This window comes from Pseudomonas sp. S37, from assembly GCF_016658545.1.
Lineage (GTDB): Bacteria > Pseudomonadota > Gammaproteobacteria > Pseudomonadales > Pseudomonadaceae > Aquipseudomonas.
The window spans coordinates 1-55,781 of sequence record NZ_JACVZC010000017.1 but is presented as its reverse complement, the minus strand read 5'-3'; the positions used below and the strand labels follow the sequence as shown (position 1 = coordinate 55,781).

The 55,781-nt window shown below is 63.4% G+C and carries 50 protein-coding genes (1 of these 50 running past the window's edge); 23 read left to right on the top strand and 27 right to left on the bottom strand.

Annotated elements, in window-relative coordinates; translation table 11 throughout:
- The 6 genes from IAE39_RS08835 to IAE39_RS08810 all read left to right on the top strand — a co-directional run.
- On the top strand, positions 1-1,270 hold the 3' portion of the coding sequence (locus IAE39_RS08835) for a M16 family metallopeptidase (RefSeq protein WP_201201341.1). It extends 86 nt beyond the left edge of the window; the window shows 1,270 of its 1,356 coding nt (coding positions 87-1,356); the start codon falls outside the window, past its left edge; its stop codon occupies positions 1,268-1,270.
- On the top strand, positions 1,263-2,753 hold the full coding sequence (locus tag IAE39_RS08830) for a M16 family metallopeptidase (RefSeq protein WP_201201339.1): 1,491 nt from the start codon (positions 1,263-1,265) through the stop codon (positions 2,751-2,753). Before IAE39_RS08835 ends, IAE39_RS08830 begins: the two co-directional genes overlap by 8 nt.
- Positions 2,753-3,355: a 16S rRNA (guanine(966)-N(2))-methyltransferase RsmD gene (gene rsmD / locus IAE39_RS08825; RefSeq protein ID WP_201201338.1), complete on the top strand. Its 603-nt coding sequence runs from the start codon at positions 2,753-2,755 to the stop codon at positions 3,353-3,355. Before IAE39_RS08830 ends, rsmD begins: the two co-directional genes overlap by 1 nt.
- Positions 3,356-3,426: 71 nt before the next feature.
- Positions 3,427-4,764, top strand: a complete 1,338-nt coding sequence (locus IAE39_RS08820) for a M16 family metallopeptidase (RefSeq protein ID WP_201201335.1) — start codon at positions 3,427-3,429, stop codon at positions 4,762-4,764.
- Positions 4,761-6,161, top strand: coding sequence for a M16 family metallopeptidase (locus IAE39_RS08815; RefSeq protein ID WP_201201334.1), 1,401 nt, complete (start codon positions 4,761-4,763; stop codon positions 6,159-6,161). Before IAE39_RS08820 ends, IAE39_RS08815 begins: the two co-directional genes overlap by 4 nt.
- Positions 6,162-6,222: 61 nt before the next feature.
- On the top strand, positions 6,223-7,215 hold the full coding sequence (locus IAE39_RS08810; protein ID WP_201201333.1) for a hydrolase: 993 nt from the start codon (positions 6,223-6,225) through the stop codon (positions 7,213-7,215).
- 142 nt (positions 7,216-7,357) lie between these two features.
- On the opposite strand, the gene IAE39_RS08805 is transcribed toward IAE39_RS08810, so the two are convergent.
- Positions 7,358-8,212 carry a sulfurtransferase gene (locus IAE39_RS08805; protein ID WP_201201332.1) on the bottom strand — a complete coding sequence of 285 codons (855 nt, stop codon included), beginning with the start codon at positions 8,210-8,212 and terminating at the stop codon, positions 7,358-7,360.
- Positions 8,213-8,247: 35 nt separating this feature from the next.
- On the bottom strand, positions 8,248-8,913 hold the full coding sequence (locus IAE39_RS08800; RefSeq protein ID WP_201201331.1) for a TetR/AcrR family transcriptional regulator: 666 nt from the start codon (positions 8,911-8,913) through the stop codon (positions 8,248-8,250).
- A gap of 169 nt (positions 8,914-9,082) precedes the next feature.
- Between IAE39_RS08800 and IAE39_RS08795 the strand changes: the two genes are divergently transcribed.
- From IAE39_RS08795 to IAE39_RS08775, 5 genes are all read left to right on the top strand, one after another.
- On the top strand, positions 9,083-10,495 hold the full coding sequence (locus IAE39_RS08795; RefSeq protein ID WP_236548477.1) for a coniferyl aldehyde dehydrogenase: 1,413 nt from the start codon (positions 9,083-9,085) through the stop codon (positions 10,493-10,495).
- A gap of 10 nt (positions 10,496-10,505) precedes the next feature.
- Entirely contained in the window at positions 10,506-10,991 is a 486-nt protein-coding gene (locus IAE39_RS08790) for a twin-arginine translocation pathway signal protein (protein WP_201201329.1), read from the top strand.
- A gap of 20 nt (positions 10,992-11,011) precedes the next feature.
- Complete coding sequence (locus IAE39_RS08785; RefSeq protein ID WP_201201322.1) at positions 11,012-12,610, top strand: GMC family oxidoreductase; 1,599 nt, start codon at positions 11,012-11,014, stop codon at positions 12,608-12,610.
- Between the two features lie 112 nt (positions 12,611-12,722).
- Positions 12,723-13,202, top strand: coding sequence for a pantetheine-phosphate adenylyltransferase (coaD, locus tag IAE39_RS08780; RefSeq protein WP_016489662.1), 480 nt, complete (start codon positions 12,723-12,725; stop codon positions 13,200-13,202).
- 108 nt (positions 13,203-13,310) lie between these two features.
- Positions 13,311-13,562 (top strand): YfhL family 4Fe-4S dicluster ferredoxin, encoded by a 252-nt coding sequence (locus tag IAE39_RS08775; protein WP_201201320.1) that lies wholly within the window; start codon positions 13,311-13,313, stop codon positions 13,560-13,562.
- Between the two features lie 135 nt (positions 13,563-13,697).
- Here IAE39_RS08775 and mutM read toward each other — a convergent pair whose 3' ends face one another.
- Together mutM and IAE39_RS08765 are read right to left on the bottom strand one after the other, a co-directional pair.
- Complete coding sequence (gene mutM / locus IAE39_RS08770; RefSeq protein WP_201201312.1) at positions 13,698-14,510, bottom strand: bifunctional DNA-formamidopyrimidine glycosylase/DNA-(apurinic or apyrimidinic site) lyase; 813 nt, start codon at positions 14,508-14,510, stop codon at positions 13,698-13,700.
- Between the two features lie 3 nt (positions 14,511-14,513).
- On the bottom strand, positions 14,514-15,332 hold the full coding sequence (locus IAE39_RS08765; protein WP_201201382.1) for an HDOD domain-containing protein: 819 nt from the start codon (positions 15,330-15,332) through the stop codon (positions 14,514-14,516).
- Between the two features lie 367 nt (positions 15,333-15,699).
- Between IAE39_RS08765 and IAE39_RS08760 the strand changes: the two genes are divergently transcribed.
- Both IAE39_RS08760 and ilvD read left to right on the top strand, forming a co-directional pair.
- Positions 15,700-16,896: a class I SAM-dependent rRNA methyltransferase gene (locus IAE39_RS08760; RefSeq protein ID WP_201201310.1), complete on the top strand. Its 1,197-nt coding sequence runs from the start codon at positions 15,700-15,702 to the stop codon at positions 16,894-16,896.
- 271 nt (positions 16,897-17,167) lie between these two features.
- Positions 17,168-19,009, top strand: coding sequence for a dihydroxy-acid dehydratase (ilvD, locus tag IAE39_RS08755; protein WP_201201308.1), 1,842 nt, complete (start codon positions 17,168-17,170; stop codon positions 19,007-19,009).
- A gap of 173 nt (positions 19,010-19,182) precedes the next feature.
- On the opposite strand, the gene IAE39_RS08750 is transcribed toward ilvD, so the two are convergent.
- On the bottom strand, positions 19,183-20,238 hold the full coding sequence (locus IAE39_RS08750) for a haloacid dehalogenase-like hydrolase (RefSeq protein WP_201201300.1): 1,056 nt from the start codon (positions 20,236-20,238) through the stop codon (positions 19,183-19,185).
- A gap of 243 nt (positions 20,239-20,481) precedes the next feature.
- On the opposite strand from IAE39_RS08750, the gene IAE39_RS08745 reads away from it, so the two are divergent.
- Entirely contained in the window at positions 20,482-21,873 is a 1,392-nt protein-coding gene (locus tag IAE39_RS08745) for an L-cystine transporter (RefSeq protein ID WP_201201298.1), read from the top strand.
- A gap of 125 nt (positions 21,874-21,998) precedes the next feature.
- On the opposite strand, the gene IAE39_RS08740 is transcribed toward IAE39_RS08745, so the two are convergent.
- The 3 genes from IAE39_RS08740 to IAE39_RS08730 form a co-directional block, all read right to left on the bottom strand.
- On the bottom strand, positions 21,999-24,395 hold the full coding sequence (locus IAE39_RS08740) for a TonB-dependent siderophore receptor (protein ID WP_201201297.1): 2,397 nt from the start codon (positions 24,393-24,395) through the stop codon (positions 21,999-22,001).
- Positions 24,396-24,527: 132 nt separating this feature from the next.
- Positions 24,528-25,505, bottom strand: a complete 978-nt coding sequence (locus IAE39_RS08735) for a FecR family protein (protein ID WP_236548474.1) — start codon at positions 25,503-25,505, stop codon at positions 24,528-24,530.
- Positions 25,502-26,035 carry an RNA polymerase sigma factor gene (locus tag IAE39_RS08730; protein WP_201201294.1) on the bottom strand — a complete coding sequence of 178 codons (534 nt, stop codon included), beginning with the start codon at positions 26,033-26,035 and terminating at the stop codon, positions 25,502-25,504. Before IAE39_RS08730 ends, IAE39_RS08735 begins: the two co-directional genes overlap by 4 nt.
- A 189-nt stretch (positions 26,036-26,224) precedes the next feature.
- On the opposite strand from IAE39_RS08730, the gene IAE39_RS08725 reads away from it, so the two are divergent.
- Complete coding sequence (locus IAE39_RS08725) at positions 26,225-26,362, top strand: hypothetical protein (RefSeq protein ID WP_201201386.1); 138 nt, start codon at positions 26,225-26,227, stop codon at positions 26,360-26,362.
- A 142-nt stretch (positions 26,363-26,504) separates the two neighbouring features.
- Here IAE39_RS08725 and IAE39_RS08720 read toward each other — a convergent pair whose 3' ends face one another.
- Positions 26,505-27,020, bottom strand: coding sequence for a dihydrofolate reductase (locus IAE39_RS08720; RefSeq protein WP_201201293.1), 516 nt, complete (start codon positions 27,018-27,020; stop codon positions 26,505-26,507).
- 54 nt (positions 27,021-27,074) lie between these two features.
- Between IAE39_RS08720 and IAE39_RS08715 the strand changes: the two genes are divergently transcribed.
- Together IAE39_RS08715 and IAE39_RS08710 are read left to right on the top strand one after the other, a co-directional pair.
- The gene (locus IAE39_RS08715; RefSeq protein ID WP_201201291.1) at positions 27,075-28,466 is read left to right on the top strand and encodes a DUF2868 domain-containing protein; all 1,392 of its coding nucleotides are present in this window, start codon (positions 27,075-27,077) and stop codon (positions 28,464-28,466) included.
- Positions 28,459-29,823 (top strand): GTPase/DUF3482 domain-containing protein, encoded by a 1,365-nt coding sequence (locus IAE39_RS08710; protein ID WP_201201289.1) that lies wholly within the window; start codon positions 28,459-28,461, stop codon positions 29,821-29,823. The genes IAE39_RS08715 and IAE39_RS08710 overlap by 8 nt, the downstream gene beginning before the upstream one ends.
- Before the next feature lie 57 nt (positions 29,824-29,880).
- Here the strand turns inward: IAE39_RS08710 and IAE39_RS08705 are convergent, their stop codons facing one another.
- The 6 genes from IAE39_RS08705 to IAE39_RS08680 all read right to left on the bottom strand — a co-directional run bounded on the left by IAE39_RS08705 (position 29,881) and on the right by IAE39_RS08680 (position 37,716).
- Entirely contained in the window at positions 29,881-30,429 is a 549-nt protein-coding gene (locus IAE39_RS08705; RefSeq protein ID WP_201201287.1) for a phosphonate degradation HD-domain oxygenase, read from the bottom strand.
- A gap of 118 nt (positions 30,430-30,547) precedes the next feature.
- A complete protein-coding gene (locus tag IAE39_RS08700; RefSeq protein ID WP_201201285.1) occupies positions 30,548-31,573 on the bottom strand; it encodes a putative 2-aminoethylphosphonate ABC transporter substrate-binding protein in 1,026 nt (341 codons plus the stop codon).
- Between the two features lie 18 nt (positions 31,574-31,591).
- Complete coding sequence (locus IAE39_RS08695) at positions 31,592-33,316, bottom strand: putative 2-aminoethylphosphonate ABC transporter permease subunit (RefSeq protein ID WP_201201283.1); 1,725 nt, start codon at positions 33,314-33,316, stop codon at positions 31,592-31,594.
- Between the two features lies 1 nt (position 33,317).
- Positions 33,318-34,376 carry a putative 2-aminoethylphosphonate ABC transporter ATP-binding protein gene (locus IAE39_RS08690; RefSeq protein WP_201201281.1) on the bottom strand — a complete coding sequence of 353 codons (1,059 nt, stop codon included), beginning with the start codon at positions 34,374-34,376 and terminating at the stop codon, positions 33,318-33,320.
- 208 nt (positions 34,377-34,584) lie between these two features.
- Positions 34,585-35,454 (bottom strand): LysR family transcriptional regulator, encoded by an 870-nt coding sequence (locus IAE39_RS08685; RefSeq protein ID WP_201201278.1) that lies wholly within the window; start codon positions 35,452-35,454, stop codon positions 34,585-34,587.
- A 9-nt stretch (positions 35,455-35,463) separates the two neighbouring features.
- Entirely contained in the window at positions 35,464-37,716 is a 2,253-nt protein-coding gene (locus tag IAE39_RS08680) for a heavy metal translocating P-type ATPase (protein WP_201201276.1), read from the bottom strand.
- An 83-nt stretch (positions 37,717-37,799) separates the two neighbouring features.
- Between IAE39_RS08680 and cadR the strand changes: the two genes are divergently transcribed.
- The gene (gene cadR / locus IAE39_RS08675) at positions 37,800-38,243 is read left to right on the top strand and encodes a cadmium resistance transcriptional regulator CadR (RefSeq protein WP_201201371.1); all 444 of its coding nucleotides are present in this window, start codon (positions 37,800-37,802) and stop codon (positions 38,241-38,243) included.
- Positions 38,244-38,361: 118 nt separating this feature from the next.
- Here the strand turns inward: cadR and IAE39_RS08670 are convergent, their stop codons facing one another.
- From IAE39_RS08670 to IAE39_RS08660, 3 genes are read right to left on the bottom strand one after another with little or no spacing between them, the layout of a single operon-like run.
- On the bottom strand, positions 38,362-39,333 hold the full coding sequence (locus tag IAE39_RS08670; protein WP_201201274.1) for a thymidylate synthase: 972 nt from the start codon (positions 39,331-39,333) through the stop codon (positions 38,362-38,364).
- Between the two features lie 51 nt (positions 39,334-39,384).
- Positions 39,385-40,191, bottom strand: a complete 807-nt coding sequence (lgt, locus tag IAE39_RS08665) for a prolipoprotein diacylglyceryl transferase (protein ID WP_201201272.1) — start codon at positions 40,189-40,191, stop codon at positions 39,385-39,387.
- 16 nt (positions 40,192-40,207) lie between these two features.
- Positions 40,208-40,990, bottom strand: a complete 783-nt coding sequence (locus tag IAE39_RS08660; protein WP_201201270.1) for a sulfite exporter TauE/SafE family protein — start codon at positions 40,988-40,990, stop codon at positions 40,208-40,210.
- Positions 40,991-41,119: 129 nt separating this feature from the next.
- Between IAE39_RS08660 and IAE39_RS08655 the strand changes: the two genes are divergently transcribed.
- Entirely contained in the window at positions 41,120-41,866 is a 747-nt protein-coding gene (locus IAE39_RS08655; protein WP_201201268.1) for an NRDE family protein, read from the top strand.
- A gap of 134 nt (positions 41,867-42,000) precedes the next feature.
- Here the strand turns inward: IAE39_RS08655 and ptsP are convergent, their stop codons facing one another.
- Positions 42,001-44,280, bottom strand: a complete 2,280-nt coding sequence (ptsP, locus tag IAE39_RS08650) for a phosphoenolpyruvate--protein phosphotransferase (protein ID WP_201201264.1) — start codon at positions 44,278-44,280, stop codon at positions 42,001-42,003.
- Between the two features lie 22 nt (positions 44,281-44,302).
- Positions 44,303-44,782, bottom strand: coding sequence for an RNA pyrophosphohydrolase (locus tag IAE39_RS08645; protein WP_003249017.1), 480 nt, complete (start codon positions 44,780-44,782; stop codon positions 44,303-44,305).
- 141 nt (positions 44,783-44,923) lie between these two features.
- Between IAE39_RS08645 and IAE39_RS08640 the strand changes: the two genes are divergently transcribed.
- The gene (locus tag IAE39_RS08640) at positions 44,924-45,580 is read left to right on the top strand and encodes an HAD family hydrolase (RefSeq protein WP_201201262.1); all 657 of its coding nucleotides are present in this window, start codon (positions 44,924-44,926) and stop codon (positions 45,578-45,580) included.
- A 129-nt stretch (positions 45,581-45,709) separates the two neighbouring features.
- On the opposite strand, the gene IAE39_RS08635 is transcribed toward IAE39_RS08640, so the two are convergent.
- Positions 45,710-46,135: a DUF2269 domain-containing protein gene (locus tag IAE39_RS08635; protein ID WP_201201260.1), complete on the bottom strand. Its 426-nt coding sequence runs from the start codon at positions 46,133-46,135 to the stop codon at positions 45,710-45,712.
- A 148-nt stretch (positions 46,136-46,283) separates the two neighbouring features.
- Positions 46,284-47,798 carry a threonine ammonia-lyase, biosynthetic gene (ilvA, locus tag IAE39_RS08630; RefSeq protein ID WP_201201258.1) on the bottom strand — a complete coding sequence of 505 codons (1,515 nt, stop codon included), beginning with the start codon at positions 47,796-47,798 and terminating at the stop codon, positions 46,284-46,286.
- A 133-nt stretch (positions 47,799-47,931) separates the two neighbouring features.
- On the opposite strand from ilvA, the gene rpiA reads away from it, so the two are divergent.
- Positions 47,932-48,606 carry a ribose-5-phosphate isomerase RpiA gene (gene rpiA / locus IAE39_RS08625; protein ID WP_201201256.1) on the top strand — a complete coding sequence of 225 codons (675 nt, stop codon included), beginning with the start codon at positions 47,932-47,934 and terminating at the stop codon, positions 48,604-48,606.
- Between the two features lie 105 nt (positions 48,607-48,711).
- On the opposite strand, the gene IAE39_RS08620 is transcribed toward rpiA, so the two are convergent.
- The 4 genes from IAE39_RS08620 to IAE39_RS08605 form a co-directional block, all read right to left on the bottom strand.
- Complete coding sequence (locus tag IAE39_RS08620) at positions 48,712-49,614, bottom strand: SdiA-regulated domain-containing protein (RefSeq protein WP_201201254.1); 903 nt, start codon at positions 49,612-49,614, stop codon at positions 48,712-48,714.
- A 90-nt stretch (positions 49,615-49,704) separates the two neighbouring features.
- On the bottom strand, positions 49,705-50,625 hold the full coding sequence (locus tag IAE39_RS08615) for an SdiA-regulated domain-containing protein (protein WP_201201252.1): 921 nt from the start codon (positions 50,623-50,625) through the stop codon (positions 49,705-49,707).
- A 182-nt stretch (positions 50,626-50,807) separates the two neighbouring features.
- Positions 50,808-51,473, bottom strand: a complete 666-nt coding sequence (locus tag IAE39_RS08610) for a fumarylacetoacetate hydrolase family protein (RefSeq protein ID WP_201201250.1) — start codon at positions 51,471-51,473, stop codon at positions 50,808-50,810.
- A 15-nt stretch (positions 51,474-51,488) separates the two neighbouring features.
- Positions 51,489-52,895, bottom strand: coding sequence for an FAD-binding oxidoreductase (locus IAE39_RS08605; RefSeq protein WP_201201248.1), 1,407 nt, complete (start codon positions 52,893-52,895; stop codon positions 51,489-51,491).
- Between the two features lie 171 nt (positions 52,896-53,066).
- Here IAE39_RS08605 and serA point away from each other — a divergent pair, with 171 nt between their 5' ends.
- Positions 53,067-54,296: a phosphoglycerate dehydrogenase gene (gene serA, locus IAE39_RS08600; protein WP_016489694.1), complete on the top strand. Its 1,230-nt coding sequence runs from the start codon at positions 53,067-53,069 to the stop codon at positions 54,294-54,296.
- Between the two features lie 167 nt (positions 54,297-54,463).
- Here the strand turns inward: serA and IAE39_RS08595 are convergent, their stop codons facing one another.
- Positions 54,464-54,940 carry a DUF4399 domain-containing protein gene (locus tag IAE39_RS08595; protein WP_201201246.1) on the bottom strand — a complete coding sequence of 159 codons (477 nt, stop codon included), beginning with the start codon at positions 54,938-54,940 and terminating at the stop codon, positions 54,464-54,466.
- Positions 54,941-55,163: 223 nt separating this feature from the next.
- On the opposite strand from IAE39_RS08595, the gene IAE39_RS08590 reads away from it, so the two are divergent.
- Positions 55,164-55,652: a substrate-binding periplasmic protein gene (locus IAE39_RS08590; RefSeq protein WP_201201244.1), complete on the top strand. Its 489-nt coding sequence runs from the start codon at positions 55,164-55,166 to the stop codon at positions 55,650-55,652.
- Positions 55,653-55,781: the final 129 nt, after the last annotated feature.

Below are 55,781 nucleotides of genomic sequence, written 5' to 3'. Positions count from 1 at the left end.
CACCCACGAATTCATCCTCGACAACGGCCTGAAGGTCGTCGTGCGCGAAGACCACCGCGCGCCGGTGGTGGTCTCGCAGATCTGGTACAAGGTCGGCTCCAGCTACGAAACCCCGGGCCAGACCGGTTTGTCGCACGCGCTGGAACACATGATGTTCAAAGGCAGCGCCAAGCTCGGCCCCGGCGAGGCCTCGCGCGTGCTGCGTGACCTGGGCGCCGAAGAGAACGCCTTCACCAGCGACGACTACACCGCCTATTACCAGGTGCTGGCCCGCGACCGCCTGCCGGTAGCCCTGGAGCTGGAAGCCGACCGCCTGGCCAGCCTGCGCCTGCCGGCCGATGAATTCAGCAAGGAAATCGAGGTCATCAAGGAAGAGCGCCGCCTGCGCACCGACGACCAGCCCAATGCCAAGGCGTTCGAGCTGTTTCGCGCCATGGCCTACCCGGCCAGCGGCTACCACACCCCGACCATCGGCTGGATGGCCGACCTGGAGCGCATGAAGGTCGAGGAACTGCGCCACTGGTACGAATCCTGGTATGCGCCCAACAACGCTACCCTGGTGGTGGTTGGCGACGTTACCGCCGATGAGGTCAAGGGCCTGGCGCAGAAGTACTTCGCCAGCATCCCCAAGCGCGCCGTGCCGCCGGCCAAGCTACCACTGGAGCTGGCCGAGCCCGGCCTGCGCCAGTTGACCCTGCATGTGCGTACTCAGCTGCCAAGCCTGATCTACGGCTTCAACGTGCCTGGGCTGCCAACCGCCAAAGACCCGCGTACTGTGCATGCCCTGCGCCTGATCTCGGCACTGCTCGACGGTGGCTACAGTGCCCGCATGCCCGCCCGCCTGGAACGTGGCCAGGAACTGGTGGCCGGCGCCTCGTCCAGCTACAACGCCTTCACCCGTGGCGACAGCCTGTTCCTGATCTCGGCCACGCCGAACGTGCAGAAACAGAAAACCCTCGCCGACGTCGAGAAGGGCGTGTGGCAGTTGCTGGACGAACTCAAGACCACCCCGCCCAGCGCCGAAGAGCTGGAACGCGTTCGCGCCCAGGTCATTGCTGGCCTGGTCTACGACCGCGACTCCATCAGCAGCCAGGCCACCACCATCGGCCAGCTGGAAACCGTCGGCCTGTCCTGGAAGCTGATCGACAGCGAACTGGACGAGCTCAAGCGCGTTACTCCGCAGGACATCCAGAACGCCGCGCGCACCTACTTCACCCGCGAACGCCTGAGCGTTGCCCATGTACTGCCCGAGGAGTCCGCTCATGAGTGATCGTCGCGCACCGCGCCCAACCCTGCTGGCCACCGGCATCCGCGCCTTGGCGCTGGCAGCCGTGCTGGCTGCCCCGGCCATGGCCGACGACGCCGCCAAGGCCAACAGCAGTGCAGCCCGCCCGGCCAACACCCTGCAGTCGCTGGCCGAACTGGATGGCAAGGCGCCCAGCCGGCGCCAGCTGAACATCCAGCACTGGAACACCGCCGAAGGTGCCCGCGTGCTGTTCGTCGAGGCCCGCGAACTGCCGATGTTCGACCTGCGCGTCACCTTCGCCGCCGGCAGCAGCCAGGACGGCGGTACGCCCGGCCTGGCGGCGCTGACCAACGCCATGCTCAACGAAGGCGTGGCCGGCAAGGACGTGACCGCCATTGCCGAAGGCTTCGAAGGCCTGGGCGCAGACTTTGGCAACGGTTCCTACCGCGACATGGCCGTGGCCTCGCTGCGCAGCCTCAGCGCCAAAGACAAGCGCGAGCCGGCGCTGAAGCTGTTCACAGAGGTAGCTGGCAAGCCGAGCTTCCCTGAAGACGCCCTCAAGCGCATCAAGAACCAGATGCTGGCAGGCTTCGAGTACGAAAAACAGAACCCCGGCAAGATCGCTGGCAAGGCGCTGTTCGCCAACCTTTATGGCGCGCACCCCTACGGCCATCCGAGCGACGGTACGGCCGAAAGCATCAACGGCATCAACCTGGCGCAACTGCGCGCTTTCCATGCCAAGGCCTACACCGGTGGCAACGCAGTGATCGCCCTGGTCGGCGACCTGAGCCGCGCCGAAGCCGAAGCCATTGCCGCACAGGTGTCTGCCGGCCTGCCCAAAGGCCCGGCACTGGCCGCACCGGCCCAACCCGCCGATGCCAAGGCCGGCCTGACCCACATCGATTTCCCGTCCAAGCAGACCCACCTGATGCTGGCCGAACTGGGCATCGACCGCCAGGACCCGGACTGGCCAGCCCTGTCGCTGGGTAACCAGATCCTCGGCGGTGGCGCCTTCGGCACCCGGCTCATGAGCGAAGTGCGTGAAAAGCGCGGCCTGACCTACGGCGTGTATTCGGTGTTCAGCCCGATGCAGGTCCGTGGCCCGTTCATGATCAACCTGCAAACCCGTGCCGAACTCAGCGAAGGCACGCTCAAGCTGGTGCAGGGCATTCTTGCCGACTACCTCAAGACTGGCCCCACCCAGCAAGAGCTGGACGACGCCAAACGCGAACTGGCCGGCAGCTTCCCGCTGTCCAATGCCAGCAACGCCAGCATCGTCGGCCAACTGGGCGCCATCGGCTTCTACAACCTGCCACTGACCTGGCTGGAGGACTTCATGCAGCAGTCCCAGGCCCTCACCGTTGAGCAGGTAAAGGCAGCCATGAACAAACACCTGTCAGCCGATAAACTGGTGATCGTCACCGTTGGCCCGAAAGTGCCACAGAAACCGCTGCCAGCACCCACTGACAAGCCCTCCGAGCAACCGCTCGGGGTACCGGAGCACTAATGCCAAGATCCACCCCTCCCGCCCGCCCGCAAGCGGGCCAAAGCAAGGGCCAGGGCCACCTGCGCATCATCGCCGGCGAGTGGCGCAGCCGCCGCTTGGCGGTACCGGAAGGCGAAGGCCTGCGGCCAACGCCCGACCGCGTACGTGAAACCGTGTTCAACTGGCTGGCGCCCTACATTGAAGGCGCCCGCGTGCTGGATGCCTTCACCGGCAGCGGTGCCCTGGTGCTTGAAGCCCTGTCCCGCGGGGCCAAAGACGCCGTGGCGCTGGACAGCAACTCGGCGGCCATCGCCAACCTGAAGAACAACCTCGAGATCCTGCGCTGCCCGCGCGGGCAGATCCTGCAAACCGACGCCCTGCGCTACCTGCAAGGCCCGGCCAAGCAGCAGTTCGACGTGGTATTCCTCGACCCACCTTTCCACCAGGACCTGCTGGCCAACACCTGCAACCTGCTGGAGCAGAACCAGTGGCTAGCTGAGCAGGCCTGGGTCTACACCGAAAGCGAGGCCGCCCCATCCACCTTGCAATTGCCGGGCAACTGGCGCCTGCATAGAGAGAAAAAAACCGGCCAGGTGCATTACGCGCTTTGGCAACGGGGCTAACTGTGTAACACCGCCCGCTTGACCCTTTCACTGAAGCTGTTCCGGTCCACTACAACCGGAGCACTTCAGCAATGGCATCAGCATCACCCCTGGGCATCGAAGAGATCAGTGCCGGGCTGGCCTCCATAGCATCCGCCGCCCCTTCACAACTGCAGCAGTTCACCTTGGACAATGGTTTGTCGGTCTACCTGAGAGAAGACCACAGCACCCCCTTGGTGGCAGTTCAGCTCTGGTGCCACGTAGGCAACAGCTACGAACCTGCGGGCCACACCAATCTCTCACACGTGCTTGAGCATCTGGTTTTCGAAGGCAGCAGCAAGCTGGCGGCCGGCCAATACAACCGCGTAATCACCCGCCTGGGTGGTTACACCAATGCCACCACCCAAGCCGACGGTACGGCATTTGAAATGCTGCTACCCGGGTCGCGTTTGCCTATCGGCCTTGAAATCATGGCCGACGCAATGAGTACCGCAACCTTTGGTCAAGCCGAAGTGGCGCAGGGTGTCAAAGCGGTAGAAAACGAGCGCCGGGTCAACTTCGTTGGCAATGCGAAAGAGCAAGCCTACAGCCAACATGAAACGCTTGCCCATGGCGACAGCCCTTATGCCCGGGACGGGTATGCCTTTCCCGCAGACCTGGGCAATATCACGCTTGAGACGCTAAGAGCCTGGTACAACACCTGGTATCAGCCCAATAACGCCACGTTGGTAGTGGTAGGCGACGTCGATCTGCCAACGCTGCAGTTGCATGTAGCCCGGTACTTCGCTGGTTTACCCAAGGCTCCGATAGCGAAACAGCCCGTACCTCGTCACGGCACACTGCTTGAGCAGCGCAAGCACACGGTGGCCCTGCCAGGCTTGCGACACGGCTTGTACATGTCTTTTAACGTACCGGGTTACGCCACCGCCCCTGATGCAACTACAGCACCAACGCTGGAGCTGATTTGCGAGGTGCTCGGCAAAGGAGCCAGCGCTCTGCTGTATCGAGAGCTGGTTCGCCAAAAACTGCTCATCTCCGACTTGAGGGTGCGTTACGAACCTCTTGTGCGTGGCGACACACTGCTGACAATCAGCGCCGACGTGAACATCAGTAATGCTACACACGATCAAGCCGCGGAAGCGGTTTACCAGGTGATCGACAAACTGCGACTCACGCCTCTGTCACGCGAAGAACTGGATCAGACAAAGCTACGGATGCTCTCGCGGCAACTGTTCGGTCTTGACGATCTTGATCGGCAGGCAGCACGGGTTGGCGCAGCGGCCGCGGCTGGCATATCCCCCTCTGTAATCGATGATCAAGCCCGGATAGTGCGCAATCTGGACAGCGCCGGGGTGCAGAAAGCGGTAGCTGCCTACCTGGGGCGTGAGCGGTTGACCATCACCTACCTTCAACCCGGAGCAGCAGCATGAGCCTTGAACAAAGCTATACAACGCGTCCATTGCTATGCGATGGCCCAGCCATCGACTCCGCTGTTGAAGCGATGAAAAAACTGCAATCAACCCATGCTGTCGAGCTTGATAAAGTACCGCCCCTGCAAGCCGAAACGCAGCAATGGCAGACTCAAGAGGGCACGAGAGTCAGTTTTATTGCATCCCACGATCGCCCGATGTTCGATCTGGTATTGCGTTTTCGTGCCGGCAATGTTCTGGATGGCCCTGCCCCAGGGCTCGCGGCCCTTGCGCTGTATAGCCTGGATCAAGGTACGGAGCAGCTTGAGGCGGACCAGTTCGCGGAGCAAATGGAGGGCCGGGGCGCAGTGCTCAGTACAGCCATCCGCAATGACAGTGCCGTCGTAACACTGCGCTGCCTCAGCCTGCCAGCTCTGCGCAACAATGTGATGGAACTGCTCACGCAGATGCTTGCACGCCCGGCGTTCAGGGCAACGGATGTAGAAAAAATCAGAAAGCGGCTGAGTTTACTGGCTAGTGCTCAAGCGCAACACCCGACTACGCAGTTGCTTGAAACAACCAGGGCACATGTCTTCGAAGGCCATCCGTACGCGACAAGAACCCTCTCAGGCACTATCAGTGACATAAGCAGCGAACAATTAAAGTCTTTCCATCAGCGAGCCTATTCGGCAAACAACCTGGACATAGGGCTGGTGGGAGATCTGGGGCGTGAAGAAGCCGAACAGCTTATCGGTAACCTCGTTCGCGCCCTGCCCCAACAGTGGGCCGCACAAAAGTTGCCGCCTGCATCCCCGCACGCTGACGTTGTACAACATCTGGAACACCCAGGTCACACAACCCATGCAATGCTGTCTATTTCATCGAAGGTGACGGCAAGCGACACGGTGTTTCCCGCGATGTCGCTGCTCAATGCAATTCTGGGCAGTGGGTATGAGTCACGCCTGACACAAGAGTTGCGCGTCCGACGCGGGCTGACCTACGGCATTCAAACGTTTCTGGTACCGAATGACGCTGGGAGCTTGTTGCACATCCTGTGGGACATTGACCCGAAATACCGTGATGCGGCAGCAGAGCTGATAACAAACCTGATCACGTGCCTTGCGGAGCGCGGCCCCAGCCAAGCCGAGTGCGACACGGCCTTGAACCAGCACGCAGCAGAAATGCACAGAAGGCTGTCTGACAAGACGAGGTTGGCCAGAGCACTTGCTGACGACAGCCATCGGCGGTTACCGGCAAACCATCTCGCCACCTATTTCGATAAGCTCAGCACGCTTACACCCGCGAATCTGCAAGAAACCGCGCAAGTCTGGCTGAAAAATGCACCAAAGGTGGTCATCACCCTAGGTCCCGACATCGAACAGTTGCCGTTGCCTATCCCGTCACTGGCCGACCAATAGCGCAGGTACAGGGGCGCTGTTTCATGGCACTCTAGGCAGGCACATCACGAGTCGCCCCAGCATGCCTAGCACCAGCGCACCCTTCCGCCCGGCCATCGGCCTGTCCAACCCCCACCTGCAAACCCTGTGGGGGCCACTGTGGCGCAAGCTGCCAGAACTGCAGCGTAACCGCGAGCGGCTGTGGCTGGCCGATGGTGACTTCATCGACCTGGACTGGCACGGCCCGCACCAGCCGCAAGCGCCCTTGGTGCTGGTGCTGCATGGGCTGACCGGTTCCTCCCACTCACCCTACGTCAAAGGCTTGCAGCAAACGCTGCACGCGCGGGGCTGGGCCAGTGTGGCGGCGAACTGGCGCGGCTGCTCGGGCGAGCCCAACCTGTTGCCACGCAGCTACCATTCCGGCGCCAGCGAAGACCTGGCTGAAATCATCAGCCACCTGCGTGCCCAGCGCCCACTGGCACCGTTGTATGCAGTGGGTTACTCGCTTGGGGGCAATGTGCTGCTCAAGTATCTGGGCGAAAGCGGTGTTGCCAGCCAGCTGGAGGCGGCAGTCGCGGTGTCGGTACCGTTTCGCCTGGACCATTGTGCCGACCGCATCGGTCAGGGCTTCTCGAAGGTGTACCAGGCGCATTTCATGCGCGAGATGCTGGCGTATGTGCAGCTCAAGCAGCGCCATTTCCACGCCAACGGCCAGCATGAACGGCTGGCGACGCTGGAGCGCCTGGGGCCGCTGACCAGGCTGCGCACATTCTGGGACTTCGACGGCAGGGTTACCGCCCCCTTGAACGGCTTTCGCGACGTGCACGACTACTATCGCCGCTCATCGAGCCATTTCTTCCTCGGCCAGAACCGCACGCCGACGCTGATCATCCACTCCAGCGATGACCCGTTCGTGTCCAGCCATAGCTTGCCAACCGCCCGTGAACTGGCATCACAGACCCACTTCGAACTGCACAGCCGCGGCGGCCATGTAGGCTTTGTCGATGGCAGCCTGCGCAACCCGGGGTATTACCTGGAGCGGCGGATTCCGCAGTGGTTGGTGGAGGGCCAGTAAGGCTTGAACTCCAGATCCTGCGCGGCTCCCTGTAGGAGCGGGTTGACCCGCGAACACCGGCGTAGCCGGTGCCATCCTCCGCGCGGGATTCTTCGCGGGTGAACCCGCTCCCACAGAGCCCCTGCTAAAACGGTCGATATTGTTACTCGCCAGTGGCCACGCCATGCTGCGGGTTGTTGATCCACTCACTCCACGACCCGGCATACAGCTTGCCCAGCGGGTAACCCGCCAGCGCCAGCGCAAACAGGTTATGGCAAGCCGTCACCCCGGACCCGCAATACGACACCAGTTGCTCCGGCGCCCGCCCGGCCAGCTTTTCGGCAAAGTGCTGCTTAAGCTGCTCAGCCGGCAAAAAGCGCCCGTCAGCCCCCAGGTTGTCGGTAAACGCCGCGCACTGGGCCCCGGGAATGTGCCCGGCCACCGGGTCGATCGGCTCCACTTCACCGCGAAAACGCGGCAAGGCTCGCGCATCGATCAGGGTCAGGTCAGCACTCCCCAGGCGCTTGCCCAGGTGCTCGGCATCGATCAGCAGCCTGGCGTCCGGCTCACCTTTGAAGGTGCCCTCGCGCTTGGCCGGCGGGTCCAGGCTAAGCGGCAGGTGAGCCGCATGCCAGGCCTTCAGGCCACCGTCGAGGATCGCCACACCGCTGCGCTTGCCCAACCATACCAGCAGCCACCAGGCACGGGCGGCAAAGGCGCCGGGGCCGTCGTCGTACAGCACCACCTCGCTGTCATTGTCCAGGCCCCACTCACGCAGGCGCTCGACCAGGCGCTGCGCATCGGGCAACGGATGGCGCCCGGTACGCCCCTTGCTCACCGGCCCGCTGAGGTCACGGTCCAGGTCGGCAAAGTGCGCACCGGCGATATGCCCCTGGGCATAGCTGCGCTGGCCATAGTCCACGTCTTCGAGGGCAAAGCGGCAGTCGAGAATCACCAACTTGGGCGAGCCCAGACGCTCGGCCAACTGCTGCGGGGTGATCAATTGCGCAAGCGGCATGACAATCTCCTGATCGATGGCACTAGGGCCCCGGGCTAATGCTCCAGGGCCTGGTTGAACGGTACATGGAATTCCTGGCACAGCGCGTCCACGGCCTTGCGTGCGTTATCGGTGACAAAGCCGAGTTCCAGCACCAGTACCTGATAAACGCCACGCTTGAAGGCTTCTTCACCCAGGTGCGCGGAATGCTCACGCGTGGTGCTGAGAAAACGTACCCACGAGGTCAGCACGATCCAGGCATTGATGGTCAGCGATTCGATCTGCGCCGGTGCCATGGCCAGGATGCCTGCCTCGACAAAGCCGCGGTAGATGGCCTGACCCTGGCGCAGGCAACGCTCGGAAAAACGCCGGTAACGGGCCGCAAGCTCTGCATCACTGTCCAGCAGGTGCTCCAGGTCGCGGTGCAGGAAGCGGTAGTTCCACATCGCTGCCAGCAACGCCTTGAGGTAGAAGCGCTTGTCTTCCACGGTTGCCGGGCGGCCTTGCGGCGGGCGCAGGAAGCTGTCTACCAGCTCTTCGTACTGGCTGAACAACAGGGCGATGATCGCCTGCTTGTTGGGGAAGTGGTAATACAGGTTGCCGGGCGAGATTTCCATGTGCGCGGCAATGTGGTTGGTACTGACGCTGCGTTCGCCCTGCTGGTTGAACAGCTCCAGGCTGTTCTGCACGATGCGCTCTCGGGTCTTCATCCGCGGGGCCATGCTCAGCTCCCAGTCTGCGGGCTTTCGATAAAGGTTCATCTTACGGTGATTCACACCGCTGATGCACCGTTGTCTTGCATGAAAATAGTCGCACCATGGTACCGATTAGAGTATAGGCTCTAGTGACTTAAAGCCCAGCCGGGAGACCGCCGTGACCTCGCCCTTCACCATGCCTCCTGTGCATTCCGACACCGACCTTGAAGCCCCGTTCGCCGCCCAGCGCCGGGCCTTCGCCGGCAACCCCATGCCGCCTGCTGCCCAGCGCCGGCAGTGGTTGAAAAGCCTGCGCGAGGCGCTGCTGGCAAACCGGCAACTGCTGATCGAAGCCATCGATAGCGACTTCGGCGGGCGCAGTGCCGATGAGACCTTGCTGGCCGAGCTGCTGCCATCGGTGCAAGGTATCCGCCACGCCGAACGCCACCTGCAGCGCTGGATGCGCCCGGCCAGGCGGGCCGTGGGCATGGCGTTCCAGCCGGCCAGCGCGCGGGTGCTGTACCAGCCATTGGGTGTGGTCGGCATCATCGTGCCGTGGAACTACCCGCTGTTCCTCGCCATCGGCCCGCTGACCTGTGCCCTGGCCGCCGGCAACCGGGTCATGCTCAAGCTCAGCGAGGCGACACCGGCCTGTAGCCTGGCCTTGAAGGCAGTGCTGCAAAAGGTCTTTCCCGAAGACCTTGTCAGCGTGGTGCTGGGTGAGGTCGAGGTTGGCCAGGCCTTCGCCCGCCTGCCTTTCGATCATTTGCTGTTCACCGGTGCCACCAGCATCGGCCGCCAGGTCATGCTGGCGGCTGCGCAAAACCTGACGCCGGTGACCCTGGAACTGGGCGGCAAGTCCCCCGCCATCGTTTCGGCCAACGTGCCGCTGGAGGCCGCCGCCGAGCGCATCGCCTTTGGCAAGACACTCAACGCCGGCCAGACCTGCGTCGCTCCCGACTACGTGCTGGTGCCGCGCGAGCGCCTGAACAGCTTCGCCGATGCCTACCGCAATGTCGTACAGCGCATGTACCCACGTATCGCCGATAACCCCGACTACAGTGCCATCATCAACCCTCGGCAGCTCAAGCGCCTGGAGCAGTTGCTGGAGGACGCCCGCAGCAAGGGCGCGCAAGTGATCGACCTGTACCCCGACGAAGCCCGCCAGGGCCGGCGCCTGCCACCGCACCTGCTGACCAGGGTGAACGACAGCATGCAGGTGATGCAGAACGAAATCTTCGGCCCGCTGCTGCCGCTGGTGCCTTACGACAGCCTCGATGACGCGCTGGCCTACATCAACCAGCGCCCACGGCCGTTGGCGCTGTACTACTTCGGCTACGACCGCAGCGAACAGCAACATGTGCTGCAATTCAGCCATTCCGGCGGCGTATGCCTGAACGACACCTTGCTGCACGTGGCCCAGGACGACCTGCCATTCGGTGGCATCGGGCCCTCGGGCATGGGCCACTACCACGGCCATGAAGGCTTCCTGACCTTCAGCAAGGCCAAGGCGGTACTGGCCAAGCAACGCTTCAACGCCGCCCAGCTGATCTACCCGCCTTATGGCAAAGCCTTGCAGCGCCTGGTCTACAAGCTGTTCATCCGCTGAGGGCCAGGCCATGCACCGCCGCGATCTGTTGCGCTTCAGCGTTGGCGCCAGCGCCTTTCTGGCGGGCGCCAGCCTGGTCGGCTGCAGCGCGCAAACCGCGGCGTCAGGCTACCAGACACTGCGTGCCGACGACCTGCCACTGCTGCGTGCGCTGATCCCGGTGGTGCTGGCCGCCACCCAGGCTGCCGAAACGCTGGTGCTGCACAGCCTCGACCACAAGCTGTCGGCGCTGTCGCCGGAAATGCTCAAACTCACCCGCCAACTGTTCGACGTGCTCAGCCTGCCGCTGACCCGTGGTCCGCTTACCGGTATCTGGGGCGCCTGGGAGCAGGCAGGCCCGGCGCAGGTCACAGCCTTCCTGCAGCGCTGGCAAGGCAGCTCGCTGAACCTGCTGCGCATGGGCCACGCCTCGTTGCTGCAACTGCTGCAGATGGCCTGGTACGAACGCCCCGAGTCCTGGGCGGCCTGCGGCTACCCGGGCCCACCGAAAATCTGAAAACAACAAGAGCATTGCCAATGCCTGTGCCTGACCCGTTTCGCCAAGGCCTCGAACGTGGCTGGATCACCCACGACGCTTCGCGCCTGGAACACGATCTGCTGCTTGAAGCCGACATTGCCGTGATCGGCAGCGGTGCTGGTGGCGCCACCACCGCACAGATGCTCAGCGCCGCCGGTTTCAAGGTGCTGCTGATCGAAGAAGGGCCGCTGAAGACCAGCAGCGACTTCCACCTGCTGGAAAATGAAGCCTACGCCAGCCTGTACCAGGAAGGCCTGGGGCGCATGAGCAAGGATGGCGCCATTACCATTCTGCAAGGCCGCGCCGTGGGCGGCACCACGCTGGTCAACTGGACCTCGAGCTTTCGTACCCCGCCACAAACCCTGACGCACTGGGCCACAGCCCACGGTGTGAGCGACCTGGGCGAAGATGCGCTACGGCCCTGGTTTGAACGCATGGAGCAGGAACTGGGCATTACGCCCTGGGCCCTGCCACCGAACGCCAACAACGACGTATTGCGCCGTGGCTGCGAACAGCTGGGTTACCGCTGGGCGGTGATACCGCGCAACGTGCGTGGTTGCTGGAACCTGGGCTACTGCGGCATGGGCTGCCCGGTGAATGCCAAGCAGTCGATGCTGGTAACGCGCATTCCCGCCACCCTCGAACAAGGCGGCGAACTGCTGTACCTGGCCCGCGCCGAGCGCTTCACGCACGATGGCGAGCGTATTCAGGGCCTGACCTGCCAAGCTCTGGATGCCCAAGGCATCTACCCGACGGGCCGGCATGTCAGCGTGCGCGCCCGCCATTACGTTCTGGCCGGTGGCGGCATCAACAGCCCGGCCCTGCTGCTGCGTTCCAAGGCTCCCGATCCGCACGGCCGCCTGGGCAAACGCACCTTCCTGCACCTGGTCAACTTCAGCGCCGCTCGCTTCAAGGACCGCATCGACCCCTTCTATGGCGCCCCGCAGTCGATCTACAGCGACCACTTCCAGTGGCAAGACGGCGCTGACGGCCCGGTGGGCTACAAGCTTGAGGTACCGCCGCTGCACCCGGCCCTGGCCAGCACCTTGCTAGGCGGGTACGGCCAGGCGAATGCCCAGCGCATGGCCGAGCTGCCCTATACCCATGTGATGCTGGCGCTGCTGCGTGACGGTTTTCACCCCGAAAGCCAGGGCGGCGCCGTGGAGCTGCGCGGTGATGGCTCGCCGGTACTCGATTACCCGGTCACCGACTACCTGCGTGACGGCTTGCGGCGCGCCTATCGCAGCATGGCGCAGGTCCAGTTCGCCGCCGGCGCCACCCAGGTAACCCCCGTGCACAGCGATGCCAACGCGGCTTCCAGCCTGGCACAGGCCCTGAGCATGATCGACCGCCTGCCCCTGGAGCCGTTCCGCACCCGCCTGGGCAGCGCCCACGTGATGGGCGGCTGCGCAATGGGCCAAGACCCTCGCCAGGCGGTGTGCGACAGCCTGGGCCGCCATCACCAGCTTGCAAACCTGTCGGTTCACGACGGTTCGCTGTTCCCCACCAGCATCGGCGCCAACCCGCAGTTGTCGGTGTATGCCATCAGCGCAAAGCTTACCGAAGCATTGGTCGCCCGCCTGGCACACAGCGCATGACAACGAATACGCGCCCTGTCTATAGTGCCATCAGCCGGCCGCATGACTTGGCCGGGGCGCCGTCGCTGCGCTACCATCCGACTCCCCAACGCACTCCAGCCAGGATGACGCGATGAACCGAGTGTTGTACCCGGGTACTTTCGACCCCATTACCAAAGGCCATGGCGACCTGGTCGAGCGCGCTTCGCGCCTGTTCGACCACGTGATCATCGCGGTGGCGGCCAGCCCGAAGAAAAACCCACTGTTCCCGCTGGAACAACGGGTAGCGCTGGCCCGTGAGGTCACCAAGCACCTGCCCAATGTCGAAGTCATCGGCTTCTCTTCGCTGTTGGCGCATTTCGCCAAGGAACAGGGCGCCAATGTGTTCCTGCGCGGCCTGCGAGCGGTGTCCGACTTCGAATACGAGTTCCAGCTGGCGAACATGAACCGCCAACTGGCCCCCGATGTCGAGAGCCTGTTCCTCACGCCATCGGAGCGTTATTCGTTCATTTCCTCGACGTTGGTTCGGGAAATTGCCGCATTGGGCGGAGATATCAGCAAGTTCGTCCACCCGGTTGTGGCTGAGGCGCTGACCGAACGCTTCAAGAAGTAACCTGTAGCGCCTGATCATCGCGCCCGCGTGCACTGCGGGCGCGAATGCGGCACAATTGTGCCCATTGCGTTGAACATGCCCGGGCGAAGCGCCCCGGCCGGAGTCCCCATGTCCCTGATCATCACCGACGATTGCATCAACTGCGACGTCTGCGAACCCGAGTGCCCGAACGAGGCCATCTCCCAAGGCGAAGAGATCTACGTGATCGACCCTAACCTGTGCACCCAGTGCGTGGGCCACTACGACGAGCCGCAGTGCCAGCAGGTCTGCCCGGTCGACTGCATCCCGCTGGATGAAGCGCACCCGGAAACCGAAGAACAGCTGATGGCCAAGTACCACCGGATTACCGGCAAGGGCTGAGCATCGCCTGGCAAGGGCTTCGCCCTTGTTCGCGGGTAAACCCGCTCCCACAGGTGTATACCAGCCCTTCTGGGCAGCGCAGTACCTGTGGGAGCGGGTTTACCCGCGAATTGGGCCGCAGAGCGGCCCCCTGCTTCAGCGCTGGCAGCGCGGGCAAAACACGCTCGCCCGCTGCCCCAGCTTCACCTCGCGCAGTTCCGTGCCACACACTTTGCACGGCTGCCCTCCGCGCCCGTAGACAAACAATTCCTGTTGGAAGTACCCCGGCTGCCCGTCGCCCCCGATAAAGTCGCGCAGGGTAGTACCCCCCTGCTCGATCGCCGCCGCCAGCACCCGCTTGATCTCGATCGCCAGCTTCAGGTAACGCGCCCGGGAAATCCCGCCCGCTGCGCGACGTGGGTCGATACCCGCGGCAAACAACGCCTCGGTGGCGTAGATGTTGCCCACCCCCACCACCACCGCGTTGTCCATGATGAACGGCTTGACCGCCATCGACCGCCCACGCGACAACTGGAACAGCCGTTCACCGTCGAACAGGTCGGTCAACGGCTCCGGCCCCAGGCGCAGCAGCAGCTCGTGGTTCAACGGGTCCAGGCTCCACAGCATGGCGCCAAAGCGGCGTGGGTCGGTGTAGCGCAGCATCAGCCCCGACTCCAGCTCGATGTCGACATGTTCATGCTTGGCCGCCGGCAAGCCCAGCTCGACCAGGCGCAGGTTGCCCGACATGCCCAAGTGGCTGATCAGGGTGCCGACTTCGGCATTGATCAGCAGGTATTTGGCGCGCCGCTCGACAGTGACGATGCGTTGCCCCGACAGGCGCACATCAAGGTCTTCGGGGACCGGCCAGCGCAGGCGCCGGTCACGCACCACCACGCGGCTGACGCGCTGGCCTTCCAGGTGCGGCGCGATACCGCGCCGGGTGGTTTCTACTTCGGGTAGTTCCGGCATGTGTCAGTGCCCGCCCAGCTCGCGAATGTTCTGCTTGAGGTTTTCGAAATCGTATTCCGACAAGCCAATGTAATCGAGCACCAGCGGGCCGACCACGTTCCATTCATGGTCGACGGCCTGGTTGCCCAGCACCCGGTAGGACGCGCAGATGTGCTCGGCCATCTTCAGCACCGCCAGCAGGTTCTTAAGCTGGTTCTGGGTATTGCGGCAGCTCTCGTCGCGGAACACCGCCAGGGCATTGTGGTGGTTGGCGATGGCCGCAGTGAGGTGCTCCGGCAGGCGCCAGGACTTGGCGGTGAAGTAGCCGACTACCGAATGGTTGGTGTTGAAGGCGCGGTTTTCGGTATCGACCACCCGCGTTTCCCCATCGGCCTTGGCATAGGCTTCTTCCAGCACATCCATGTAATTGGGGAAGCGCTTGAGCATCAGCGGCACGCCACAGTCATGGAACAGGCCGAGGGTGTAGGCCTCGTCCGCAGGCTGGATGCCGGTACGCTTGGCCAGGGTCAGGCAGGTCATCGCCACGTCCTGGGCGGTGTCCCAGAAACGGTTGAGGGTGACGATGGTCTCGTCACTCATCTCGCCCTTGATCGATTGGGCGTTGATCAGGTTGATGATTGAACGGCTGCCCAGCAGGTTCACTGCGCGCTGGATCGAGCCGATCTTGTTGGAAAGGCCGAACTGCGCCGAGTTGACCAGCTTGAGCAAGGCACCGGAGAGGCCCGGGTCCTGGGAAATCAGCTTGGCGATGGTTTCCAGGTCCGGGTCGGGCATGTACTGCTCGAACTGCAGGTCGACCATGATCTGCGGTTGCGGCGGGATGGTGATGCCTTGCAAGGCTTGCTGGATCTGTTCGGCGCTGAGTTCTTGGGACATACGTGCACACTCGTTTAGGACTGGCGATTTTAACCCTCTAACGCGGAATGGGACCAACCACAGAATCATTGCGGCAGGTATTTACCTTATCGGCACAGACCTGGCCCCCTGTAGGAGCGGCCTTGTGTCGCGATGGGGCGCACAGCGGCCCCAGGTTTTCAGCCTCGCAGCAGAAGTTGCCGGGGCCGCTGCGCGCCCCATCGCGACACAAGGCCGCTCCTACAATGACCGTGGTGCCTGGCAACTGGTCGAGCCCGGCACCGAAAACAAGGCAGACACGCTATAATCCCGCTCTTTTTCCCGGAGCGACGTCATGTCCCTGCCCAGCCTTCGCCTCAAAGCCAATGCCGACCGCCGCCTACGCGCCGGCCACCTGTGGGTCTACAGCAATGAAGTCGATGTCAGCGCGACCCCACTGCAAGGCTTCCAGGCCGGCCAGCAGGCCATTCTGGAGGCTGCCAATGGCAAGCCGCTGGGCATCGTCGCACTGAGCCCTAACAACCTGATCTGCGCCCGCCTGCTGTCGCGCGACATCAAGCTGCCACTGGACAAGTCGCTGCTGGTGCACCGCCTGAATGTTGCCCTGTCGCTGCGCGAGCGCCTGTTCGACCAGCCATGCTACCGCCTGGTCTACGGCGACTCCGACCTGCTGCCAGGCCTGGTGGTCGACCGTTTCTTCGACATCCTCGTGGTACAACTGGCCTCGGCCACCATGGAAGCGCACAAGGACGACGTGATCGCCGCCCTGATCCAGGTGCTCAAGCCCAGCGGCATCCTGTTCAAGAACGACTCCGCCGCCCGTGACGCCGAAGGCCTGCAGCGCTATGTCGAAACCGTTTACGGTGAAGTGCCGGACTGGGTCCCACTGGAAGAGAACGGCGTCAAGTTCGAAGCGCCGGTCCGTGAAGGCCAGAAAACCGGCTGGTTCTACGACCACCGCATGAACCGCGCGCGCCTGGCCCCCTATGTGAAGGGCAAGCGCGTTCTCGACCTGTTCAGCTACATCGGTGGCTGGGGCGTGCAGGCCGGCGCATTCGGCGCCAGCGAAGTGTTCTGCGTCGATGCCTCGGGCTTTGCCCTGGACGGTGTGGAGCGTAACGCCGCACTGAACGGCATCAGCGAGAAGCTGACCTGCATCGAAGGTGACGTGTTCGAAGCCCTGCGCGAGCTCAAAGCCGCCGAAGAGCGCTTCGACGTGATCATTGCCGACCCGCCCGCGTTCATCAAGCGCAAGAAGGACCTGAAAAACGGCGAAGCGGCCTACCGCCGCCTGAACGAACAGGCCATGCGCATGCTCAACAAGGACGGCATCCTGGTCAGCGCCTCATGCTCGATGCACCTGCCAGAAGATGACCTGAACAACATCCTGCTGACCAGCGCCCGACACCTGGACCGCAACATGCAACTGCTCGAGCGCGGCGGCCAGGGCCCGGACCACCCGGTGCACCCGGCCATTGCCGAAACCCGCTACATCAAGAGCATCACCTGCCGCTTGCTGCCAAACGGCTGATCTGTGCCAAAAAGGGCCGCCTGGCGGCCCTTTCCTGCTGCAAACACCCCGCCAACCATCCACATCTGCATTCCCTCGCCGCGCCAGCGGTGTAGAATCGGCCTATTCATCGCCAGTCATCCCCGGCGGGTTTATGAGCTCTGGCCAAGCACGCGGCGATCCCGCGCGGTCTTCGGCCTCATCCGTGCCAGTGGCAACCGGCCTGCGGCACAAAGGACAAGAGAAGCTCACTCCCCTTTCTGTGACCTGATTAAGCCGCCAGGAGTGTTTCATGCCTGATTATCGTTCCAAGACTTCCACCCAGGGCCGCAACATGGCCGGCGCCCGGGCCCTGTGGCGCGCCACCGGGATGAAGGACGAAGATTTCAAGAAACCGATCATCGCCATCGCCAACTCGTTCACCCAGTTCGTCCCGGGCCACGTGCACCTGAAGGACCTGGGCCAGCTGGTCGCCCGCGAAATCGAACGCGCCGGTGGCGTGGCCAAGGAATTCAACACCATCGCGGTCGATGACGGCATCGCCATGGGCCACGACGGCATGCTGTACTCGCTGCCAAGCCGCGAGATCATTGCCGACGCCGTGGAGTACATGGTCAACGCGCACTGCGCCGACGCCATCGTGTGTATCTCCAACTGCGACAAGATCACCCCCGGCATGCTGATGGCCGCCCTGCGCCTGAACATTCCGGTGATCTTCGTGTCCGGCGGCCCGATGGAAGCCGGCAAGACCAAGCTGGCCAGCCACGGCCTGGACCTGGTCGACGCCATGGTCATCGCTGCCGACTCCACCGCGTCCGACGAGAAAGTCGCCGAATACGAGCGCAGCGCCTGCCCGACCTGCGGTTCGTGCTCCGGCATGTTCACCGCCAACTCGATGAACTGCCTGACCGAGGCCCTTGGCCTGGCCCTGCCGGGCAACGGTTCGACCCTGGCCACCCACTCGGATCGCGAGCAGCTGTTCCTGACTGCCGGCCGCACCATCGTCGAGTTGTGCAAACGCTACTACGGTGAGAACGACGAGTCGGTCCTGCCGCGCAGCATCGCCAACTTCAAGGCGTTCGAGAACGCCATGATGCTCGACATCGCCATGGGTGGCTCGACCAACACCATCCTGCACCTGCTGGCCGCCGCCCAGGAAGGCGAGGTGGCGTTCGACCTGCGCGACATCGACCGCCTGTCGCGCAAGGTGCCGCAGCTGTGCAAGGTGGCGCCGAACATCCAGAAGTACCACATGGAAGACGTGCACCGCGCCGGCGGCATCTTCAGCATCCTCGGTTCGCTGGCCCGTGGCGGCCTGCTGCACACCGACCTGCCGACCGTGCACAGCCGCAGCATGGAGGAAGCCATCGCCAAATGGGACATCACCCAGACCGATGACGAAGCCGTGCACACCTTCTTCAAGGCCGGCCCTGCCGGTATCCCGACCCAGACCGCGTTCAGCCAGTCGACCCGTTGGGAAACCCTGGATGACGACCGCGAAAACGGCTGCATCCGCAGCTTCGAGCACGCCTACTCGCAAGAAGGCGGCCTGGCCGTGCTGTACGGCAACATTGCGCTGGATGGCTGCGTGGTGAAAACCGCCGGTGTCGACGAGTCGATCCACGTGTTCGAAGGCAGCGCTAAGATCTTCGAGAGCCAGGACAGCGCCGTGCGCGGCATCCTCGCCGATGAAGTGAAGGCCGGCGACATCGTGATCATCCGCTACGAAGGCCCGAAAGGCGGCCCGGGCATGCAAGAGATGCTGTACCCGACCTCGTACCTGAAGTCCAAAGGCCTGGGCAAGGCCTGCGCCCTGCTCACCGACGGCCGCTTCTCGGGCGGTACTTCGGGCCTGTCGATCGGCCACGCCTCGCCGGAGGCTGCTGCTGGCGGCGCTATCGGCTTGGTGCGCGATGGCGACAAGGTGCTGATCGACATCCCTAACCGTTCGATCAACCTGCTGGTCAGCGACGAAGAGCTGGCCGAGCGCCGCATCGAGCAGGACAAGAAGGGCTGGAAACCAGCTGAAGTACGGCCGCGCAAGGTGACTACCGCGCTGAAGGCTTATGCTCTGCTGGCGACCAGTGCCGACAAGGGTGCTGTGCGTAACAAGGCGATGCTGGAAGGGCTGTGAGGCTCTGAAAGCGTGAAAGAAAAACCGGCGCTCTGAGCGCCGGTTTTTTATGCCTGTCAGGGCCCTTTCGCGGGTGAACCCGCTCCCACAGGATCCCCTCTGACCTCAAGGCTTGTGGAGACCCTGTGGGAGCGGGTTTACCCGCGAAAGGGCCAGCAAAGGCAACACAATACTTACTGAATCTGCTCCGGCGTCACAATCACCCAGTTCTTGTCCGCCGTCACCGGCAACCCTTCCTTGGCCTGCGCCGCCGCATTTTTAGCGATCATCCCGTTCAGCTGGTCCATGTACTTGGCCTTGCGGTTTATCCACAGGTGGATACCGCCCTTGCCCACATCTACCCCATGAAACTGCATGTAGCCATCACTGGTCGGTGTATCGCCACCCACCAGCACCGGCTTCTTCCACTCATCGATATAGGTCAGGATCGCCGCCTGCTTGCCCGCCATCCAGGTGGCCGGGGTCCACAGGTACGGCGTCAGCTCCAGCCCTTCATTGGCCTTGGCGTCGTACTGCCCGGCGCTGATCTGCTTGCGCGCGGTGGTCAGCTGGCCGCTGGCGCGGTCCTTGAGCAGCAGGCTCACGCCAATCACGTTCTGCGGCTTCACGTTGTAGCCGTACTTGGGGTCTGAAGCGACCATGCGCACCAGTTCCTCGGAGGCCGCCGAAATCACATAAACCTCGATGCCGTTCTCCATCAGCTTGTTGTAAAGCTCGGCCTGGCCTTTGAAGACCTTGGGCGGCTGCACCTCGATGGCCTTTACCTGATCCCCTTCGTAATACGTGCTGGGGATCGGCTTGGTGGACGCCATCAGCTCATCCACCTGCACCTTCAACTCCTTGAGGGTAAAGCCGGAGAATACCTGGGCCACCCACGGGTAGCAGACCATGTCGTCGACTTCACACAACCTGTAGTAGTAACTGAACAGGCTTTCCTTGTGCCCGGCGGTATCCTTGAACGGCATCAGCTTCAGCGACGGGTCCAGCTTGTCACGGCTCAGCAGCCCCTTGTTTTCCATGAACGGCAGCAAGGCTTCTTCAAGGTCGTAGCGGTAGCTGGTGTTGTCCATGTCGAACACCGCGTAGTTACCCTTGTTGGCATTGGCGGCGATCATGCTGTCGAGCTGTTTGGCCGCTTCGGCAGGCCAGTGCTTGAGCTCGGTGGCGAAGGTTTCGATACTGAACAGCAGGGACAGGCCGATGGCGGCGGCTTTCACAGCGACTCTCATGTACGAATCTCCTGAAATGACCCGGAAACGCTAGTGCAACAATCCCTGCCAGAGGCCGTCGATAACGACCTCCATGCAGCAGTAAACGCCGTGTTCATTGCAATCTGCGACACGCCGTTATTCCATAAGCGACTATGCAAATTCCATTTGGGTATAAATTCGTTTGTTTTCAGCCTGTTAGCATTTCCGTTCGCAATCGCTCACAGAGGCGATGCCACTTCTGCTTTTTCTGCTGGAGCTTCAATGAACCTGCCGCTGTCGCTTAACCTCCTGGCGTTCCTGGCCCTGTTGCTGGGCCTGGCACAAACCCGCCGCACTGACTGGAGCCTGGCCAAGAAGGTACTGCTGGGCCTGGTGCTGGGCGTGGTCTTCGGCCTGGTCCTGCACACGATCTACGGCGCTGGCCACCCCGTGCTCAAGGCCACCATCAGCTGGCTTGACCTGGTCGGCAACGGCTACGTCGGCCTGTTGCAGATGATCGTCATGCCACTGATCTTCGCCTCGATCCTCAGTGCCGTTGCGCGCCTGCACAATGCTTCGTCGCTGGGCCGCATCAGCGTGCTCAGCATCGGTACCCTGCTGCTGACCACGGCCATTGCCGCGCTGATCGGCATTGTCCTGACCAACCTGTTCGGCCTCAGCGCCGAAGGCCTGGTGGCCGGCGTGCAGGAAAGCGCCCGCATGCAGGTTATCCACAGCGACTATGCAGGCAAGGTCGCAGACCTCAACATCCCACAACTGCTGCTGTCGTTTATCCCCAGCAACCCGGTAGGCGACCTGGCGCGGGCCAAGCCGACCTCGATCATCAGCGTGGTGATCTTCGCCGTTTTCGTTGGCCTGGCCGCGTTGCAGCTGATCAAGGACGATGCCGAAAAAGGCGAGCGTGCGCTGTCGGCCATCGACACCCTGCAAGCCTGGGTGATGCGCCTGGTGCGGGTGGTGATGAAGCTGACCCCGTATGGGGTGCTGGCACTGATGACCAAGGTGGTCGCCAGCTCGAACATGGAAGACATCCTCAAGCTGGGCAGCTTCGTGGTGGTGTCGTACCTGGGCCTGGCGCTGATGTTCGTGGTGCATGCCGTCATCCTGGCCGCCACCGGCGTGAGCCCGCTGCGCTTCTTCCGCAAGGTATGGCCGGTGCTGACCTTTGCCTTCACCAGCCGCTCCAGTGCTGCCAGCATCCCGCTGAACATCGAAGCACAAACCCGCCGCCTGGGCGTGCCGCAGTCGATCGCCAGCTTCAGCGCCTCGTTCGGCACCACCATTGGCCAGAACGGCTGCGCCGGGCTCTATCCCGCCATGTTGGCGGTGATGGTCGCGCCAGCGGTAGGCATCGATACCTTCGACCCGCTGTGGATCGCCACCCTGGTGGCCATTGTCACGCTGAGTTCGGCAGGGGTTGCCGGGGTTGGCGGCGGTGCCACCTTCGCCGCGCTGATCGTGCTGCCGGCCATGGGCTTGCCGGTGGAACTGGTGGCGCTGCTGATTTCGGTGGAACCGCTGATCGACATGGGGCGTACGGCGTTGAACGTGAATGGTTCGATGACCGCGGGTGTGGTGACCAGCCAGTTGTTGAGAGAAACCGACAAGGATGTGCTGGCGGACGATGAGCATGCCGAACTGAGCCATACCTGACAGATTGCCGGGGGCGCGCTGCGCCCCTTTCGCGACACAAGGCCGCTCCTACAGGGGTTATGCGTTCCCTTGTAGGAGCGGCCTTGTGTCGCGATGGGCCGCAGAGCGGCCCCGGCATTCTCAAGTCAGTAGCTGGCCCGCAAGCTCAACGTCAAATTTCGCGGCTCGCCATAGAAGTTAGACCCCCAGGCACTGTCCACCCGCTCGTAATACTTGCGATCAAACAGGTTGTTGGCCGTCAGCGTCGTGGTCAGGTGCTTGTTGAAGCGGTACCCCACCTGCGCCGTCGCCACGCCATAGCCACCCTGCACGAAGTCCACGCCGTTGCGCATGTAATAGGTCTCGCTGACCACCCTCACCCCGCCACCCACGCTAACTCCCTGCAACGGCCCATCGTTGAACTCGTAGCGCGTCCACAGGTTGAAGTTGTGCTTGGGCGTAATGGTGATGCCCTGGTAGTCCTCGTTGCTCATCGACTTGAGCATGGTGAAGGCGTACCCGGTGCTGATGCTCCAGTTGTCGGTCAGGTTACCGGAAAGCTCGGTTTCCCAGCCCTGGCTGCGCACCTTGCCCTGGGCCTCGTTGTACGTCGTCTGGCCCACCAACTGCGCACGGTTTTCGTCATAGATGCGGAACACCGCCACACTGCCGTTCAGGCGACCGTCGAAGAACTCGCGCTTGAGCCCCAGCTCGTATTGCTTGCCCTTGCGCGGGTCGATCGGCAAGCCATCGATATTCACCTCGGTCTGCGGCTTGAAGATACTGGTGTAGCTGGCGTAGGCCGACAACTCAGGCGTCAGCTTGGCCACCAGCGCCCCGTAGGGGATGAACTTGTGGTTGATGTTGGTTTTGGTGGTGGTGAAATTGTCGAAGAACGGGTTGGCGTTATGCGCCTCGCTGTCGAACCAGGTCAGGCGGCCGCCCGCGATCACGTCCAGCCAGTCGGTGGCGCTGACCTTGGCTCGGGTATAGGCCCCGTACTGGTTGGACTTCGACCAGTTGCCATTGGGCATGTCGAAGTCCTGTTTGGGAATATCGATACTGCCCGGGTCGAAAACGTTGATGGGGAAGTAATCGTCGCGACCGCCGCCACCGTAGGTGAAGTCCTTGTCCAGGTGCTGGTACTCGGCCCCCAGCGTAAATTCATGGCTGCGGCCGAACGCCTCCACCGGCACGGTGACGAAGCTGTCCAGGCCGAGCGACTTGATATGCGTGTAGTAGGAATAGGCAAGCGCGAAGCTGTCGCCGGTGCCCTCGGCTACCGCATCATCGGTCCAGGTGAAATTGCGCGTAGGGGTTTCGGCATCGCGGTAGGTCAGCGAGGTCTTGAACTGGCCGCCGTTGTCCAACGTATGGTCCACCTCGAAGAAGCTCTCCCACAGGCGCTCGTCCAGTTCGTTCCACTTGGCGTCGACGAAGGTCGAGCGGCTGACGTCGAGCAGCTTGCCGCTGGCGTAGGCTGGCAAACCGAAGGCAGGCGTGGAGTTGTTACGTTGATAGGTGCCACCTAACGACAACGTGGTTGCTGGCGTAACGTCGTACTCCAAGCGGCCGTACACCATCGGCCGCTCGTTCTGCGCATGGTCGACGAACGACTGGTTGTTCTCGTAGGCCGTAACCAGGCGCCCGCGCAGCGTGCCCTCGTCGTTCAGCGGCCCGGTGATGTCGACCGTGGAGTGATAGCGGTCCCAGCTGCCGGCCGACAACTCACCAGACAAACCGAACTGCCCCAGCGCCCGCTTGCGCACCAGGTTGATGGTGCCGCCCGGTTCACCCGCGCCTTGGTACAACCCGGAAGGGCCACGCAGCACCTCGACCCGGTCGAACATGGCCAGGTCGAAGCTGGTGGCCATATCGCCCTGGCCGGTGCGCTGGGAAACACCGTCTACCTGCACCTGGTCGACCAGGAAGCCGCGAATGTACACGTCGTTCAGGTTGGAACCGGTGTTATAGGACTTGATCGTCGCCCCGGTCACCTGGCGCATGGCGTCCTGCAGGCTGTTCATGTTCTGGTCGTCCAGCCGCTGGCGGGTGACGACCGACACCGACTGGGGGATGTCCTTGAGCTTCTGCTCGCCCTTGCCGATGGTCAGCGCGCTGGTGGTGTAGGAATGCGTACCTTCGGTGGTGGTACCCAACTGGCGGCTGTCGATCTTGATCGCGCCCAGTTGCAGCGAGGCATCGTCGGCACTGCCACGCCGTTCCAGGGTTACGCTGTCGGCGTCGATATACGTGGCACTGAGGCCGGTGCCCTCCAGCAGGCGTGCCAGCGCCTGGGCCTGTGGATAACTGCCACTCACGCCCGGCGAACGCAGCCCTTGGGTGAACTCGCCCGGCACCAGCACCTGAAGCCGCGTCACCGCACTGAAGGCCGCCAGCGCCGAATCCAGCGGCTGGGCCGGGATCTCGAAACGGTAGGCCTGGGCCTGGGTCGCGGCACTGGCGTGCAGCGGCACGGCCAATGTGCCGCAGGCAAGTGCGACGGCCAGCCCGAGCGCAGTGCGCGTGGCGATGATCTTCATGTGGTGAGGCTCCCCGAATTCGTCCTGATGATCGACGGCGCGGCACTGTCTGAGAGTGCTTATTATTTGCGCCTACCCAATCAAGGACGTCGGCTCGGCGGGAATCCCCGAAAAATTTTTGAAAATCTTCGCTCAACCTTCACGCAGGATGCGCAACCACGGCGTGTACTGCTCGGCGCGCAACCCCAAGGTGTGCGTCAGCGCCTTGAGCACGGCATCGGGTTTGTCGATCTCGAACACGCCAGACACCTTGCGCTGGCGCAGGCCCTCGCCCAGCAGCACGGTCTGGCCCGGCCAATAGCGGTTCAACTCGGCAACCACCTCGGCCAGCGGTTGCTGGCTGAACACCAGCTGCCGCTGCCGCCAGGCAAAAGCACTGGCCTGGTCGAACGGGTGCAAGGCGGCCAGTGAGCCCGCCGCATACTCCACGGCCTGCCCCGGCCCAAGGAACACGCCCAGGCCGCTGCCCGCGTTGACCTCAACCCGGCCCTGCCCGACCTTGACGCGGGTCTGCCCAGCGTCACTGGCCACGCTGAAGTGAGTGCCGACCACCCGCACCCAACCCTCACCGGCATTCACCACGAACGGCCGAGAGGGGTCGCGCGCCACGTCGAACCAGGCTTCGCCGCGCAGCAGCCGCACCCGTCGCTCACCGCGCGCCAGGGTTACCTGTACCGCCGTGTCGGTGTTCAGTTGCAGTTGCGAGCCGTCTTCCAGCCGGATACTGCGCGATTCGCCGGTGGCCGTTGCATAGTCGGCGCGCCAGCGGTCGACATAGGGCGTCTGGCCCAGCAGCAAGCCGAGCAACAGGGCCGCCGCAACCCCCTGCGCCACCTTGCGCCAGGTACGCCGGGCAGGCTTGCGCCATTGCCGGCGCTGCTGTTCACGTAGCTGCGCCGCGGGTGCCTGCAAAGCACCCAGCAACAGGATCACCTCGTCCCAGGCCAGCGCCTGCGCAGCGCCGGCCGCCTTCCAGGCAGCGAACGCTGCCCGCTCTTCAGGCGTGACATCGTCGGCCTGCAAGCGGTAGTACCAGGCTGTGGCTTCGGCGAACATCTGCTCGCTGTCGGGCGTTTCGCTCATCGGGGTATCTGCAGTTCCAGGGTTCATGGCCGCGGCACCCTCACCTGGCCGGCCAGTTGCCGCTTGATGAAGGTGCGGCAGTCTAGCAGCGCCCGGCGCAGCTGGTATTCGACGCTGCGCGGGGTAACATTCATGCGCTCGCCGATTTCCCGGTAGCTGCAGCCGTCCACATGGTAAAGCAGGAAGATATGCCGGGTAGCCTCAGGCAACGACTCGATCGCGGCTTGCATCAAGGCGTGTTGCTGCTGTTCGAACAGTTTTTCTTCAGCACCGGGGTCGTCGCTGGCCAGTTCTTCGCTCGGCTCGCCAGCATCCAGGCGCTCACGGCGAATCGCCTGGCGCTGGTGGTCGCGGACCAGATTACTGGCAATGGTGAAGAGAAAGGCCGGCAGGTTGTCGATCTGCTTGTCGGCAGGCAGCCGCGCCAGGCGCAAGAACGATTCCTGGGTCAGGTCGGCAGCGACCTGGGCATTACCAGTACGCCGCGCGACGAAGGCTTCCAGCGCTTTCTTCTGCTCGGTGAACAGCCGGGCGATCTGCTTGTTCCATGAAGACACGGCACGCCTCGGCTGCAAGTCTCAAGAGGTGCGCACGCTAGCAGAAGATGAGATGAATTCGCAATTGATACTGAGTGAGCCCGCCAATATCCGGTTACTCAAAGGCATGGGAAGCGCGCGTCAGCTGGCGACGGCCGTCGCTATACTGCTAACCGGGCTTTGCGAATACTCCGAGGGAAAGGAACCATCATGCAGCAGTACGACATGACCCAGGCCGAGGCCGTCAAGATGACCCGCGAAACCTTCTGGTATCCGGTTGCCATCGCCGTGGGTTTCGTTACGACGGTGGCCACTGTCACTGCCGTGATCATCAAGCTACTCACCTGACTATGGGGCTTGCCGGCGATCACCGCGTCGCCTGTTTCGCGGGTAAACCCGCTCCTACAAGGGACCGCGCAGGCTTTGAGCTCACACGGTAAATGTAGGAGCGGGTTTACCCGCGAAGGGCTGCAAAGCAGCCCCAACAATCTCAAACCCTGTCCCAAACCTCAAAGTGATACCCAGGCTTACCTTCCTCAACCTGCGCCTCACTCGAAACCAGCGTCCACTGCCCCCGGTCAAACTCAGGAAACCACGCATCCCCCTCCGGCGCCAACTCCACCCGCGTCAGGTACATGCGGCTGACCAACCCCTTCTCCAGCGCCTGCCCATACAGCTGCGCCCCGCCAATCAGCATCAGCTCATCGACCCCCTTCTCCCGCGCCCACTGCTCGGCGCGCACCAGCGCCTCTTCCAGCGAGCCGAACACCTCGGCCCCCGCCAGTTCCAGCCCGGCCTGGCGGCTGACCACGATGTTCAACCGCCCAGGCAGCGGCCGGCCCAGCGAATCCCAGGTCTTACGCCCCATGATGATCGGCTTGCCCAGGGTAGTAGCCTTGAAGTACTTGAAGTCCCCCGGCAGGTGCCAGGGCATGGAGTTGTCGATGCCGATCACGCGGTTCTCGGCGTGAGCCGCGATCAGGCTGAGGGGGAGTGATGTATTCATGCCAGCGAGGATAGCACCGGGCGTGTGGGTTATGCTTCTGCCCTGACCTGTGCAATGGAAGACCTTGTGACTGCACCCACTTCACTGGACAAGCGCTGGCTCACCGAAGCGGTACGCTTGCGCGAGGAACACGCCGGCCTGCTGGAAGACCAGGAAGCCAACCGCCATGCCCGCCAGCTCGGCGGCGACCTGGCCACGCGCATCGAAACCCGGGCGCTGTTCCTGGCCGAGCGCGACGGCATCACCAGCGCCCTGCGCCACTGGAAACAAGGCGCGCGCCTGGCGCTGCTGGCCCTGCTGCTGCTGGCCGTGCTCAGCGGCGCCGGCCTGGCCCTGGCTGGCCTTGGCGACGGCCAGCGGCCGGTCAATGTGTTCTGGGCGCTGGGCAGCCTGCTCGGGCTGAACCTGCTGACGCTGCTGGGCTGGGCCATCGGCTTTGCCTTGAGTGGCGAGCATGGCGCGGGGCTGGGGCGCCTATGGCTGTGGCTGAGCGAGCGCTTTGCCCGCGATGCCAAGGCCGCGCACCTGGCGCCGGCCCTGCTGGTGCTGCTGCAACGCCAGCGCCTCAACCGCTGGCTGCTCGGCCTGTTGGTGCACGGCCTGTGGCTGCTGGCGATGCTCACCGCGCTGGGTATGCTGCTGGCATTGCTGGCCACCCGGCGCTATGGCTTCGTCTGGGAAACCACCCTGCTTGCCGCCGACCCGTTCATCCACCTGACCCGGGCGCTGGGCGCCCTGCCCTCGTTGCTGGGCTTTGCCGTGCCTGACGAGGCCATGATCCGCGCCAGCGGCGACAGCCTGCCGGCCCTCGACCTGGCGCGCCAGGCCTGGGCCAGCTGGCTGCTCGGCGTGGTGCTGGTGTACGGCCTGCTGCCGCGCCTGCTGCTGGCCGGGCTGTGCCTGTGGCGCTGGCGCCAGGGCCGCGAACGCCTGGCCCTGGACCTGAGCCTGCCCGGCTATGCGCAACTGCGCGACGCACTGATGCCGCGCAGCGAGCGCATCGGCGTGCAGGACGCCGCGCCCGAAGCCTTGCCAACGTTTGCCGCCGGCCAGCTGGAAAGCGGCAGCAGCGGTGCCCTGCTGGTGGGCCTGGAGCTGGACGACCAGCGCCCTTGGCCACCCGCCCTGCCAAAAAGCGTGATCGATGCCGGTGTGCTCGACAACCGCGAATCGCGCAACCGCCTGCTCGAACAACTCAGCCGCTTCCCGCCGGCACGCCTGGCCATCGCCTGCGACCCGCGCCGCTCACCCGACCGCGGCAGCCTGGCGCTACTTGCCGAGCTGGCGCGCAATGCCGGGGCAACCCGTATCTGGCTGCTGCAGGCCGCCCCCGGCCAGGCGCTCGATGCCCAGCGCCTCGGCGACTGGCACGAAGCCCTCGACCGGCTTGGCCTGCAGCATGCCGACACCTCACCGCTGACCTGGCTGGAGCATGGCCATGACTGAGCCACTGAAACTGGCCGTGGTCGGCCACACCAACGTTGGCAAGACTTCACTGCTGCGCACCCTGACCCGCGACGTCGGCTTCGGCGAGGTGTCCCACCGCCCCAGTACCACCCGCCACGTCGAGGGGGCGCGGCTGTCGGTGGATGGCGAACCCTTGCTGGAACTGTACGACACCCCCGGCCTGGAAGACGCCATCGCCCTGCTCGACTACCTCGAACGCCTGGAGCGCCCGGGCGAACGCCTGGATGGCCCGGCCCGCCTCGAGCGGTTCCTGCAGGGCAGCGAAGCGCGCCAGCGTTTCGAGCAGGAGGCCAAGGTGCTGCGCCAGTTGCTGGCCAGCAATGCCGGCCTGTATGTGATCGATGCCCGCGAGCCAGTGCTGGCCAAGTACCGTGACGAACTGGAGGTGCTGGCCAGCTGCGGCAAACCGTTGCTGCCGGTGCTCAACTTTGTCGCCAGCCACCAGCACCGCGAGCCGCAATGGCGTGAAGCCCTTGCCCGGCTTGGCCTTCACGCGTTGGTGCGGTTCGACAGCGTGGCCCCGCCAGAGGATGGCGAGCGCCGCCTGTACGAAAGCCTGGCCCTACTGCTGGAGGACGCCCGCCCGGCCCTGCAGCGCTTGATCGACGACCAGCAGGCGCAGCGCCTGGCCCGCCAGCACAGCGGCAAGCGGCTGATTGCTGAGCTGCTGCTGGACTGCGCCGCCTGCCGGCGTAGCGTGGAGGCCGAGCCCGCTGCCGAGGCCCGTGCCATCGAGGCGCTGCGCCAGGATATCCGCCAACGGGAGCAGCGTTGCGTCGAAGCGTTGCTCAAGCTGTATGCCTTCCGCCGCGAGGATGCCCATGCCAGCGACCTGCCGTTGCTGGATGGGCGTTGGGGCGATGACCTGTTCAATCCCGAGACTCTGAAGCTGCTGGGCGTGCGCCTGGGCAGTGGTGTTGCGGCAGGCGCTGCGGCAGGTGCCGGGGTCGACTTGCTGGTGGGCGGGCTTACCCTGGGTGCGGCTGCACTGGCCGGGGCGATTGCCGGTGGTGCGCTGCAGACTGCGCGCAATTACGGGTCGCGGTTGATGGGCAAGCTCAAAGGCAAGCGCGAACTGACCGTGGATGACACGGTGCTGCGCCTGCTGGCCTTGCGTCAGCAGCAATTGATGGCGGCGCTGGATAACCGCGGGCATGCGGCGCAAGACAGCATCAGGTTGGGTGAACTGGATGAAAAGGCCTGGCGCGAGGGCAAGTTGCCGGAGGCGCTGGTGAAAGCGCGGGCGCACCCGCAGTGGTCCACCTTGAACCCTGGGGCGAAGCTGAACCAGGCGGAGCGGCAGGAGCAGTTGGAGGCGTTGGTTTCGCAATTTTGAGTGGGCAGGTCTGGCCTATTCGCGGGTAAACCCGCGAAGAGGCCAGCACAGGCAACCTCAAATCAAAGCCAAGGCCTTGTCCTTAAGCACTGCCAGGTCAACCACCGGCACCCCAACCTCCTTGGCCATCTCATCCCACTCCCGCATGCGCAAACTCACCGCAAACAACGGGTCCCGCTCAAACGCATCCGCCTCCGCCTCACTCATCACGCCCCCCTGATATTCCAAGGTGCGCCGGCTCGCCTCGCTCAACTGCTGGTAATACCCCGGCCGGCGCAACGTCAGGTAGCGCTTGGCCTCCACGTGGTACTGCACCAGCCGCGCCATGCGCTCGCCAAAGCCACAGCGGCGCAAGTACTCGGCACCAATGCGCTCATGGCTGACCACGCCGTACCCGCCCATGCTGGCATCACCGCCGCACAGGTGGCCGATGTCGTGGAAGAACGCCGCCAGCACCACTTCATCGTCGAAGCCTTCGGCCATGGCCAGTTGTGCGGCCTGGGACATGTGTTCGAGCTGGGTGATGGCTTCGCCGATGTAGTCGTCGCTGCCGTGGCGGTCGTACAGGGCGAAGGTGCTGGCGATGATCTGGGCGGGGGTGGGCATCAGGGTTTTCTCCTGGCTTGATAGAGGCGGTGGCTTCTTCGCGGGTAAACCCGCTCCTACAACGGCCGTACATCGTCTGTTGTAGGAGCGGGTTCACCCGCGAATAGGCCGGTACAGGTTACTGCTGGGCCACCTTCTCCGATTTGCCGTCATAACGCTTGCGCCATTCAGCCAGAATCTCGTCACGGTTCTTCGAGGCCCAGGCAAAGTCGTTCTTGATCAAGCGCTGCTCATAATCCGCCGGCAACTCGGTCTGCGGCTTGGCAATGCCAGGCGCAGCCAGCACGGCGAAGTTCTCTTTGTACAACTCCATGGCCGCCGGGCTGGCCGAGAAATCAGCCAACCGCTTGGCCGCATCCGCCTTGGGCGACCCCTTGATCACGGCAGTCGCTTCGATCTCCCAACCCAACCCTTCCTTCGGCAACACGATATCCAGCGGCGCACCCTGGCGCTTCAACTGCACGGCCGGGTACTCGAACGAGATGCCGATCGGGAACTCACCCGCCGCCGCCAGCTTGCACGGCTTGGAGCCGGAATGAACGTACTGGCCGATGTTCTGGTGCAGCGCGTCCATATAGGCCCAGCCCTGCGGCTCGCCAAAGGTCTGCAGCCAGGCACTCACATCCAGGAAGCCGGTGCCCGACGAGGCCGGGTTAGGCATGACGATCTTGCCCTTGTACTCGGGCTTGGTCAGGTCTTGCCAGCTCACCGGCTTGCTCAGGCCCTGCTTTTCGGCCTCGATGGTATTGAAGCAGATGGTCGCGGCCCATACATCCATGCCCACCCAGGCAGGCGGGTTGGCAGCGTCGCGGTAGTTGGCGGAAATCTTGCCCAGGTCCTTCGGCGCATAGGCTTCAAGCATGCCGTTCTGGTCGAGGATGGCCAGGCTGGAGGCCGCCAGGCCCCATACCGCATCGGCTTGCGGGCGGTCTTTCTCGGCCAGCAGCTTGGCGGTGATGATGCCGGTGGAATCGCGCACCCATTTGATCTCGATATCCGGGTTGGCCTTTTCGAAGGCTTGCTTGTAGCTCTTCAGCTGTTCGGCCTCCAGCGCGGTGTAGACCGTCAGCTGGGTACCGGCGGCCGAAGCCTGCAGGCTGAATACGGCGCAAACGGCAGCGGCAAGTGCAAGGTGCTTGTACATGGGTAGGTTCCTTACAGGTCAGACGGTCGCGGCGCGTTGGCGCCAGGCTTGGGAGCGGCGCAACAGGCCGCGTGAGGCTGCGGCCAGCAGCAGTGAAGCGCCGGCACTGGTCAGCAAAATCAGGGTGGACATGGCAGCAGCGCCGCCGACGTTGCCGGCGTCGTCCATGTTCAGCACGGCGACGGCCGCCAGGATGGTGTCGGGGCTGTACAGGAAGATCGCCGCCGACACGGTGGTCATCGCCGAGACGAACAGGTAGCGGATGATGTCCAGCAGCGCCGGCAGGCAGATCGGCACCGTCACCCGCAGGAAGTGCTTGTACAGCGGCGCCTTCAGCGACAGTGCGGCGGCTTCAAACTCGCCGTCGAGCTGGCGCAGCGCCGTGGTCGCGGTCATCTGCGCAGTGGTCAGGTAATGGGCGATGGTGCACACCACCAGCAGCCCCATGCCGCCATACAGCACATGCAGCGGGTTGCCGTTGAGGTTGAAGAAGAAGACATAACCCAGGCCCAGTACCAGGCCCGGCACGGCCATGGGGATAAAGCTGAGCAGGCGCAGCACCTGGTTGAGCAGGCGTTGGCCCTGGGTTTTCTCCATCAGGTAGGCGCCGGTGAAGATCACGATGCTGCCGATCAGCGCAGTGCCAATGGCCATGGTCACGCTGTTGCGGTAGGCCAGCCAGCCACCCCCGGCGGTGTCTTCGAACATGTAGTGACGCAGCGACAGCGACAGGTTGTAGGGCCAGAAGGTGACCAGCGACGAGTACACCGCCATGCCGATCACCAGCAGCAGCGCCGCGCACACCAGCAGCACGATGGCCAGGAAGCAGGCATCACGGCCACGCGACGGCTTGGGCTCGAACACCTGGGCACGGCCGCTCATGGCCTCGCCCTGGCGCCGGCGCAGCCAGGCGTCGACACTGAAGCTGAACAGCGCTGGCAGTAGCAGCACCATGCCGATCAGCGCGCCGCGGCCGAACTGTTGCTGGCCGACCACGGCCTTGTAGGCTTCCAGCGCCAGCACCTGATAGTCGCCACCGACCACGACCGGCACGCCGAAGTCGGTGATGGTCAGGGTGAAGACCAGGCAGAACGCCGCGAACACCGCCTGGCGCGTGGCCGGCCAGGTGATGCTGGTGAACGCCCGGCCTGGGCCGGCGCCCATGCTGGAAGCCGCGTCGAACAGGCGGGCATCGGCCAGTGACAACGCCGACAGCAGAATCATCAGCGCATGGGGGAAGGTGTAAATGGCCTCGCCCAGCACGATGCCCCAGAAGCCGTAGATGTTGTCGCTGAGCAAACCGCGCAGCAGCCCCTGGTTGCCGAACAGGTATACCAGGGCAATGGCCGGCAGCATCGACGGCGCCAGCAACGGCAACAGCGAAATCCCCCGCCACAGGCCCTTGGCCGGGATCAGTGTACGTTGCAGGGCATAGGCAAACAGGTAGGCCAGCGGCACCACGATGGCCGCCACGGTGAAGGCTACCGACAGGCTGTTGCCGAGCAACCAGTGGAAGTTGTCGCTGGCGAACAGCTCACGGGCGGCCAGCAAGCCACCGCCCTGGCCAGCTTCACCACTGAAGCCTTTCCAGAAAATGGCCAGCAGTGGCATCAGCACGGCCAGCACCAAAAGGATCAGCAGCAGGCCCTTGCCGCCGACGACGAACAACCGGTCGCCCAGGGCGACACCCGCACGCGGCGCGGCTTTGGCCTGGCTCAGCGGCAGGGACATTGGCGCGGCCATCTCAGGCAAACACCTGCAGGCTCTGCGGTGGCAGCGCCACCCAGATGTCCTGCGAGCCCAGGCGTGGCATGGCTTCGGGAGCCAGCTCGGCCAGCAGGGCATGGCCAGGCAGGGCCTTGAGCTCGAAGCTCATGCGGCAGCGGTTACCCAGGAAAGTGATTTCGCGGACCTTGGCCGGGAACAGGTTTTCTTCGTGCACCACCGGGTTGACCGTAATCGCCTCCGGGCGGCAGAACAGCCGGCCGCTGCTGGCCTGGGCCGAGCCGGGTGACAGGCGCATGTTCATGCCACCGACCTGGGCATGGCTGTCACCGCTGCGCTGGAACGGCAGCCAATTGCCCTGGCCGACAAATTCGGCGACGAACGGCGTGGCGGGCTGGTCGTAGATTTCCTGCGGGGTGGCGTACTGCTCGACCTGGCCGTTGTTCATCACCGCAATGCGGTCGGCCATCAGCATGGCCTCGTCCTGGTTGTGGGTGACCATCAGCGTGGTGATGCCCAGTTGGCGTTGCAGCTGGCGCAGCTCGGTGCACAGGTGCTCACGCACCCGGGCGTCCAGTGCCGACATGGGCTCGTCGAGCAGCAGCAGCGACGGGGACGGTGCCAGCGCACGGGCCAGGGCCACGCGTTGCTGCTGGCCGCCGGAAAGCTGGCCGGGGTACTTCTTCTCGCTGCCGGCCAGGCCTACCAGTTCGAGCATTTCGGCCACCCGTTGGCGGGCCTGCTCGCGGCCGCTGCCGGTCAGGCCGTAGGCGATGTTGGCTTCGACGGTGAGGTTGGGGAACAGCGCGTAGGACTGGAACAGGATGCCGTAGTCACGGGCCTGGGGCGCCAGCTCGGAAATGTCGCGCTCGCCGATGTACAGCGTGCCGCGGTCCTGGCGCTCCAGGCCGGCGATGCAACGCAGCAGCGTGGTCTTGCCACAGCCGGACGGGCCGAGCAGGCACACCAGCTCGCCCGCGGCGATGTCCAGCGAGACATCGTTGAGCGCGGTGAAGGCACCGAAGCGCTTGTGGATGTTGCGCACTTTCATCTGTGCGCCGGGGGTGGTGTGGTTCATGGCAAGGCCTCATCGAAGAGATGGGGGCCATGCTAGGAAGGCTGTGCGAAGGTTCTGTGGCTTTTGGGCAAAAGCTGGTGATAGTGGTATAGGCAGATTTTGTATTGGCCTGCGCGGGCCTCTTCGCGGGTAAACCCGCTCCTACAACGAGTTGCGTATACGCGGAAAATGTAGGAGCGGGTTCACCCGCGAAGAAGCCCACACAAATCTAGAAGTGCGAACCGGCCACTTCCTGCGCCACCCCCAGAAATGCCGCTGGCAACCGGGCCTGGCGCCGCTCTTTCAGGCAATACAGGTACTCATGCATCACCGGCGCATTCTCCAGCGCCAGCACCCGCAGCTCGGGGTTATGCGGCACCTCGTGCCGGGCAATCACGCTGATGCCGATATTGCGTAGCACCGCCTCGCGGATCGACTCGCGGCTGCCGATTTCCAGCAGCGCCCCGGCCTTGACCCCGGCCTCCTGCATCATCTGCTCGGTCAGCTTGCGTGTGGTCGAGCCCTTTTCGCGCATCAGCAGGCAATGCCCGGCCACCACCTCGATCGACACTGCCTGCCGATGAGCCAGCGGATGATTACGGTGTACCGCCACCACGAGCGGGTCCGTCCCCAGCACCCGCCGCACCAGCCGCGCGTCTTCCAGCAGTTGCGACGAGGCCGCGATATCCACCCGGTAATCCTCGAGCATTTCCAGCACCTGCTGCGAGTTGCCGATCTCCACCGCCACTTCCACCTGCGGCAGGCGTTCGCGGTAGATCTTTACCAGGTCGAGAATGTAGTAAGGCGCGGTGGCTGCAATGCGCAGGCTACCTTGGGCCTGGCCGCTGTTGCGCAGCTCGAATTCAATGTCGGCCTCCTGCTGCAGCAGTGCCTTGACCATCGGCAGCAGGCGCACACCCTCCTCGCTCAGCACCAGGCGCCGCCCGCCACGGTAGAACAGCTCTACCGCATACTGGCTTTCCAGGTTGCGGATCTGCGTAGTCACCGTGGGCTGGCTGAGCCCGAGCTTCTTCGCCGCCAGGGTGATGCTGCCCAGGCGGGCCACCATGTAGAAGGCTTTGAGCTCGGCACTGAGCATTGCATGACCTCATTTGCGCAGCAGGCGCAGACCGTTGAACACCACCAGCAGGCTCACGCCCATGTCGGCGAACACCGCCATCCACAGGGTGGCCATGCCGGCAAAGGTAATCGCCAAGAATATCGCCTTGATGCCCAACGCCAGAACGATGTTCTGCATCAGGATCGCCGCACTTTGGCGCGACAGCCTGACGAAGGCCGGGATTTTCCGCAAGTCGTCGTCCATCAACGCCACGTCGGCCGTCTCGATGGCGGTGTCGGTACCGGCCGCCGCCATGGCAAAGCCGATCTCGGCCCGGGCCAGCGCTGGCGCATCGTTGATGCCGTCACCGACCATGCCCACCCGATGGCCCTGAGCGTACAGGGCTTCAATGGCTTTCAGCTTGTCGGCCGGCAGCAAGTTGCCCTCGGCGCGGTCGATGCCCACCACTGCTGCAATGGCTTGGGCGGTGTGCGGATTGTCACCGGTCAGCATGACAGTCTTGATACCCAGCTCATGCAGCTCGGCGATGGCCTGGCGGCTGCTGTCCTTGACCGTGTCGGCCACGGCGAACAGCGCCAGAGGGCCGCTGCGGTCGAGCAGCAGGACGACGGTCTTGCCCTGACGCTCCAGCGCATCCAGTTGGGCCTCCAGCTCGGGCGAGCACAGCCCCAGCTCCTCGACCAGGCGATGGTTGCCCAGGTGATAGACCTCACCGCCGATACTGCCGCGCACGCCACGGCCGGCCAAGGCCGCAAAGTCATCAACCTCGCTCAAGGCCAGGCCCTGCGCCTTGCCGAACCGGGCAATGGCACGGGAAACCGGGTGGTCCGAACGTTCGCCCAGGCTGGCGGCCAAGGCCTGCGCACGGCCCTCGAACAGCGGCTCCAGCACTTTTGCATCAGTCTGCACCGGCTTGCCATGGGTGATGGTGCCGGTCTTGTCCAAGGCCAGGAAGTCCAGATGCCGGCCGCCTTCCAAGTACACGCCCCCCTTGATCAGGATACCTTTGCGCGCTGCGGCGGCCAGGCCACTGACGATGGTTACCGGCGTCGAGATCACCAAAGCACACGGGCAAGCCACCACCAGCAGCACCAGGGCGCGATAGACCCAGTCGAACCAGGCGCCGGCCATGAACAGCGGCGCAATGACCGCCACGGCCAGGGCAATGGCGAATACCACCGGGGTGTAGATACGCGAGAAACGGTCGACGAAGCGCTGGGTCGGTGCCCGCGCACCTTGCGCTTCTTCGACGGCCTTGATGATCCGCGCCAGGGTCGATTGCCCGGCAGCGGCGGTGACGCGGAACTCCAGAGCGCCCGCCTGGTTGATGGTGCCGGCGAACAGCTTGTCACCCACGGCCTTTTCCACAGGCAGGCTTTCGCCGGTAATCGGCGCCTGATCGACGCTGGATTGCCCACCGGTCACCTCACCGTCCAGGCCAATGCGTTCACCTGGGCGTACCCTTACCCGCGCGCCGATGGCCACCTCCCGCACCTCCACGTCGCGCCACTGGCCATCGGCCTGCTGCACCGTGGCCATGTCCGGGGTCAACTGCATCAGCCCGCTGATGGCGTTGCGTGCACGGTCCAGCGAACGGGCCTCGATCAGCTCGGCAACGGTGAACAGCACCATGACCATGGCCGCTTCCGGCCACTGGCCAATCAGTACCGCGCCGGTAACGGCGATACTCATCAGCGCGTTGATGTTGAGGTTGCGGTTTTTCAGGGCAATCCAGCCCTTCTTGTAGGTGCCCAGGCCGCAGCCGAGGATCGCCGCAAGAGCCAGGACCGCCACCACCCACTCAGGTGCGAGTGCAGAGAAGTGCACGATTTCGGCGGCGATCGCGGCAATACCGGACAATACCAGCGGCCACCAGCGAGTCTTGGCTGGTTGTGGCGTGCTGGCACTGCCGTCGTCCTCGGCACCCATTGGCTCGGCCTTCATGCCCAGGCTGTCGATGGCCCGCTCGATGTCAGCGGTACCCTCCAGCGTATGGCGTACACCCAGCACCCGGTTGATCAGGTTGAACTCCAACTGCTCGATGCCGGCCAGCTTGCCCAGCTTGTCCTGGATCAGGGTCTGCTCGGTGGGGCAGTCCATGGCGTCGATGCGGAAACGGCTGAGCTGCGCCTGCGCACTGGCCGTTTCGCTCAGTTGCACCAGAGAGGGCGCAGCTTTGGAACTGCAGCAGCTGTGACCGTGGCTGGCATGGCCATGGTCTTCATCGCCATGGGCGTGATCGTGCGTGTGCTTGTGTTCGTGGCTGACAGGCTGGTTCATGGGGTCATCCTTAAATTGAGCCTGTTGCCAAGTGAACACCCTGTAGCCACTATAGGGTCAAGCCATTAGCGAGAGATTTCGTGATGAAGATCGGAGAACTGGCCAAAGCCACCGACTGCGCGGTGGAAACCATCCGTTATTACGAGCGGGAAAACCTGCTGCCGGAACCGGCGCGCAGCGAGGGCAACTACCGGCTATACACCCAGGCCCATGTGGAACGACTGACCTTCATCCGCAACTGCCGCACGCTGGACATGACCCTGGACGAAATCCGCAGCCTGCTGCGCCTGCGCGACAGCCCGGATGATTCGTGTGGCAGCGTCAATGCGCTGATCGACGAGCATATCGAGCATGTGCAGGCACGGATCGATGGGCTGGTGGCGTTGCAGGAGCAGCTGGTGGAGCTGCGGCGGCGCTGCAATGCGCAGGGCTCGGAGTGCGCGATCTTGCAGCAACTGGAGACGAACGGGGCGGTATCGGTGCCGGATACCGAGCATTCGCATGTGGGGCGTAGTCATGGGCATTGAGCCAAAAGCTTCGCGGGTGAACCCGCTCCCACAGGGACCGCACCGCATCTGAAGGCGACGCTATACCTGTGGGAGCGGGTTCACCCGCGAAGAGGCCAGTACATACAACAGAGAGCTGTCAGACCGCCATCGGCGCCGTCATCGGCGCATGGTGCTCATACCCTTCCAGCCAGAAATCACCCGGCTCGATCTTCTCCAGCCACTCCGGCTCGTACTTCCCGGTCTCGGCAAACGCCGGCACACGGTCGCTGATCACCAGCTTCGGCGCTTCCAGCGGCTCGCGCTTGAGCTGCTCGTTGAGCATGTCCAGGTGGTTTTCATACACATGGGCATCGCCGATGAAGTAGGTGAACCAGCGCGGGGTGTAACCGGTCAGGCGGCCGAACAGCGACAGCAGCGCCGCGCCTTCGGTGAGGTTGAACGGCGTGCCCAGGCCCAGGTCGTTGGAGCGGATGTAGAGAGTCAGGGAAATTTCCTTGGTCTCGACATTCGGGTGGAACTGATACAGCAGGTGGCACGGCGGCAGGGCCATTTCGTCCAGCTGCGCGCAGTTCCAGCCGTGGAACAGGATACGGCGGCTGCCCGGGTCGTTGGCGATGGTGTCCAGGCACTGGCGCACCTGGTCGATGGCCTTGTACAGGATGACGAACGCGACGCCGTCCTCTTCGTCCTGGGCAATACGGCGGAAGCCCGCATTTTCGGCCATTTCGATGGCCGCCGGGTTGCTCAGCGGGATGCGCTTGTAGCCCGGCCACTGGCGCCATTGCACGCCATAGATTTCGCCGAGGTCGTCATGGCCCTTGCGGAACGGGTTGGCCAGCCACTGGGCGTTTTCGTTGGCGTTCTGGTCCCACACCTTGCAGCCCAGCTCGCGGAATTCACCGGCGTTGTTCACACCCCGCAGGAAACCGACCATTTCGCCGATCGCCGACTTGAACGCCAGCTTGCGCGTGGTAATGGCCGGAAAGCCCTTCTGCAGGTCGAAGCGCAGCATCGCGCCCGGCAGGCTGATGGTACGGATGCCGGTGCGGTTGCCCTGCAGCGTGCCGTTTTCGATAACGTCGCGGACCAGGTCCAGATACTGTTTCATGGCTTACCTGTAGCAAAAACAGCAGGGGGATCGCCCCTGCCGTGGGATTAATCAGGCGGGTTTCGCCGTAGGCTTGCGATTATAAGCCCACCAGATCAGGCCAAGGCCAGCGAGGATCATCGGCACGCAGAGAATCTGACCCATGGTCAGCCAGCCCCAGGCGATGTAACCCAGCTGCGCGTCCGGCACACGGACGAATTCGACGATGAAGCGGAAGATGCCGTAGAACAGCGCAAACATGCCGGAAACCGCCATGGTCGGCCGCGGCTTGCGCGAGAACAGCCAGAGGATGACGAACAGCGCCACGCCTTCCAAAGCGAACTGGTACAGCTGCGACGGGTGGCGCGGCAGCTGCGCCGGGTCGCTGAACGGCGGGAAGATCATCGCCCATGGCACGTCGGTAGGCTTGCCCCACAGCTCGGCGTTGATGAAGTTGCCGATCCGCCCGGCACCCAGGCCGATCGGCACCAGCGGGGCGACGAAGTCCATCAGTTCGAAGAACGACTTGTTGTTGCGCTTGCCAAACCACAACGCCGCCAGCATCACGCCAATGAAGCCGCCGTGGAACGACATACCGCCCTTCCACACCTCGAAGATCAGTGTCGGGTTGGCCAGGTAGGCGTGCAGGTCGTAGAACAGCACATAGCCTAAACGGCCACCGACGATTACCCCCATCGACAGCCAGAACACCAGGTCGGACAGTTTTTCGCGGCTCCAGGTAGGATCAAAGCGGTTCAGCCGGCGCGAGGCCAGCAGCCAGGCGCCACCGATGCCGATCAGGTACATCAGGCCGTACCAATGGATTTTCAGCGGCCCGATGGCCACGGCCACGGGGTCTATCTGCGGGTAAGGCAGCATGGAACTTCCTCTCGATTCAAATCAAAAAGCTGAGGCCGACACAGAACAGCAGGGCTGCGAACAGGCGTTTCAACAGACGCGGCGACAGCTTGTGCGCCAGGCGCGCGCCAAAACGGGCAAAAAACATGCTGGTCACGGCAATGCCGACCAGCGCCGGCAAGTACACGTAACCCAGGCTGTTGGCGGGCAGGTGCTCCTCGTGCCAGCCCAGCAGCATGAAACTCAGGGCACTGGCCATGGCAATCGGCAGGCCACAGGCCGAAGACGTGGCCACTGCCTGCTGCATGGGCAGGCTGCGCGAAGTCAGGAACGGTACGGTCAGCGAACCGCCACCGATGCCGAAAATGGCCGAGGCCCAACCGATCACCCCGCCGGCGCCGATCAGCGCGGGCTTGCCGGGAATGCCACGGCTGGCCTTGGGTTTGAGGTCCAGGGCCATCTGCGCGGCGATGACCAGGGCGAACACGCCGATGATCTTCTGCAGCAACGGCCCCTGGATCAGCGAGGCGGTCTTGGCGCCAACACCGGCCCCCAGCAGGATCCCGAGCGTCATCCAGGCAAAGATCGGCCATTGCACCGCCCCCTTGCGGTGGTGCTCGAGCACGGCGTTGATCGAGGTAAAGACGATGGTTGCCAGGGACGTGCCGACCGCCAGGTGGGTCAGCACCGAGGCGTCGAAGCCCTGCAGGGTGAAGCTGAACACCAGCACCGGCACGATGATGATGCCGCCGCCCACGCCGAACAGCCCGGCCAGTACACCGGCACAAGCGCCCAACAGCAGATAGAGCACGAATTCCATTCGGCTTCCCCGAGAAATCAATCCGGCATGGTAACGGAAGCTGGGTTCGCGGCTCTAGTGAAGTCTGTGTCAGGATGGATCCGCCCCGCGGCTGTGGGTACAGTGACAGAAAACACAGAGGCTCAACCGATGTGCCTGATCGTATTCGCCTGGCGGCCGGGGCATGTCCTGCCGCTGATCGTGGCGGCCAACCGCGACGAGTTCTACGCCCGCCCTACCCAGGCCCTGGCAGCCTGGGAAGATACGCCCGGGGTGCATGCAGGGCGCGACCTGGAAGCCGGTGGCACCTGGCTGGGCGTCGGCCCACAGGGGCGCTTTGCGGCGCTGACCAACATTCGTGACCCGGGGCAGGCGCTGGGGCCGCGCTCGCGGGGCGAACTGGTGGCGGCGTATCTGCGGGGTGAGCTGGGGGTTGAGGCTTACCTGGACCAGGTGGCCAGCCGCAGCGGGCAGTATTCGGGGTTCAACCTGCTGGTGGGTGATGGGCGGCAGCTGGGTTATCTGCATGGCCGAGAAGTGGCGCCGCGCTTGCTGGAGGCCGGGGTCTACGGGCTGTCCAATGCCGGGCTGGATACGCCATGGCCGAAGCTGGTGAAGGCGCGAAGCGGGCTGGAGGGGTTGCTGGAGACGCCGGAGCCGCAGCGGTTGCTGGCCTTGCTGGCCGATGGCGAGCCGGCGGCTGACGGGGAGCTACCGGAGACAGGCGTGGGGGTGGCGACCGAGAAGCTGCTGTCGAGTGTGTTTATTGCCAGCCAGAATTATGGGACGCGGGCGAGTACTGTGCTGATTGTGGATGATCAGGGCAGAAGGCGGCTGATCGAGCGCAGTTTTGGGCCATTTGGTGGGCATTTGGGGGAAGTTGAGTTGGTAGTCTGAACTTTTGATGTTGCCTGTGCTGGCCTATTCGCGGGTGAACCCGCTCCTACAAGGGATCGCGCCACATCTGGCTTACGCAATCCCATGTAGGAGCGGGTTTACCCGCGAATAGGCCCGCACAGGCAACATCACCCTCAAAGGGTTTTATTGGCCCCAGGCCCAATCATCCGCGCCAACCCAAGATTCTTCAGAGCCAGCTGCAGCGAGCTGTGGATAACCTGCGGGTTGTCATGGCTCAAGGCGTCGACCAACAGCTCCTTGGCCTTGCTCATGTTCACCTGGCGCAGCATCCACTTCACCTTCGGCAGGTTGGTGGCGTTCATCGACAGGCTGTCGAAGCCCATCGCCATCAACAGGATCGCCGCCGCCGGGTCACCGGCCATCTCGCCGCAGATGCTTACCGGCTTGCCTTCGCCATGCGCATCGCGCACCACGGTGTTCAGCGCCTGCAGCACCGCCGGGTGCAGGTAGTCGTACAGGTCGGCGACCCGCGGGTTGTTGCGGTCTACCGCCAGCAGGTACTGGGTCAGGTCGTTGGAACCAACCGAGAGGAAGTCCACCTGCCGCGCCAGTTCCTTGGTCTGGTACACAGCCGCCGGGATTTCCACCATCACGCCCACCGGTGGCATCGGCACGTCGGTACCTTCGTCACGCACTTCGCCCCAGGCGCGGTGGATCAGGTGCAGCGCTTCTTCCAGTTCGTGGATGCCGGAAATCATCGGCAGCAGGATGCGCAGGTTGTTCAAACCCTCGCTGGCCTTGAGCATGGCACGGGTCTGCACCAGGAAGATTTCCGGGTGGTCGAGGGTGACGCGAATGCCGCGCCAGCCGAGGAACGGGTTTTCTTCCTTGATCGGGAAGTACGACAGCGCCTTGTCGCCACCGATGTCGAGGGTGCGCATGGTCACCGGCAGCGGGTGGAACGAAGCCAGTTGCTCGCGGTAGATCGCCAGCTGCTCCTTCTCGCTGGGGAAGCGCTGCTGGATCATGAACGGCACTTCGGTGCGGTACAGGCCTACACCCTCAGCGCCGCGCTGCTGGGCACGGGCCACATCGGCGAGCAGGCCGGTGTTGACCCACAGCGGCATGCGGTGGCCGTCCGGGGTAACGCAAGGCAGCTCGCGCAGGGCATCCAGGCCTTGAGCCAGCTGGCGTTCTTCCTCGACCACTTCGCTGTACTGCTTGCGCAGCACTTCGCTGGGGTTGGTGAACACTTCGCCCTTGTAGCCGTCGACGATCAGCTCGATGCCGTCGACCTTGGAATACGGCAGGTCCACCAGGCCCATCACCGTGGGGATGCCCATGGCGCGAGCGAGGATGGCGACGTGGGAGTTGCCCGAGCCCAGTACCGAGACCAGGCCGACCAGCTTGCCTTCCGGCACTTCGCCGAGCATGGCCGGGGTCAGCTCTTCACTGACCAGGATGGTGTTATCGGCATACACCAGCGACTGCGAGCGGGCTTCCTGCAGGTAGGCCAGCAAACGCCGGCCCAGGTCCTTCACGTCGGAGGCCCGCTCACGCAGGTAGTCATCGTCCATCAGCTCGAAGCGGTTGACGTGTTCGCCCACCACCTGGCGCAGGGCGCCCTGGGCCCATTGGCCGGTCTTGATGACCTCGGTCACCTCGCCGCCAAGGGCCGCATCTTCAAGCATCATCAGGTACACATCGAACAGCGCGCGCTCTTCCGGGCGCAACTGGGTGGCCAGCTTGGCCGACAGCTTGCGCATGTCGGCACGCACGCCTTCGAGGGCGTTCTCGAACAGCTTCAGTTCGGCGTCGATGTCATCGACGGTCTTGTCCGGGACCACTTCGAGGTCGGCCGGTGGCAGCATCACCACCGCGCGGCCCACGGCGGCACCCGGCGAGCCCGGCACACCCACGAAACGCGCCTCCTGGATACCCTTGCCCTGGCGGCCCAGGCCACGGATCGAACCGGTGGCCTCGGCGTGGGCGATAACCCCGGCGAGCTGGGCGCTCATGGTGACCAGGAAGGCTTCTTCGCCCTCATCGAACTGGCGGCGCTCTTTCTGCTGGATGACCAGCACCCCGACCACGCGGCGGTGGTGGATGATCGGCGCACCGAGGAAAGAGGCGAATTTCTCTTCGCCGGTTTCGGCAAAGTAGCGGTAACGCGGGTGATCGGCGGCGTTTTCCAGGTTCAGCGGCTCTTCCCGGGTACCGACCAGGCCGACCAGGCCTTCGTTGGGGGCCATGCTGACCTTGCCGATGGAACGCTTGTTCAGGCCTTCGGTGGCCATCAGCACGAAGCGGTTGGTTTCCGGGTCGAGCAGGTAGACCGAGCAGACCTGGCTGCCCATGGCCTCCTTGACGCGCAAGACAATGATCCCCAACGCCGACTTGAGATCTTTGGCGGAGTTTACTTCCTGGACGATCTTGCGCAGCGTATTGAGCATGGCTCGGGGTCGAACTCCGTCGTCAGTCGCGCGTCAGCAGACGCGGTGCTAGCTCTTTCAGGGCGCGCCGGTACACCTCGCGCTTGAATGTCACAACCTGGCCCAGCGGGTACCAATAGCTCACCCAGCGCCAGCCGTCGAATTCCGGCTTGCCGGTCAGGTCCATCCGCACCCGTTGTTCGTTGCTGACCAGGCGCAGCAGGAACCACTTCTGCTTCTGGCCGATGCACAGCGGCTGGCTGTGGGTACGGACCAGGCGCTGGGGTAAACGATAACGCAACCAGCCACGGGTGCAGGCAAGAATTTCCACATCATCGCGTTCAAGGCCAACTTCTTCGTTCAGCTCGCGGTACAGGGCATCTTCCGGCGTCTCGTCAGGGTTGATACCACCCTGGGGGAACTGCCAGGCATCCTGGTTGATCCGTCGAGCCCATAGCACCTGCCCGGCATCATTCGTGAGAATGATCCCGACATTGGGGCGAAAACCATCCGGGTCGATCACGGCAGCAACCTCGCAAACGCATGTCACCGCATTGTTCCACAAAGCTTGCGAGCGCAGCAACGCGCCCGCCAAGCTTATGTGCAGCTGCGTGAAAACTCCGTATTCTGCGGGCCTACCCTGTGGCTGATGCGAGTGACCGCGATGCGCCTGGCTTTATTCGACCTGGACAATACCCTCCTCGGTGGCGACAGCGACCATGCCTGGGGTGATTACCTTTGCGAGCGTGGCATTCTTGACCCGGTTGCCTACAAGCAGCGCAATGATGGCTTCTACCAGGACTACCTCAATGGCACCCTGGACCTGCAGGCCTACCTGGCCTTTTCCATGGAAATCCTGGCGGCGACGCCCAGGGCGCAGCTCGACGAATGGCACCGCGACTTCATGCGCGACTGCATCGAGCCGATCATCCTGCCCAAGGCCCTGGCCTTGCTGCAGCAACACCGCGAGGCGGGTGACCAGTTGGTGATCATTACCGCCACCAACCGCTTCGTCACTGCGCCGATCGCCAAGCGTTTGGGCGTGCGGGTGTTGCTGGCGACCGAGTGTGAGATGCGCGATGGCCGCTATACCGGGCGTAGTACCGATATACCGTGCTTCCGTGAAGGCAAGGTGACGCGGCTGGAGCGCTGGATGCTGGAGAACGGCTTTGATCTTGAGGACAGCTACTTTTATAGCGACTCGATGAATGATTTGCCGTTGCTTGAGCGGGTGACGCATGCGGTGGCGGTGGACCCTGACCCAAACCTGCGGGTGGAGGCTGGGAAGCGTGGGTGGCCGGTGGTTTCGCTGAGGGATTGAGGCTTTCCTGTGCTGGCCCTTTCGCAGGTAAACCCGCTCCCACAGGTACGGCGCAGCCCTCAGGCCTGGTGCGGTCCCTGTGGGAGCGGGTTTACCCGCGAAAGGGCCGGCACAGGCAACCTCAGACTGTCAGACCGGCTTGGCCCCCATCAGCCCGGCAATCGACAGGAAGCAAACCCCGCTGAACACCGCCAATGCCAGGGTAAAGCGCAACCCCACCACCTCAGCCTTGCGCAGCCGGTTCAGCCGCACCAGCAGCCACCACACGGCAAACGCGCCAAGCGTATAAATGACGCTGGAAGCCAGCACCCAGGTCTGCCCAAGTGGCCAACCGACCAGGTGTACCAGCCACCAGCCGGTGAACGGCATGCTCACCAGGCACAGGCCCATCACCAGCCAGACGAACACCAGCGGCCGGCTCAGCAGCTTGGCATAGGCCTGGGCATCGCCCTGGCGGCGGGCACGTACGGTCCAGATCGCCAGGCCCAGGGCGCCAAGCAGCAGGAGCGCAGTGGCGATGATGTGCAGGGTTTTCAGGGTGGTCAGGTGTTCCATGTCTCTGTTGTCCTTGAGCAGGCCATTCGGCATTGGCTTCTTCGCGGGTAAACCCGCTCCCACAGGATCTCCACAGGCGTCGGAACCTGTGCGGTCCCTGTGGGAGCGGGTTCACCCGCGAATAGGCCCTCAGCCCCAGCTTAGCTTCTCAGCCCAGGAACAGCTTGTAAGCCGGGTTCTCGGTTTCATCCCAGTACGGGTAACCAATCTTGGCCAGCGCCGCCGGCACCAGGTGGCGCTCCTCCTCCGGCACCTGCAGCCCTGCCACCACGCGCCCGTCAGCCGCGCCATGGTTGCGGTAATGGAACATCGAGATATTCCAGCGCCCACCCAGCTTGTTGAGGAAGTTGAACAACGCCCCCGGCCGCTCGGGGAATTCGAAGCGCAGCACCATTTCATCGCTGGCACCGGCCGAATGGCCGCCGACCATGTGGCGAATGTGCAGCTTGGCCAACTCGTTGTCGGTCAGGTCGGTAACCGGGAAGCCCTGCTCGCTCAGGCTCTGCACCAGCGCAGCACGCGGGTCGTTTTCCGGGTGGGTCTGCACACCAACGAAGATGTGCGCCTCGTCCGAGGTGTGCTTGCGGTAGTTGAACTCGGTGATCTGGCGCTTGCCGATGGCCTCGCAGAACGCCTTGAAACTGCCCGGGCGCTCGGGGATGGTCACGGCAATGATCGCCTCGCGCTTTTCACCCAGCTCGGCACGCTCAGCCACATGGCGCAGGCGGTCGAAGTTGACGTTGGCGCCAGAATCGATGGCCACCAGAGTCTGACCGGTAACGCCATACAACTCGACGTACTTCTTGATACCTGCCACGCCCAAGGCGCCGGCAGGTTCGGTGATCGAGCGGGTATCGTCGTAGATATCCTTGATTGCGGCGCAAATCTCGTCGGTGCTGACAGTAACCACTTCATCCACATGGTGGCGGCAGATGTCAAAGGTGTGCTGACCGATCTGCGCTACCGCCACACCATCGGCGAACAGCCCGACCTGCGGCAACACCACGCGCTCACCGGCGGCCATGGCCGCTTGCAGGCAGTTGGAGTCGTCCGGCTCGACGCCGATGACCTTGATTTCCGGGCGCAAGTACTTCACGTAGGCGGCAATGCCGGCAATCAGGCCGCCACCACCCACCGGTACGAAGATCGCGTCCAACTGGCCAGGGTGCTGACGCAGGATTTCCATGGCCACGGTGCCCTGCCCGGCGATGGTATGCGGGTCGTCGTAGGGGTGGACGTAGACAAAGCCCTTTTCGTCGACCAGCTTCAGCGAGTAAGCCAGTGCCTCGGGGAACGAGTCGCCATGCAGCACCACCTTGCCACCGCGCGAACGCACGCCTTCGACCTTGATTTCCGGGGTGGTCTTGGGCATCACGATGGTGGCCTTGATGCCCATTTCGCGCGCCGCCAGGGCCAGGCCCTGGGCGTGGTTGCCGGCCGAGGCGGTGACCACGCCGCGGGCCAGTTCGTCCGGGCTCAGCTGTGCCAGCTTGTTGTACGCCCCGCGGATCTTGAACGAGAACACCGGCTGCAGGTCTTCGCGCTTGAGCAGAATCTGGTTGCCCAGGCGCTTGCTCAGCTGCCCGGCGCTCTGCAACGGGGTTTCGACGGCAACGTCATAGACGCGCGAGGTGAGGATCTTCTTGACGTACTGTTCGAGCATCGGGAAAGCATCACTGGGCCGCGGGACAAGGGCTGGGAGTCTACCCCAGCGCTACGTCGGGCGACCACAGCAAAGCCGTGCGAGCCGTTATACTAGGCAACTTTGAAACCGCCCTGCCCCTTCCGGAGCCCGCATGACCCAGGACCAACTCAAACAGGCCGTCGCCCAGGCCGCTGTCGACTTCATTCTGCCCAAGCTGGATGAAAAGAGCGTTGTCGGCGTCGGTACCGGTTCGACCGCCAACTTCTTCATCGACGCCCTGGCTCAGCACAAGACTGCCTTCGACGGCGCCGTCGCCAGCTCCGAAGCCACGGCCCAGCGCCTGAAGGGCCATGGCATCCCGGTCTACGAGCTGAACGGCGTCAGCGAGCTGGAATTCTACGTGGACGGCGCCGACGAAAGCGACGCGCACCTGAACCTGATCAAGGGCGGCGGCGCAGCCCTGACCCGCGAGAAGATCGTAGCGGCGGTGGCCAAGACCTTCATCTGCATCGCCGACGGCAGCAAGCTGGTACCGGTGCTGGGCGCCTTCCCGCTGCCGGTCGAGGTGATTCCGATGGCCCGCAGCCATGTGGCGCGCCAGCTGGTCAAGCTGGGCGGCGACCCGGTGTACCGCGAGGGTGTGGTCACCGACAACGGCAACGTGATCCTCGATGTGTACAACCTGCAGATCACCAACCCGGTGGAGCTGGAAGCGCAGATCAACGCCATTGTTGGCGTGGTGACCAACGGCCTGTTCGCGGCGCGGCCGGCGGATCTGCTGTTGCTGGGTACTGCTGAGGGCGTGAAGAGCCTGAAGGCCGAGTAAACCCCTTCGCGGGTAAACCCGCTCCCACAGGGGTCTCCACCGGCCTGAAGCCTGTAGAGATATCTGTGGGAGCGGGTTCACCCGCGAATAGGCCCTGACAGGCGATCAATCTGCTACTTGCTTGAACACATAGAACAGGTTCGGCTCACTGACCAGGTAAATGGTCCCTGCTTCATCCATCGCAATCCCCTCCGCCTGCGGCACCGTCGCCTGCAACCCCTGGAAACCCTTGCGCAACGACAAGGTACTCAGCGGCCGCCCCTCCACGTCCAGCTCCAGCACCAGCCGCGACTCGTCCGAAAGCGCCAGCAAATGCCCGCTGCGTTCATCGAACTGCAAACTCGACAAGTCCCGCACAAACAACCGTGAATCACGTTTGCGGTCCTGCACCACATGCACGGCATAGGGCTTGTCAGGGTTGTCATGCGGGAAGCCGTGCACCTCATAGATCAGCATCGGGTCACGTTCCTTGGCCACAAACAGGCGCTTGCCCGCCGAATCGTAGGCCAGCCCCTCGAAACCTTTGTTGCCGTTCAGGCCAATGCCCAGGCTGAGCTGCTCGGCGTCACCGGCATCGAGGAACAGCGTGTCGTCGTCCAGGCGCACGCGGATCAGCCGCTGCTGGCGCTCGTCGGTAATCACGTAATTGTTTGGCCCCACATACTCCACCGCCTCCGGGTCACCAAAGCCGGTCAGCGGCACGCGGCGCAGGATGCGCCCGTTCAGCGACAGCTCGATCAGCTCCGAGCGGGCATTGGTGACGGTGAACAGGGTCTTGCGGTCGGGGTCGTAGGTCAGCGCCGACAGGTCGTCATCCAGCCCCTCGACCGGCTGCGCTTCCAGCACCACCCGGTAGCGGTCCAGGCCAATGCTCTGCTCGGCCGGCTGCCACCAGGTCTTGAGGTTGAACCAGCCACGCTCGAACAGCCGGAACTCCTGCCCGGCCCAGCCAAGCAGGAACAGGCCGACAGCGGCCACAACAAGAGAGAAACGAACGAAACGGCGCATGAAGACAGACTCGACACAGGGGTGGCGAATCTAACCATTAATGACTGAAGCAAAGCTTAATGCCAGCGTCAGGCAATTCTGAAGATGCTGTCAGTTCTTCTTGAAGCGATAAAACAGCGCCGGCTCGCTGACCATGTACAGGTTGCCCTTGTCGTCCATGGCCACCCCTTCGGCACGCGGGATGGTGTGTTCAAGGCCGTTGAACCCGCCCAGCAAGGTCATGAAGCTGACCTGCTGACCCTGCTCGTCCAGTTCCAGCAGCATGTTGGAGTCGGCGGACAGCACCAGCAGGTGGCCGGTGCGCGGGTCTACACCCAGCGCAGATAGGTTGCGCAGGTCGAGTTCATCGCTGGGCAACGGCTGCTTGTCACCCTTGAGCGGGCTGCGGCCGTCAGTGTTCCAGGTATACAGCTTGGGCGGGCGCTCCTCGCCGATGATCAGGCGCTGGCGCAGCGGGTCCCAGGCCACGCCTTCGAAACCTTTGTTGCTTTTGACCGACGGGCCCAGGTCGTAGCTTTTGAAATCAGCGTGGTTGAGTGCGGTCGTGTGTGCATCCACCTTGACCAACGTCAGGTCGTGCAGGCGCTCGTCGGTGATTGCCAGGTAGTCGTCTTCCAGCACGGCGATGCCTTCCGGGTTGTTCCAGCCGTTGAGCGGGATCTTGCGTAGCACCTCGCCATCCAGGTTCAGCTCGACCAGGAACGGGTTCTTGCCCATCACCGCAAACAGGGTACGGGTGCGCGGGTTGAAGGCCACGTCGGAGGCTTCGTCATCGTCCATGCCCGGCAACGGTTTGGCATCGATATCGACCTGGTAGTCCGGCAGCCACACGCTTTCACTGCGCTGGGCGGTGCTTTCCAGGCTTTCCTTTATCCACAGCTCGCCACGGTCATCCCAGTGCATGGCCACGGATACGCCATAAGCAATCACCGCCGCCACGGCCAGGCCGAAGGGCCAGCGCAGGTAGAAACGACGCTTGGGAGTTGCCGGGGCGCTGGAGGGTGTTGGCATGCGGGGGTCCTGGGGAAATGGGCGTAGGTGCGCGCATTATCCGGATCGGGTGTGAAAAATCGGTAAACAGGTCTGGCCTCTTCGCGGGTGAACCCGCTCCCACAGGATCACCACAGCCCCCAAGCCTGTAAGTAAACCTGTGGGAGCGGGTTTACCCGCGAAGAAGGCGACGCGGTTCGGGCTCAGAGCACCCGGCTTTCGAAACGGCTCACACCCGGCAGCTCGAGCACCAGCTCGTCCCCCACATTGAACGGTCCCACGCCCGCCGGCGTACCGGTCAGGACCACATCCCCCGCCTGGAGCGAGAAATGCGCGGCCATGTACTGAATCATCGGCACGATCGGGTTGAGCATCATTGCGCTGTTGCCGTCCTGGCGCACTTCGCCGTTGACGGTCAGGCGTACCGGGATGTCGGTGACATCCTCGAAGCTGCCGGCCGAGACGAATGGCGGCAACACGCAAGCGCCGTCAAAGCTCTTGGCCAGCTCCCACGGCAGGCCCTTCTCTTTCAGCTTGGCCTGCACATCGCGCAAGGTCAGGTCCAGCGCAGGGGCGTAGCCGGAAATGGCGTCCAGCACCTCTTCTTCGGTCGGATGGGTCGACAGCGGCTTGCCCAGCAGCACCGCAATTTCCGCCTCGTAGTGCACCGAGCCGCGCTCGGCCGGGATCTTGAAGCCGCCTTCGGCCGGCACCACGCAGCTGCCCGGTTTGATGAACAGCAGCGGCTCGGTGGGGATCGGGTTGTCCAGTTCCTTGGCATGCTCGGCATAGTTACGGCCGATGCACACCACCTTGCCCAGCGGGAAGTGAATGCGTGTGCCGTCTACGTACTGGTGCTGGTAACTCATGGCCGACTCCTTTGATTACTGCTTTTGTTCAGGAGCGAAGATCTTACCCGGATTCATGATGCCGTTAGGGTCGAACACGGCCTTTATTGCCTTCATGCATGCAATTTCTTCGGCCGAGCGGCTGTAGCCCAGGTAGTCGCGCTTGGTCATGCCCACGCCATGCTCTGCGGAGATCGAGCCGTTGTAGCGCTCGACGATCTCGAACACCCATTTGTTGACCTTGGCACACGAGGCAAAGAAGTCGTCCTTGCTCATGTGCTCGGGCTTGAGGATGTTCAGGTGCAGGTTGCCGTCGCCGATATGGCCGTACCACACCACTTCGTAATCCGGGTAATGCTCGGCAACGATGGCGTCGATATCGCGCAGGAATGCCGGCACTTTTGAAACCGTGACAGAAATGTCGTTCTTGTACGGGGTCCAGTGCGAGATGGTTTCCGACAGGTATTCGCGCAGCTTCCACAGGTTTTTCAGCTGGGTTTCGCTCTGGCTCATCACCCCATCCAGCACCCAGCCCTGCTCGACACAGTGCTCGAAGGTGGCCAGAGCCTCGTTGGCCACCTCTTCAGTGCTGGCCTCGAACTCCAGCAGCGCATAGAACGGGCAGTCGGTCGCGAACGGCGCCGGCACATCGCCACGGCCCATGATCTTGGCCAGCCCCTTGTCAGAGAAGAACTCGAAGGCGGTCAGGTCCAGCTTGCCCTGGAAAGCGTGCAGCACCGGCATGATCGAGTCGAAGTCCGGCGTGCCCAGCACCATGGCGGTAAGGTTGCGCGGTGCGCGATCCAGGCGCATGGTGGCCTCGACCACGAACCCCAGGGTGCCTTCGGCGCCGATGAACAGCTGGCGCAGGTCGTAGCCGGTGGCGTTCTTGATCAGGTCCCGGTTCAGCTCCAGCAGCTCGCCCTTGCCGGTGACCACTTTCAGCCCGGCCACCCAGTTGCGGGTCATGCCGTAGCGAATCACCTTGATCCCGCCGGCATTGGTGCCGATGTTGCCGCCTATCTGGCTGGAGCCGCTGGAGGCGAAGTCCACCGGGTAATAAAGGCCCTGATCTTCGGCATAGCTTTGCAGCTGGCGGGTGATTACCCCCGGCTGGCAGACCACGGTGCGGTCGAAGGCGTTGAAGTCGAGAATCTGGTTCATGTAGTCGAAGGCGACCACCACCTCGCCATTGGCCGCCACGGCGCCAGCAGAAAGGCCGGTACGCCCGCCAGATGGCACCAGCGCTACCTTGTGCGCATTGGCCCAGCGCACGATGGCCTGCACCTGCTCCACGGTCTTGGGCAGCACAATGGCGCTGGGCGCCGGCGGGTAATGCTTGGTCCAGTCCTTGCCATAGGCTTCGAGTGAAGCCGCGTCAGTCAGGACCTTGCCAGGGTCGACAAGGGTCATCAGTTCTTCAATAACAGCGGGGTGGGTCATCGCTGGAACTCTCGACTTATTCATAGTCACCCTGAGCACTCTTCACCTGTCGGGATAAGCTCAGATTGTGTCGCGTATGCTAGCATAGCCCTCCCGCTGTTCATGCTAAGGCTGCCCTCGCGCCTGGCATCACCCCTCGCCATTTTTTCTCCGGGATACAGGTTTACGCAGATGAGCAAGACTTCTCTCGACAAGAGCAAGATCCGGTTCCTTCTTCTTGAAGGTGTGCACCAGAACGCGGTCGATACCCTCAAGGCCGCCGGCTACACCAACATCGAATACCTCACTGGTTCGTTGCCGGAAGCCGAGCTGAAGGAAAAGATCGCCGATGCCCACTTCATCGGCATCCGTTCGCGCACCCAGCTCACCGAAGAGATCTTCGACTGCGCCAAGAAACTGGTCGCTGTTGGCTGCTTCTGCATCGGCACCAACCAGGTTGACCTGGAAGCGGCCCGCGAGCGCGGTATCGCCGTGTTCAACGCGCCGTACTCCAACACCCGTTCGGTTGCCGAGCTGGTACTGGCCGAAGCCATCCTGCTGCTGCGCGGCATCCCTGAGAAAAACGCTTCCTGCCACCGTGGCGGCTGGATCAAGAGCGCGGCCAACTCGTTCGAGATCCGTGGCAAGAAACTGGGCATCGTCGGCTACGGCTCGATCGGTACCCAGCTGTCGGTCCTGGCCGAGAACCTGGGCATGCAGGTGTACTTCTACGACCCGCTGACCAAGCTGCCACTGGGCAACGCCGTGCAGGTCACCAGCCTGAACGAGCTGCTGGGCCTGGCCGACATCGTGTCGCTGCACGTACCTGAGCTGCCGTCCACTCAGTGGATGATTGGCGAGAAGGAAATCCGTGCCATGAAGAAGGGCGCGATCCTGATCAACGCCGCCCGTGGCACCGTAGTCGAGCTGGACCACCTGGCCGCCGCGATCAAGGACAAGCACCTGATCGGCGCCGCCATCGACGTGTTCCCGGTCGAGCCGCGCTCCAACGACGAAGAGTTCGAAAGCCCGCTGCGCGGCCTGGACAACGTGATCCTGACCCCGCACATCGGTGGTTCCACCGCCGAAGCCCAGGCCAACATCGGCCTGGAAGTGGCCGAGAAGCTGGTCAAGTACAGCGACAACGGTACCTCGGTGTCTTCGGTCAACTTCCCGGAAGTGGCCCTGCCGGCGCACCCGGGCAAGCACCGCCTGCTGCACATTCACGAAAACATCCCGGGCGTGCTCAGCGAGATCAACAAGGTGTTCGCCGAGAACGGTATCAACATCTCCGGTCAGTTCCTGCAGACCAACGAGAAAGTCGGCTACGTGGTCATCGACGTTGACGCCGAATACTCGGACCTGGCGCAAGAGAAGCTGCAACAGGTCAAGGGCACCATCCGTTCCCGCGTACTGTTCTAAGTTTGCTTGCTGCATGAAAAAGGGAGGCCCTGGTGGCCTCCCTTTTTTTTGCCGGTGAAATCGGCGTCGCCTGCTTCGCGGGTAAACCCGCTCCTACAGGATCGCCACAGGATTCAAAATCTGCGGGGGCCCTGTGGGAGCGGGTTCACCCGCGAAGAATCCAACACTTATTTCACGTCGACAGTAATCTTCTGCGACTCGACACTAGGCTTGAACGGCACATGATACTGGTCACCCAGCACCAGTTGCAGGGTGTGCTTGCCCGGGGTCAGGGTAATGCTGGTTTCGGTCTGTGCCTTGCCGAAGTGCAGCACCTGCGGCCCGGCTGGCAGTGCGGTGCCGGCCTCTGGCATCAGGCTGGTCGGCAGCGGCATGTCGGCGACTGGCTCTTTGTCCACATCCACCAGCAAGTGGTGGTGCCCGGTGTGCGGGGTCTGGTCACCGGCAGGCTTCAGGCCCATGCCCTCGATGCCGAACTTGACGGTGAAGGTCTTGTCGACCGTTGCACCATCGGCGGGGGAAACGATGAAGACCTTGGCCTCCTTGGGCGGCTCCTGGCTCTTCAGGGCGTCTGCGGCACTGGCGAACACCGACGCTCCCATCAGCAGACCGGCAACGGCAGCACGCGAAAATAGGCTGTTCATTCACTTCTCCTGTGATTCACTTGTTGACCGCCGCCATCAGTCCAGCGGCAGCGGTAGTTCACCTTAGTTGAAATATGCGCCAAGGTGTTCACATTGCCTGACAGAAATATTTCAGTCAGGGTTAAACAATGCCGAGGCTTCAAGGTCATAGGCTGCGCTCGATCACGGCGAGGAAGAAAGCCGTGACGAAAGTTATTCATCTGCTAAAAGAAAAGGGGCATTCATGCGTTCGACCATAGGGGTACTGCTGGCAGTACTGATCAGTCCATTGGCCCAGGCGGAGCTGATCGACGAAATCGCCGACCGGGGCGAACTGCGCATTGCCGTACAGGCCGACAACCAGCCGTACGCGTTCAAGCAAGACGACCACCTGACGGGTTTCGACATCGAGTTTGGCCAGGACCTGGCCAAGGAGCTGGACCTGCGCGCCGAATTTGTCGAAGCCACGCAAGCCGAGGTGTTGCCGGGTGTCGAGAGCGGCAAGTACGACATCGCGCTTACCTCGTCGAGCGACGCGCCCAAAGGTGACGGCCCACTCGATGCGAGCCAGCCGTTTGGCGAGAAGAAACGGGTGATTCCGTTCCAGAAGGACAACCCGGCGTTTGAAAGTGCGGTGAACAATGCGCTGCAGCGCTTGAAAGATAGCGGGCGCACTGCCGAGCTTGAGCAGAAGTGGTTCAAGGGTGTGCAGGAGACTGCGGCCGGGCAGTGAGGTTTTTGTTGCCTGTAACGGCCTCTTCGCGGGTAAACCCGCTCCCACAGTATTTCCACAGGGTTTGAATCATGTGGCGCTCCTGTGGGAGCGGGTTCACCCGCGAAGAGGCCGGCACAGGATTACCCT

Excerpts from the sequence above, each read along its gene's own strand:
- IAE39_RS08620 (WP_201201254.1), bottom strand. The coding sequence starts at position 49,614 with ATGCGCCGTTTCGTTCGTTTCTCTCTTGTTGTGGCCGCTGTCGGCCTG.
- IAE39_RS08810 (WP_201201333.1), top strand. The coding sequence starts at position 6,223 with ATGCCTAGCACCAGCGCACCCTTCCGCCCGGCCATCGGCCTGTCCAAC.
- IAE39_RS08750 (WP_201201300.1), bottom strand. The coding sequence starts at position 20,238 with ATGAGAGTCGCTGTGAAAGCCGCCGCCATCGGCCTGTCCCTGCTGTTC.
- IAE39_RS08590 (WP_201201244.1), top strand. The coding sequence starts at position 55,164 with ATGCGTTCGACCATAGGGGTACTGCTGGCAGTACTGATCAGTCCATTG.
- IAE39_RS08695 (WP_201201283.1), bottom strand. The coding sequence starts at position 33,316 with ATGGCCGCGCCAATGTCCCTGCCGCTGAGCCAGGCCAAAGCCGCGCCG.
- IAE39_RS08595 (WP_201201246.1), bottom strand. The coding sequence starts at position 54,940 with ATGAACAGCCTATTTTCGCGTGCTGCCGTTGCCGGTCTGCTGATGGGA.
- IAE39_RS08800 (WP_201201331.1), bottom strand. The coding sequence starts at position 8,913 with ATGGCCCCGCGGATGAAGACCCGAGAGCGCATCGTGCAGAACAGCCTG.
- coaD (WP_016489662.1), top strand. The coding sequence starts at position 12,723 with ATGAACCGAGTGTTGTACCCGGGTACTTTCGACCCCATTACCAAAGGC.
- IAE39_RS08720 (WP_201201293.1), bottom strand. The coding sequence starts at position 27,020 with ATGAATACATCACTCCCCCTCAGCCTGATCGCGGCTCACGCCGAGAAC.
- serA (WP_016489694.1), top strand. The coding sequence starts at position 53,067 with ATGAGCAAGACTTCTCTCGACAAGAGCAAGATCCGGTTCCTTCTTCTT.
- IAE39_RS08680 (WP_201201276.1), bottom strand. The coding sequence starts at position 37,716 with ATGAACCAGCCTGTCAGCCACGAACACAAGCACACGCACGATCACGCC.
- ptsP (WP_201201264.1), bottom strand. The coding sequence starts at position 44,280 with ATGCTCAATACGCTGCGCAAGATCGTCCAGGAAGTAAACTCCGCCAAA.
- IAE39_RS08715 (WP_201201291.1), top strand. The coding sequence starts at position 27,075 with ATGGAAGACCTTGTGACTGCACCCACTTCACTGGACAAGCGCTGGCTC.
- mutM (WP_201201312.1), bottom strand. The coding sequence starts at position 14,510 with ATGCCGGAACTACCCGAAGTAGAAACCACCCGGCGCGGTATCGCGCCG.
- IAE39_RS08670 (WP_201201274.1), bottom strand. The coding sequence starts at position 39,333 with ATGAAACAGTATCTGGACCTGGTCCGCGACGTTATCGAAAACGGCACG.
- cadR (WP_201201371.1), top strand. The coding sequence starts at position 37,800 with ATGAAGATCGGAGAACTGGCCAAAGCCACCGACTGCGCGGTGGAAACC.
- lgt (WP_201201272.1), bottom strand. The coding sequence starts at position 40,191 with ATGCTGCCTTACCCGCAGATAGACCCCGTGGCCGTGGCCATCGGGCCG.
- IAE39_RS08640 (WP_201201262.1), top strand. The coding sequence starts at position 44,924 with ATGCGCCTGGCTTTATTCGACCTGGACAATACCCTCCTCGGTGGCGAC.
- IAE39_RS08660 (WP_201201270.1), bottom strand. The coding sequence starts at position 40,990 with ATGGAATTCGTGCTCTATCTGCTGTTGGGCGCTTGTGCCGGTGTACTG.
- IAE39_RS08710 (WP_201201289.1), top strand. The coding sequence starts at position 28,459 with ATGACTGAGCCACTGAAACTGGCCGTGGTCGGCCACACCAACGTTGGC.
- IAE39_RS08615 (WP_201201252.1), bottom strand. The coding sequence starts at position 50,625 with ATGCCAACACCCTCCAGCGCCCCGGCAACTCCCAAGCGTCGTTTCTAC.
- IAE39_RS08805 (WP_201201332.1), bottom strand. The coding sequence starts at position 8,212 with ATGCCGCTTGCGCAATTGATCACCCCGCAGCAGTTGGCCGAGCGTCTG.
- IAE39_RS08685 (WP_201201278.1), bottom strand. The coding sequence starts at position 35,454 with ATGCTCAGTGCCGAGCTCAAAGCCTTCTACATGGTGGCCCGCCTGGGC.
- IAE39_RS08655 (WP_201201268.1), top strand. The coding sequence starts at position 41,120 with ATGTGCCTGATCGTATTCGCCTGGCGGCCGGGGCATGTCCTGCCGCTG.
- rsmD (WP_201201338.1), top strand. The coding sequence starts at position 2,753 with ATGCCAAGATCCACCCCTCCCGCCCGCCCGCAAGCGGGCCAAAGCAAG.
- IAE39_RS08795 (WP_236548477.1), top strand. The coding sequence starts at position 9,083 with ATGCCTCCTGTGCATTCCGACACCGACCTTGAAGCCCCGTTCGCCGCC.
- IAE39_RS08735 (WP_236548474.1), bottom strand. The coding sequence starts at position 25,505 with ATGAACCCTGGAACTGCAGATACCCCGATGAGCGAAACGCCCGACAGC.
- IAE39_RS08605 (WP_201201248.1), bottom strand. The coding sequence starts at position 52,895 with ATGACCCACCCCGCTGTTATTGAAGAACTGATGACCCTTGTCGACCCT.
- ilvD (WP_201201308.1), top strand. The coding sequence starts at position 17,168 with ATGCCTGATTATCGTTCCAAGACTTCCACCCAGGGCCGCAACATGGCC.
- IAE39_RS08740 (WP_201201297.1), bottom strand. The coding sequence starts at position 24,395 with ATGAAGATCATCGCCACGCGCACTGCGCTCGGGCTGGCCGTCGCACTT.
- IAE39_RS08690 (WP_201201281.1), bottom strand. The coding sequence starts at position 34,376 with ATGAACCACACCACCCCCGGCGCACAGATGAAAGTGCGCAACATCCAC.
- IAE39_RS08745 (WP_201201298.1), top strand. The coding sequence starts at position 20,482 with ATGAACCTGCCGCTGTCGCTTAACCTCCTGGCGTTCCTGGCCCTGTTG.
- IAE39_RS08760 (WP_201201310.1), top strand. The coding sequence starts at position 15,700 with ATGTCCCTGCCCAGCCTTCGCCTCAAAGCCAATGCCGACCGCCGCCTA.
- IAE39_RS08700 (WP_201201285.1), bottom strand. The coding sequence starts at position 31,573 with ATGTACAAGCACCTTGCACTTGCCGCTGCCGTTTGCGCCGTATTCAGC.
- IAE39_RS08790 (WP_201201329.1), top strand. The coding sequence starts at position 10,506 with ATGCACCGCCGCGATCTGTTGCGCTTCAGCGTTGGCGCCAGCGCCTTT.
- IAE39_RS08705 (WP_201201287.1), bottom strand. The coding sequence starts at position 30,429 with ATGCCCACCCCCGCCCAGATCATCGCCAGCACCTTCGCCCTGTACGAC.
- rpiA (WP_201201256.1), top strand. The coding sequence starts at position 47,932 with ATGACCCAGGACCAACTCAAACAGGCCGTCGCCCAGGCCGCTGTCGAC.
- IAE39_RS08830 (WP_201201339.1), top strand. The coding sequence starts at position 1,263 with ATGAGTGATCGTCGCGCACCGCGCCCAACCCTGCTGGCCACCGGCATC.
- IAE39_RS08725 (WP_201201386.1), top strand. The coding sequence starts at position 26,225 with ATGCAGCAGTACGACATGACCCAGGCCGAGGCCGTCAAGATGACCCGC.
- IAE39_RS08820 (WP_201201335.1), top strand. The coding sequence starts at position 3,427 with ATGGCATCAGCATCACCCCTGGGCATCGAAGAGATCAGTGCCGGGCTG.
- ilvA (WP_201201258.1), bottom strand. The coding sequence starts at position 47,798 with ATGCTCGAACAGTACGTCAAGAAGATCCTCACCTCGCGCGTCTATGAC.
- IAE39_RS08815 (WP_201201334.1), top strand. The coding sequence starts at position 4,761 with ATGAGCCTTGAACAAAGCTATACAACGCGTCCATTGCTATGCGATGGC.
- IAE39_RS08775 (WP_201201320.1), top strand. The coding sequence starts at position 13,311 with ATGTCCCTGATCATCACCGACGATTGCATCAACTGCGACGTCTGCGAA.
- IAE39_RS08610 (WP_201201250.1), bottom strand. The coding sequence starts at position 51,473 with ATGAGTTACCAGCACCAGTACGTAGACGGCACACGCATTCACTTCCCG.
- IAE39_RS08785 (WP_201201322.1), top strand. The coding sequence starts at position 11,012 with ATGCCTGTGCCTGACCCGTTTCGCCAAGGCCTCGAACGTGGCTGGATC.
- IAE39_RS08635 (WP_201201260.1), bottom strand. The coding sequence starts at position 46,135 with ATGGAACACCTGACCACCCTGAAAACCCTGCACATCATCGCCACTGCG.